This is a genomic window from Pseudanabaena cinerea FACHB-1277 (assembly GCF_014696345.1).
Classification (GTDB): Bacteria; Cyanobacteriota; Cyanobacteriia; order Pseudanabaenales; family Pseudanabaenaceae; genus Pseudanabaena; species Pseudanabaena cinerea.
In genome coordinates this window covers 1-57671 of sequence record NZ_JACJPY010000003.1, presented here as the reverse complement: position 1 = coordinate 57671, position 57671 = coordinate 1, and the positions used below count along the sequence as shown (strand labels likewise).

Sequence of the window (57671 nt, the reverse complement as noted above, 5' to 3'; positions counted from 1 at the left end):
GACAAAACAATGGCTATGGCAAAAGGGCATTAAGCATTATTCAGGCATGGGCGCATGAAATATGACGCTTTGCGCTTGCTTAAAATCTCAATCAATCAGGTCATTGAGTCAGTACACTAAAGCTAACATCCTTATATATGTTTGGAGCTAACAATGTCTTTTGCTAAGTCTTTTGCTAAGTCTTCTACTAAACCCCGCGATGTCCAAACCGCCTACATTGCCGCCGAAACTATTGCCATGCGATCGCGCAGTTGGAACCGTTTGCGCTTTGAGGTGGAGTACGGCCTAGAGAAGGGAACAACCGCCAATTCATTTTTGATTCAAGGCAATTTGCAGGCATTGATTGACCCACCAGGGGAGACTTTTACAGAAATATATTTGCGTGAACTCATGTTACGCACCAATATTCTAGATATTAGCTATGTCATTTTGGGTCATGTGAACCAAAACCGTATCGAAACCCTCAAAGCATTGCTCGCTAAAAACGATCGCCTCACGTTTATCTGCACCAATCCAGGGGCGATCGCACTGCGGCAAGGACTAGGCGAAAATATTAAAATCCAAACAGTACGCGGTGAAGAAACCCTCGATCTCGGCAAAGGTCATACCCTCAAGTTTATCCCCACATCAACCCCACGCCACCCTGACGCACTCTGTACCTATGACCCCAAAGCCCAAATTCTTTACACTGACAAACTATTTGCCGCGCATCTTTGTGGCGATCAGATATTTGATGAGGGTTGGAGTCAACTACTTAGCGATCGTCGCTACTATTTCGACAGCACTATGGTCAATCAAGTGCGCCAAGTTGAAGCAGCTTTAGATAAACTAGCAGACATTCCTGCCAGTTTTTATGCTCCTGCCCACGGACCAATGCTGCGCTATGGTCTTAATGAACTGGTCAAGCTATACCGTCAATGGTGCGATAACCAAAAACAGCAAAATATTTCTGTAGCCCTCCTGTTTGCTTCTGCCTACGGCAATACCACCACCCTTGCCAATGCGATCGCTAAAGGGATCACTAAGGCGGGAGTAGCTGTGGAATTGATCAATTGCGAAAATGCCGAACCCGAAGAAATTAAGGCGGCGATCGAAAAGTCTTCAGGATTCCTAATTGGCTCACCCACCCTCGGCGGACACCTGCCCACACAGGTACAGACTGCCCTTGGCATTGTGCTGTCCACCGCCTCTAAAAGCTATCAGACGGGTGTATTCGGCTCCTATGGCTGGAGCGGTGAAGCCGTGGATATAATCGCAGGTAAGCTAAAAGATGCGGGCTATATCCTCGCCTTTGAGCCAATTCGCGTCAAATTTACCCCCACCGAAGCAACCTTGCAACTTTGCGAAGAAACAGGTACAGACTTCGCCCAAAACCTCAAACGTCTCAAAAAAGTTCGCACTACCCTCAACCCTGGCAGCACCGTAGAGCAGGCAGTGGGTCGGATCATTGGCTCAATGTCGGTGCTGACTGTCAAACGTGGCGAAATCTCTACAGCGATGCTTGCCTCTTGGGTCTCTCAAGCGTCTTTCAACCCTCCAGGGCTAACGATCTCTGTTGCTAAAGATCGCGCCGTAGAGTCCTATCTCTACGAAGGCGATCGCTTTGTTCTCAATATCCTTGAGCAAGGCAAACAGCTTCACAAATACTTCATGAAAAAGTATGCCCCTGGCGAAGATCGCTTTCAAGATGTCAAAATTGAATCAACGGAAGGGGGACTGATCCTCACTGATTGTCTAGCATATTTAGAATGCCAAGTAGCCCAGAGAATGGAGTGCGGTGATCATTGGCTAATCTACGCCACAGCCCAAAATGGGAAGGTATTGAAGACAAATAGCTTGACCGAAATCCATCACCGTAAAACCGCTAGTAATTATTAATACAGCGCTTTGCGCTGATTTATCACCCAAAAAGACCTTTGAAATATCTTTTGGCACCACCTCAAGCTTCCATAGGCTATATCAAATTCAAAAAGATTTTTGGGTTTTTAGTCAGCGCAAAAAAGCTGTAGGCTATTTAGCCGATGTAAAAATAGTCAGCATTTGCAATTATAAATACAGCAACATAGATGTTTCGTTAAGCCCATTGAAATAGCGAGATATTGTCAATAAGACTGACATCTCGCTATTTTTTGTTTTGATTTGTTTTGATTGTCACAATCCCCGCAATTGCTATTGTGACAATATTTCAAGTCTGACAGGGGCAATACCTGAAGCGATCAGACCAATTACATTTGCCGCCGCCGCCGAGATGTCAATTACGCGCCCATGAGCATAGGGACCGCGATCATTAATGCGGACAACCACTGACTGACCATTGTCGAGATTGATGACCCTTACCATAGTGCCGAAGGGCAAATCAGGGTGGGCGGCTGTTAGCTCACTGGCTCTAAATATTTCACCACTGGCACTATAGTTGCCATCAAACCCAGGTCCATACCAAGAAGCCATGCCAGACAACACCGACACAATGCGATTTGTAAAGGTTGGACTGATGGAGGCGACTGGCTGCTTTTTAGGTGCATTAACGACCTCAGATATCGGCGCAGCTCCGCCAAGTAAGCGCCTTAACAAATTGGCTGATTCTAAAACATCCTCAGTTTGATTTTTGAGTGAGTCAGGGAATAATGCCCGATCGTCAAATTTGAGCATCGTACGATCGCCAATTTTGATTAAATATTTACCATCCCTCCAAATGGGGACAATCTGACTAGGATCAATGCCATCGCGATTAAATTGATTGATTAGCGCGGCAACGGCGGTGGCTCTTTCAATGGGATTAGGGGATACAAGTAAAGCTTCAGGGTTGTCTTGAGAGGCGATCGCTTCTGAAGTGGATTTTACTTCGCTAATGGTTTTAGAAGTATTTTTACTTTTAGTTGTTGTAGAGCCAGTTGCCGAGGAATTGGGGGTAGCTTGGTTAGAAACTTGGTTGGCAATGGATGTTGTACCTGAGTCTTCGGACTCAACATAGGTAACTACAGGAATGCCTCTAACATATACGGTGGCGGCATTTTTGCCATCTAGCTTGTGAGCATGAATGCGGGCGATCGCATCGTTGCGCCCTCTAGCTAGAGACTGGGATCTGGTTTCACCCACCTTAATGGAGGTAGTAGCAGTAGGTTCTGTTTGTGCCTGTGCGCTATGTCCCGCAAGAGCCGAGATGATTGTCAGGGTCAGCAGCGACTGAGAGAAGGCTTGACTCCAATTCCAATTAAGCATAGGTAAAATAGGTAAAGCAGACAATGAAGGTAAACGACTAGGATGTTGCATTAACATTTGGCAATTTGCGAACTAATCTCAGTTAGAGTCAGGCTCTGAAAATGGCTAATGGAGCAGTTCATCAAGGTTTCGTATAAACAGCTACTGAGTCTGGTTGATGATTAAACAGTCATTAAGTATCAGTAACTATTGATGTTTATTTCGATGAATTCAGACTATCACGATTCTTCAAAATAGCAATAGCGAAGCCATCAAAGCCTTATCTGGCAACATATTCAGCGATTTTTCTTAGCTAAAAATCAATTTTTTGCTTCTTTCTCATTAGAATTGATTATCAAAATAGAAGTTTGCCCTGAATACCACTAAAAATCACCCACAAAACTATGTCTAAAGGTATAGATGATTTTGTGCTTAAATAACTTTTATGTGCTTTGTGGACTATTATTTAGCAAAATATCATCTTAAGTAATCTTGCTTAAATTGATCTAGTTTTATGCAAACCATATATAGGCGTGATTTCGGTCACTAAGTTCCGTGATTTGCAGTAAATCTGTCCTAGGATAGATTTAAAACCAAAACCTATAGAATCTATTTAGGATTTTGATGCTAAAAATGTTTGGTTTGTACTAAATCTAGTTTTTTAGCCCGTAAAAAGTCGTAAGTATCCAGAAGTCATTAAAAAGTTAAGCGATGGAGTTTGTAGTGAAGCTATAAGTATTTCTAATCAAAGAAAAAGATGTTTTGATGAAATATCTTTTTCTTTTCATTTAATTTATTAGTTAATCGTCCCAGCTACAGCGATCGCCCTATTGTTTACGGCATTAATCGCCTCATTGAGCTTGCCACTTTTAAAGCCTTCTAAGTCCAAAGTGATGCTGGTAAAGCCATACTCACGAAAGGCTCTTGTTAGTTCTGGCAGGTGCATCGTGGTCATAAACTCATGGAGCCGATCGCTTGGCACTTCGATTTTGGCGGTGTCAGCGAGCGATCGCACCCTGATATCCCCGCGCCAGCCGCGATCGCGCAGATACTGCTCTGCTTGCCCCACCCTTCGCAATTTCTCAACTGTAATCTCTTCGCCATAGGGAAACCGCGAGCTTAGGCATGGCTGTGAAGGCTTGTCCCACCAAGGTAAGCCTAAATATTCTGATAGCATCCGCACTTCGAGTTTACTGACCCCCACTTCGGCAAGGGGCGATCGCACACCCCGTTCCTTTGCGGCTTGGATGCCTGGGCGATAGTCTTGCAAGTCATCGGCGTTTAACCCATCCACCACATAACCGTAGCCCATTTGCTTAGCTAGGGGTTTGAGGGTGTCATGGAGTTCACTTTTGCAAAAATAGCATCGGTTGATGGGGTTGGTGGTGTAATTGGGGTTGTTCATTTCATGGGTCTGCACCACCTGATGTTTGATGCCTATAAATTCTGCTTGCACTTTGGCGGCATCAAGATCGGCGGGTAATAAGGATGGCGAGCTGGCGGTAATTGCTAAGGCGCGATCGCCAAGAACATCAAAGGCAATTTTGGCGATAAGGGTGCTGTCGATGCCTCCCGAATAGGCAACCAGCACCTGCGATGACTCTGCGAAAATCTGTTTGAGGCGATCGAGTTTGGCGGCGAGGGTAGCATTCAGCATAAATATAGCGGATTAGGAATAGCGGATTAGGATATCTATACAAATTTTTGCATATATCTAGTTGGCGATGGCGGCGATCGCTATTAAAGTCACGGGGCATTGTTACGAAATGTATCTTCCTTTGCTCAGAAACCTTTACCGTTATTCTATTTAACTCATTTATCAAGGTGCTGTAATGTCCGAAAAGGGTGATAATAGATGATTACGGTACTAATTTGCATATGAGAAAGCTACTTAAAGGTTTACATAAATTTCAGTCTTCCTATTTTCCCGCCAATCAAGAAATATTTGAGCAACTCGCTGAAGGTCAAAAACCAAGAGTACTATTTATTACCTGCTCTGATTCGCGGATCGTGCCACATTTGATTACTCAGTCAGGGGTAGGCGACTTATTTATCATTCGCAATGCAGGCAATCTTGTCCCTCCTTTCGGCTCTGCCAATGGTGGTGAAGGGGCAGCGATCGAATATGCCATCCATGCCTTGGGCATCGAACAGGTAATTATCTGCGGGCATTCTAACTGTGGCGCGATGAAAGGTCTGCTCAAATTAGAAAAGCTAAGGCTAGAAATGCCCCTTGTCTATGAATGGCTCCAACACGCTGAAGCTACGCGCCGCCTCATTCAAGAAAACTATAGCGACGTTAAGGGTAAAGAGCTTTTAACGATCACGATGGCGGAAAATGTGGTGACGCAAATCGAAAATTTAAAAACCTATCCTGTTGTCCGTTCTAAGTTGCATCAGAACAAGATGTCGATTTACGGCTGGATTTATGACATTGAGACAGGGGAAATCCTATCCTATAACCCCAATACGGATGATTTCGAGCCGCCGCAATCGATATTATCTAATTCTGTCAATGAGAGTTTTGTCAGTACTAGCGCTCCCCCCATTGCCGATTCTCAACAGCATGACTCTATGACCAAGCAAAATTCTGGCGATCTACCTGTATGGCTATCTCAATCTCAAGCGGAGCGCATTTATCGCGGTTCTGCTGCGATTAGTTAGCCAAAGCCCAGAATGGCAAAGTTATCTTATTGACTAACAAATCTTAACTAACAAATCTTAACTATAAGCGGGCAAGATGCCCGTTCCACAGGGATTTTACTTCTGTGGGTCAGACATCTTGTCTGAGGTTCCACAGGGATTTTACTTCTGTGGGTCAGACATCTTGTCTGACGCTCTATTTCTTTATTTGGGATTAGGGAATAAATGGCACGATTTGTCTTAGGAATTTGCGTAATTTCAAGAGATTGATTACTTCTTGGATTTGGGGTGAGACCAGATCTTCAGGAGGAATACGATCTAGCGATCGCAAATTCTCCATTAGTTCCACATATTCTGTAGCCGTTAGCAGTGTGCCATCAATGGGCGATCGCGCATCGGTATAAATTTCCCCACGCAAAACTTCTTCGGGAATATCTTCTGGAGCTAAATCTGCTTGCGTTTGGGCATTTAATGATGGGGTTGCCAGACAAGTACTAGCAATTATGCAGGCGATCGCCTGCACTAGTAATTTGTAAAGTGATAATTTGTAAAGTGATAATTTGTAAAGTGGCATAAAGCGCTGACTTAAAATATTCAGCCTAACGCCCCAACTTATTTGGAATATCATCACAGCCTCCTGGAACAGTTTTACGGGATTTTTTGCCAGACCATGCACATAAATATTGGCGATTTTCTTCTGATAAATCAACCGCTTTGCTAAAGTCAGCATCTTCAACAACCGCCCCCGTAAATTCTCCTGTTTCAAAATTCGGCACATGGCTGCGATCGCGAGGGGTGGCGGTTTCCAGCTTGCCATAAAATAGCTTAACCCGATTTAGATCCGTATCCCGCAGATTTGCCTTAACTAATACTGTCCCCATCAAATTTGCTCCCGTCAGGTCACAACTACTAAAGTTAGTTTTGATCAGATTCGCACCACTCAAATCCGTATTCCGTAGATCTGATTTAACCATGTCGCGCCCCGCCAGCATCGTCCCCAAGTTCACTACCCTCACCCCATTGGCGAGATCCACCACATAGCCCCCAGTGCCATCTAAAATTGGTCGCCCCAACAAGCCATCCCGCTTTAGCGGTGTCAATAAATTGGCACTCGACAAAAACCGCACAATCTTAGCGCGTCCATCGGCATCACAACCGCCGAGAATTGCCGCAGTTCGGGCTTGGGCGATCGCTCTTTCGAGGGGCCAGTCCTCTAGCTGCCCTTGCGGATCTAACACCAAGTCAGAAATACCTTGAAAATAAGTGTCAATGGTTTGTTGTTGGGTGATGACATTTTGCTGACCCGTTAATTCTTCAGAAATTTCATTTTGCCGCCATGCCACCCATACCGCCAAAATGGCGATCAAAATCTGACCAACTGCCCCCAAAGCATCCCATTTCAGGCTGTCAAACCATCGGCTAAATTCCCCGTCAAAGCCCGTAAGATGCAACGCGATCAGGATGGCGATCGCCGCCAACATACTTGCCAAGCTCACATCCCAGTTTCTACCAAGGGGTGAGTTGGCAATACCCCGAAATATTGGTGGCAAAAGAATCGGCAACACAATCACCGACACCACAGCAAGGCTGACATAAACCACCTGTTGCTGCTCTAAAAAAAGTCCTGCGATCGCGGATATGGTGGCGGCGATCGCGATGATCAAGAAAAAAGCCTTAGGGCGAGCGTTTTGCATAGAAAAAAAAATTACTGAAAGTGAAAATAAAAATAGCGGCGCATCGCGCCGCTATTTTTATTTTATGAATAAATAATTAACCCATTTGACGGCGCAGGGCTTCAAGCTCTGCATCGATCGCTGAACCACTCATGGGTCTAGCTGCATCGGAAGGGGGCAGAGCCGACTGGCTAGGCGAACTACCACCCATCATCTTTGCCTTGAGCGCCGCCAATTCATCATCAACCCCATTACCTGCCTCCAACTGAGCAAACTGGGACTCTAAATTATCCATGCCTAGCTCTGAGCTAGCACTAGCCTTAGCTTCAGCCATTAAAACTCGCTCTTCCATCCGCTCAAAGGTTGCAGCAGCCGAATTTGTATTTACCTTGCCCAACATATTGTTGAGGTTTTCCTGAGCTTTAGCCGACTGCAACCGCGCTTTCAGCATTTCTTTCTTGGTTTTTGCTTCCGAAATCTTGCCTTCAATCGCAATCAAATTCTTCTTGAGAGCCTCCACCTGACCTGTCTGCTGATCTAGTCCAACCTTGAGAGTTGCCGCCGTATCAGCAAAACTTTTTTTGCGGTTCAACGCTTCTCTTGCTAGGTTTTCATCACCTTTCTGAAGCGCCAACATTGCATTCTTTTCCCACTTGAGGGCATCAGCCGCACTCTGGTTGTATTGTTGTTCTTGACGCTTGAGCGCAGCCATCGATTGCGCGACAGCTTGGCGCAACTGCACCAAGTCTTCTTGCATATCAATGATTGATTGCTCTAGAATTTTTTCTGGGTCTTCAGCAGCCGTAACCATTGCATTTACATTGGACTTGACTACCATGCCAATGCGATCGAGTAATCCCATAATCTTGTCCTTTGCGCTAGGGAATAAATTGCTTACATACTATCATGAACAACTTATTCAGTGAGAAGGCTAGACAAGAAATGTTCGCTTACATAATCCTGATAAATGTAGTAGCACTGTAGTAACAGCCTATTGAGACTTGGTTTAATAGAGAGAATCTTGTAAAGTTGGCACAAATTACAACTTTCAAAAATTTCTTTGGGGATTAAGTTAGTGCTTTGCAATATATATAGCAGCTCCGGGATTTGAACCCGGGACCTACGGATTATGAGACCGTCGCTCTAACCACCTGAGCCAAGCTGCCTAATGATGCCTTAAATTTGGCTATACTAATATAACACAATGAATGTAAACATTTGTCAATAATGCCAAAAGAATTACAAAGTAAATTGTTTGTGTCATGATCTGTATCACAACAATACAAAATCCTTTAAAATCCTGTGAATTCTTGGCTGAACTTATTGCAGCAACATCGCCTCATTGCCGTAATTCGCGCTGATAGTGCGGCTACCGCAAGGGAAATGGCACTTGCGGCGGCGGCAGGTGGGATCAAATTAATCGAGATTACTTGGAATACCGATCGCGCTGAGTCTTTGATCCCGAAGTTGCAGCAAGAACTCCCCGATTGCAAAATTGGTACTGGTACAATCCTCGATTTAGACATGGCGGCAAGGGCGATCGCCTGTGGTTGCAGCTTTATATTTACGCCCCACACCGATTGCGCCTTAATCGCTAAGGGCTTAGAGCATAATATTCCTGTAATCGCGGGAGCGCTGACCCCAACCGAAATCGTCACAGCTTGGCAAGCGGGAGCCGCCGCCGTGAAGATCTTCCCGATTAAAGTGATGGGCGGCGTTGATTATTTACGATTTTTGCACCCTGTACTACGGGATATTCCTTTGATTCCGACTGGGGGCATTACCATCGATGAAGCTGAGCAGTTTTTAGCGGCAGGGGCGATCGCCATCGGCATCTCCAAGCACCTATTTTCGCCACAAGCGATCGCCGATGATGACTGGACAACGATTATTGCGCGATCGCGGACTCTAATTCAGAAGGTGCAGCCTTTTCAAAGAAATTAGCTAGAAACGATAGAATTTATTAAAGGGGTAGAAATCGTCCCCACTTAATACTTAATTTTGATCAAGAGCAAGGGAGTTATGCAATATGCAGCGCTAGGTTTAGATGTGGGGCGCAAACGCATCGGCGTGGCAGGATGCGATCGCCTCGGTATATCAGTGCATGGCATTACCACGATCATTCGTAAATCATGGGATGAGGATATGGCAATCCTGCAATCATTAATTCAAGAGCGGAATATTGATACCCTTGTAGTTGGACTGCCCTACAACATGGATGGCTCCCTTGGCTTTCAAGCCAAACAAGTCCAAAAATTTGCCCATAGCGCCACCAAGCAACTGGGGCTACTTTTAGAATTTGTCGATGAGCGTCTGACCTCCTTTGAAGCTGAGGAAATGATGCGATCGCAGGGCATATCCACAAGGTACAACAAAGAAATGATCGATCGCAAAGCCGCCGCCCTAATTTTGCAGCAATGGCTAGCGATTAAACGCCAACCCTAAAAAGCCGAAAGTGCTGATGGCAATTAACTTATGGCACTAACCGCCACAACCATTTTTGGCTTTTTATTGTCACGTCAAGCACTGTATGTCCCCTTTGCTGTCATAATGCTTAGCAGTGCCAAAAGCCTTGTACAAAAGGGTTTCTCTAGGTCAGTAGTGCTATAGGATACAAAACAGCAATCTATGGAAGGATCGACGATCGTACTTACGGATGATGCAGGTAAGACCTTGCCTTGCACTGTAGAAACTACTTTTAAAGTAGAAAGCACCGAATATTTGCTACTGCAACCAGTAGATTTCTCTGTGCAAATCTTTGCATGGCAAGAAACTGATGACGAAGAGGAGACAGAATTAGCCGATGTCACCGAGGAAGAGATCGATGTAATTTTTGCGACTGCTCAGGCTGTTTTGTCAGAACAAAACCTGACCCTGCGGCGCTCTGCCTATACTTTGACCGTTGAGGGCGACTTGCCTGAACCAACGGAAGAGGACATCATCGAGATTGATACGGAAGAGGATGGCAACTGTAGTGAATTTCAAGAGCTAGCTCATTTCTACTATGAAGAACAAGCTTTTTCCGTCTTCACTGCCCTTGATCCTCTAATGTTTATTGCCAAAGTTGGCACAGGTGGACTTCCAGAAATTCTTACCCCTGAGGAGATGAACGCTCTGGAACCCTATGTGGAAAAATATTTAGACCATGTTCTTAGCACAGAAGATGCCGAAGAAGATTCCTAATTGGCTATTCTACGGTGCTGCGCTGCCTATAACCATCGCTGCGGCGACTGTCGCCAGTAGCTATTGGTGGATCTGGGCAAGTGCAGCACCGAGTAGCTTGGGTACAAAAATCAGGCTGACCATAGACGATGGCATGCCCACCCAAGCGATCGCACAAGAGTTAGAATCAGCAGGCGTAATTCGCTCTAGTCTGGCGTTACGTCTTTGGTTGCAATGGTTGTCTATAAGAGGTGAGCAGTCAGTGGTTTTGCGATCAGGAACCTATGACTTTGCCACCAATCAGTCTTTGTCTGAAGTAGTTGCTCAAATCCGCACCGCCAAATCTACGGAAGTAAGGTTTACTATTCCCGAAGGTTGGTCGATCGCACAGATGGCAGAGCTATTTGAAAAGGAAAAGTTTTTTACTGCTGCCGAGTTTGTGGCAGCAACTCAGAGGCTTAGCCCTAAAAGACGTGATTGGCTGCCCAATAATATTCCTAGCTTAGAGGGCTTTCTGTTTCCCGACACCTATCAAATCTTGCCCTCTGAGGCAACCCCTGATCGGATCATTGATTTAATGCTAGATCGATTTGAACAGGTTGCACTTAAGTTATATCGTGAAGATCAAGCTAGTAAGCCCAAGGTGAAGATTAGCTTGGCAGATTGGGTCACTTTAGCCAGCATTGTCGAAAAAGAGGCGGTAATTGAATCAGAGCGATCGCTGATTGCGGGTGTATTTTGGAATCGTCTCCGCCGTAATATGCGATTAGAGTCCGATCCAACCGTGGAATATGCTTTTAATATTAAGCAGACCCCTGAGAGTCCCCTTACCCTAGAACAGGTAAGAATGCCTTCTCCCTATAATACCTATCTTAATGAAGGTTTACCCCCAGGGGCGATCGCATCGGTTGGTTTAGCGAGCCTCAAGGCAACTCTTGATCCTGCCAGCACAGACTATTTATTCTTTGTGGCTAGGTTTGATGGTAGTCATGTGTTTAGTCGCACCCTCGATGATCATGAAAAAGCCATCCAAGATATCGATAAAAAAATCCCACAAAAGTCAAGGTAACACTAAATCATGAAATTTTACTAGTACTTCAAGGAGCTACTCCCTTCCCAGCCTAAAGATAGACATTAAAAGCCAAGGATTAGCGGTGCGGTGCTTTGCGTCTCACCGATGATCCTTGATCGGGAAGTGAGTAGTTAATTTGACGAAACTTTATTTGACGAAACTTTATTTTTTAATTGGCTTAAAATATTTTGTGATTTTGTGCAAAGTTTGCACATTTCAGGTTAGAATGACAAAGCCCTAAGGGGGTATGGCGGAATGGTAGACGCTACGGACTTAAAATCCGTTGATCGTAAGATCGTAAGGGTTCAAGTCCCTTTACCCCCACTTCTACAGCGCATTGCGCTCAAGCCCAAGTTAATAAAAATCCTGAAAGCTGCTAGCCAAGCATAGCAACCACAGGAGGATTGACCATACTTGAATAATTCAGTTTTGTAGGGTTTTGTAGGGGCTGTGCCTCTGTGCCAGCCCGAAACCTTAGCTCCGCCAGCATTGGCGCTGATTGGAGTAATCAATTTTATGTAAATATTGCGCCACCTTGGAGGCGCTGGTAATGTGCCTCAAACTCGCGTTTGAGTAATGGAAAATGCTCTAAACTGGCATCTTTTTTAATAATTCGCTCCGCAGCTTGACGGGCAATTTGGAAGATTTCTTGGCGGGCTGCCTCATCGGTGAGCCGATCCTCAATGGAGAAGCCTGCGTGTCCAGACTGCTCTGTACCTTCATCTTTGCCCTTGCCCCGCATTTGAAAGTCGCGTTCTGCAATAAAGAAGCCATCCTGCGACTGCTCAAGCACCTGTAAGCGCTCCTGTGCGGTGACGGATTTGGAACTGCTGAGCAATAGACAATAGGACTGCGCCGCGCCGCGCCCCACTCTGCCTCTGAGTTGGTGCAGTTGCGCTAAGCCAAAGCGATCGGCGTGTTCGATCAACATCACTGAGGCATTGGGGATATCGACACCAACTTCCACAACCGTTGTCGCTACTAGAATCTGGGTTTCGCCGCGCCGAAAGGTACTAATTGCCTCATCTTTTTCTGCTGAAGACATTTGACCATGCAAGATTCCGATTTGGAAATTGGGAAATACTACATTTTGCAAATGTTCACGTTCCTGTGTTGCCGCTTTGATGTCTTCCATTTTTTCCGACTCCTCCACTAAGGGGAAGACGATATAGACTTGACGACCCTGAGCAATTTCCCGCCGCATCAAATCATAGGCATCCTTGCGTTGTGAAGGTTTGAGAATTACGGTTTGGATTGGTTTGCGTCCAGGGGGCAACTCGTCAATGATACTAACTTCGATTTCGGAATTGGTTAAATAGAGGGTGCGGGGAATGGGGGTGGCGGTCATGATCAGAACATGGGGATCTGCGCCTTTTTGCAGAAGGCGCGATCGCTGATCCCTGCCAAAACGATGCTGCTCATCGATGACGGCTAAGCCCAACCGCGCAAAGTTGACTGTATCTTGAATTAGGGCATGGGTTCCTATTACCAAGGGCAATTCCCCCGTTGCCAATTGTCTGAGGATTTCGCGGCGTTTGGCGGTTTTAGTGGAACCAGTGAGCAGTTCCACAGGCAGATTTAACTGCATAAACCATTCGACAATTTTACGGTAATGCTGCTCGGTGAGGACTTCGGTGGGAGCCATGAGTGCAGTTTGATAGCCTGCCTCGATCGCCGTTAACAACGCATATACCGCCACAATCGTCTTCCCAGAGCCAACATCTCCCTGCACTAAACGGTTCATCGGGGTATTCCCTTGCAGGTCGGCGCGAATTTCTGCAACTACCCGCTTTTGGGCATTGGTTAATTCAAAGGGAAGTAATTTTTCGAGTTCGGCGATCGCTGAAGTTTGCGGCACAAAATGAATTGCCTTTTGCTGTTGGCGACGATAGAGGGAAACAAGGCGGCGATAGAAGTATTTGTCAAAGGTGAGGCGAATGACGGACTGCTCTAGGCGATCGCTGTTGTCTGGATAATGCACTTGGGCGATCGCTTCGGCAAGGGGCATCATTTTATAATCAGATAGCAAGCGATCGGGCATGGGGTCAACTATTTGCGAAACCGCAGGCAGACATTGCACCACTAGGCGGCGAATTGCCTCTGGCGTAATGCCTTCCGTTAGGGGATAGACTGGCACAACCCGCCCCACGGTTTTCGATTGAATTGTATCTTGGGTATGTTCAAGAACTTCCACTTCATAATTTTCGAGGGTCAAGCCATATTTGCTCTGTTTGACCACCCCCGAAGCCGCCACGGTACAACCTTGGGGATAGAGTTTCTTTTGGGTTTCTTGCCAACCGCGATTAGCATAACGCTTACCCGTCCAGAACCTTGATAATTTAATCTGTCCCGTATGATCCCGCAAAATAATTTCCACAATCGTGAGATTAGGATTTTTGGGACTGGTGAAGCAGTTAAATTTTTTAATCGTGCCGATTACCGTTACCGTGTCGCCATCCTTAAGATCGCGAATGGGAATTTGACGCGCATAGTCAATATGGTCGCGGGGATAGTAACTGAGGACATCGCGGACCGTGTTCAGCTCTAACAATTTAAATTTTTGTGCCACATAGGAGCCAACCCCCTCTAAGTACTTTAGCTCCATATCAAGGGTAATTTTTTTCTCGCTTTTTGGCTCCGTCGCCGCGATCGCTTCGGTTTTGGGCTTTTTGATTTTGGCGACAGGGGCTGGACTAGCCTCGGCAATTTCACGACGGCGCACCTCATAGAGCAGTCGCCGCGTCTCTGCTATGAGATGTTGCCGCCGCCCCAATGACAGTTCTTGATATTTGGCAAATTGACTGGCAAGGGTTTGTGCTTGCAGGCGATCGCTCGCTTCCCAACTTTCAGGTAATTCTTGCTGCAAACTCATTGCCAAAAAATCAGCAAACAGAAATTGCTTGCCCTGCAAGTTCGGGAAACCTCGCTCAGCTTCAACACTGAGCGCTTGTTGCAGACGGTTGAGATCTAAGGACATTAGGGATAAATTGGTAACTGCATTATTCCTGACAATTAACCCAAAAATCAATATTTAGGATTGTATCGATATCTAGATCATATTGCCATGTGTCAGGAAATTGATATTGTGAATAATCATCTCTGACGGTTTCTAAGGCAAATTCAAAAGCCTCTAATATAAACTCATCCCATAGAGTTCTTAAGCTAGGAGTCTTTTGCAGCCTTCGTTTAATTCGGCGGCGTTGTTCCCTAATGGTGCGTTCCCAGCCATTAAACTCTTGGGGCATATCCACATAAAGGCGCTTGAGACAATGCTCAATTAGGGTTTCTAAACGGCTTGCTAATTCATCACGATAGGAATTACCCAAAGCCTCAATCTCCTCTAATAAATTTTCTAAGTCAACATGGTCAAAATCCTTCGCCTTAAGCTTGGCGATCGTATCTTGAGTCCACAAAAGGAAGTCAGACTCATATAGAGATTTATGAGAAATCGATTGAGTCACAGGTTTAGCTCCTTTCCCAAAAGTTAGCATTTAATATCGCATCAATATCCTTTGCAAATTGCCATGTGATTGGGAAATTAGTTTCTTGATATTCAATCTGCACAATTTTTAAGGCAATATCAAAGGTATCACCAAACATTCTCAAAAAGTGACCTTTTAAACTAGGTGACTGCTTTAAAAGTTTTTTGAGTTCATCCCGTTGGTTAATAATCGTAACCTCCCAACCGCGATAACATTCAGGCATATTCACATAGCAGCGCTTGAGAATATGTTCGATTAACCTTTTGAGCCTAGTTTCGATTTCGCGTTTGTTACTGCCTGACAAGCCTTCTAACTCCTCTATCAGATTTTCAACATCAAGATTCTCAAAGTCACCCGCCTTTAATTGGGCGATCGCTGTCTCTAACCACAGATCTAAGTCGCGATCGTACAGGGGCATCGGTGCGGCAATTGCTTGAGTCATAGTGATTTTACTCATTATCAAAAAACGAACAGAAAACTAACATTAGCGGCGCGACGCAGCTGCGCCATTAGCAACAAAATAAAAACTGCATAGGGCTAGACCCGTGACTATGCCATAGATTGCGCCGATCGCTAAAGTGGTGAAATAGCGAAAGTAGGGCAGTTTTTCCATTAGCATACTCCCTGAAATTATACTCAAATACCAACTAGCAGTGGTAATCACGATCCACCATTGAGATTTCCTTTGATACAACTTTCTAAGGGCTAACCATTGAGCTAAACCCATGGTGAAGCCGCGCAAGCAAGCATATACCACCAGTAAATCCACGGCATCGCCATAGGTAAATGCTAGCTCAAAGCTTGCCCAGGAGCTAATAAAGCCGCCAACCGTGCCACCAAACCATGTTGTCCAAAACCAAAGCCTACCTGCAATTTGCTTGCGGATCACTAGCCACTGTGCAAGGGCGATCGCCACACTCATTACTGCAAAACTCAGGAATATGCCCCCATTACCACTCACATAGTCAGTCGCAAAGGCGCTGACGATACCACCACCCGCATAGCCAATGCTATTGGCGATCGACCAAAATATTAAAAATCGCCAATGAACTGCCCAATAAACGATCCAATAAATTGCCAATATAACTATGCCCTGTAACTATGCCCTGTAACTATGCCCTGAATTGAAATTTTTAGCTGGCTCGCTTTGCTAGAAGCAGTCGAATTGTATCAGCTAGCAGCCTCAACTTAACAGGCTTGGTTAGATAATCACTAGCACCCGCCTTTAGACATCTTTCGCGATCGCCTTCCATAGCTAGAGCCGTCATGGCAATTATCGGAATTGGCGCAGTCTCAGCATCAGCACGAATTAAACCAATTGCCTCTAAACCATCCATATTCGGCATTTGAATGTCCATAATGATGATATCTGGCGATAGCTCTTTAGTCTTGGCAACCGCTTCTTTGCCATCTTTGGCGACAACGATACGATAATTGGTTGCGGTCAGATAGGATGTGAAGGTTTGAATATTTGCTTCGTTGTCTTCAGCAATCAGAATAAGCGGCGCGATCGCGTCATCATTATTTACCTTGACTGGCGATGCAGTATTTGCATCTAGTTTAGGCGCGATCGCCCCACCAGACTGCACCACCTCATAGGGCAGCGCCACGGTAAAGCGACTCCCCCGCCCAAATTCGCTCTCAGCCATTACCTGACCACCATGCAGTTCAACAATTTGCTTGACCAGAGCTAGACCCAAACCAGTCCCTTCATATTGACGGTTGAGATTACTGCTCACCTGAATAAAGGGCTGGAAGAGACGTTGCAAATCTTCGGCAGTAATACCAATGCCAGTATCCGCCACTTGAAACACAATCATCGGCAAATTCATTGATCTGATTTGTTGCGGGATCACGGCTTCGCCTTGCCATAAATCACCCTGACCGCAGGCAACCAAAAGACTGACACGCCCCTCACTAGGAGTAAATTTGACAGCATTGGTGAGCAAATTAATTAATACCTGTCTGATTCGCCGCTCTTCAACCTTGATATTGTTTATGTTCTTGGGAATATTACTGCTAACTTGTATTCTTTTTTGAAATGCTTGTTGTTTGATAAAGATCAAACTGGAATTGCAGACATTTTCAACTGAGACTACTTCGACATGGAGTTCCATCATCCCCGATGAAATCTTTGAGAGATCGAGAATATCATTAATCAAAGATAGGAGATGCGTACCACTTGATTCGACAGTGCTGATCGCATTTAATTGCTTTTCATTTAGTTCTCCCAAGATCTGCTCCTTCAAAACCTCTGACAGCCCCAGTATAGAATTGAGCGGAGTGCGGAGTTCGTGACTCATGTTGGCAAGAAATTCATCCTTGAGCTTAGTGGCTTTCAAGAGTTCTTCATTGACTCTCAATAATTGTGCTTCGGTTTGCTTGCGGATCAATAAATCATCTTGAATTTGCTGATAAAGATCCGCTTGTTGAACAGAGATCGCCAATTGGTTGGCAATTTGTTTGACGAAATCGATTTCAATGGTTTCCCACTCGCGAGGACTGTCACATTGATGAATGCACAGCAGACCCCATAATTTATCTGACTTAAGTAAAGGAACAACCAAATTTGCTCTTACTTGAAATTGCGACAAGATTTGAGTATGGCATGGGGTTAATCCCGCATTGTGAATATCGCTGACAGACTGTATTTTGCCTTTCTCATAGAATTTGCCATATTGTTCGCCAAAACAATGATCATGGATTTTGATTTTCATTGCAGATTCAAATTTAGGCAAGACTGATTCGGCAACAAATTCGCCATCATCAAAGTTAGAGTCAGGATCGAACTCAAAAATACCAACACGATCCGCATTCAAAAAGTTTCTAATCTCCTCAACAGTAGTCTGAAAAATAGTTCTGAGATCGAGAGTTTTTCTGATATTTTGTGTGATTTCTCGGATTACAAACTCTCTTTTTGCTTGCTTACGAATCAATTTCTCTGCCTGTTTAACCTCTTGAATGTCAGTAATCGTACCGATCGCTCTGACTACTTTATTGTTGTTATCTAAAACCCTCTCCCCGCGAGATAAAAACCAATGGGGCTTCCCTTCAGCATTAAAAAGACGATGTTCACAAGAAAACTCTAAAGTATCACCTGCTAGATGTCTCTGAAATGTATTTCTAAAAAGTTCGCGATCGTCTATATGAAGATTCAAAATCCAATCTTCAAATTGACTTGACCCTTGACAACCCTGATGGCCAAGCCATTCTTTGATCCCGCACTCCAAAACAAATATACCTGTTTGAGCATCCCAATCCCATATCCATACTTTGGCAGCATTAGTTGCTAATTCATAGTGTTTGGCGATCTCGATATATTTGCTCTCAGCTATATCTAACTCCATCTGTTTATAATTTTTTACCTCCTCCAAGACTGAAGCCAATGTTGCCCCTAGAAAACCAATCTCATTGTCAGGTAAAACAGGTAAAGCGAATCTTTCTTGCTTTTCATCATCGGCGATCGCCAATTGAATCTTGGCTATAGGACTGAGTACTAACCTGCGGATTAACCAGCCCATAAACATCAAAATTGTTATGCCACTAAACGACATTGCCAAGATCGCCCATAAAGCATTTTTTAACGCTTCTTTTTCCATCTTTTGGAGATCCATAACCGCGATCACTACACCTCGATTATTAGATGATGATGTCTCTGGAGATCTCTCTTTCCCTAATTTATTAAATACAGTGCTACTAAAAGGCAAAAATTGAACAATTACAGATTTTCCATTTAAATTGGCATTGGTATTTATTTCTACGCCATTGCGGGATGCTCTCTGCAAATAAGGAATAAGCTGTGGGTGAATATCTGCATAGGTCATATTTGTCAATGTTACATCTAGCCTATGACTGTGGGCTATTACTTTACCCCTAGGATCAACTATTGATATATCCACCACTGCTGGCAAAGTAGCATAGTTTTGGACAAGGCGTTCTAGAAGAAAAATTTCTTCGTCCTCAACCAGCCCTTCGCTAGCAAATTCAAGCCCCTGAGTAATTGTTTTGGCGCGTTGTTGAACCTGCTCATCTAAATTAAATTTGAGGGATGAATAAATAATAGACAAAGCAGAAAATCCTATCACCGCTAGGGATAGACCAAATCCAAACAATAGCTGCTTAGCAACTCTGTGCTTAGGGGATTGAATAGGTTGTTTCATAATTACAAAAGGTGGATATATCGAAAACGAGTCGGAAAATCGTACTTTTTACGCGCACTTTACGCACATATTACGCACATATTACGCACATATTACGCACATTTTGATTACGCACCCTGCCAATTATTGCTAGCTTTTTTGACTAGCTCACCGTTAATCTCGATGTCATTGCGAATATCTCGACCGTGGCGAGAATCTGACAACAATAATTCACGAGTTTTTTGATAGGCTTCTTGCAAGCGTCCCCCTTCAAACATACGCCGATTCATCGCTAGATCGCCTTTTTTCAGCCCTTTGTAATCTTCTGCAAAGGCCTCGGTGGTCATGCCAAGTTGTTTGGCAACCGAAGCGAAAACTTCCTGCGGTTTAGTCTCCACAGCCTTGATCGCATCAAACCAAGTCTCCATAAAACGCACTAGCTCATCCTGTTTAGTGGTGACAAGGCTAGATCGAGTTGCCAGACTATCAATTACAAGACTATCTACATCTGCTGTCGTGAAAATGACCTTACCACCCACAGCGTTAGCCGTACTTTGCATCAAAGGCTCCCATAGGGTGGCTGCGCTAATCTCGCCTTTTTTGAGCATATTTACCGCACGTTCATTGATTACATCTATAGCTTCCACCTCTTCTGGTTTAATTTGATTTGCCTGAAGCGCCTCAAGTAAAATCAAATGCGAAACAGTACTGAATTTAGCACTAACTTTTTTGCCTTTTAAATCCTTTACGGACTTAATATCAGGTCTCGCCGCAATTCCATCGGAGCCAGCAGAAACATCGACAACCATCACCACAACAGGCTTGTCATCGGAAGTATCAACCTGCATGACCTCTGGCAAAGGCACAAAGCTTGCATCTTGAGAGCCACGCATCGTGGCGCGGATATTATCTTGCTGATTGATAAACTTGACAAACTCCACATCCAAACCATGCTTGCTAAATAGCCCTGCGTCTTTGGCGTACAGAGCGATTTGATAGCCAGCCCAACTATTTAGCCCCACCCTGAATGGTTTTAATGCTACTGCTTGATTGAGGCTACAGCTTTTAATCGCGATCGCCGTTAACGAAGCAATCAGCATGACAGTTATCAGTCTAAAGAAATTGTTTGATTTCATGGTTTTTATTTTAAGCTAAATTTAATATTTGTAAATCTCCTATTAAAATTACAGTAATGCAATTGTTTAATTATCTCAAAGAAGGTGAGAGAGTGAAAATAAATTTTATTACTGGAATTTATTTGATGGGATATAGTTTACAGGCTTTGTCAGCCAAGATAATGACCGACTGACTGCAAGATAATGACAGTTGACTGTCACAAGTATTTAAGAAACCACTTAAGAAACCACTTAAGAAACCGCTTAAGAAGCTGTTTGAAAAGTTTTGATCTCCCTAACCCCCCCCCTTAAAAAGGCTGCTCTCTATAGCAAGATAACTACCCCAACGCTGACGAAAGGGAGAGGGAGACTAAATAAGTCGCCCTTTTCTAGGGATACTTTTTTTTAGGGATATTGAGGAGAACTAAAATTTTTCAAACAACATCTAAGAATTTGGGGAAATCTAGACAATTCTTAAATGGTTTCTGGAGATAGGCAGCTTCCAGTTTCGACTCAAAAAATAATCGAAAAGGACGTACAGAGAAGAGTTAAGCTTTTAAGCTCACACCTAATTTAGTACGTCAAGACAATATATAACTCAGTTGCATTTGATATTTTCTTTACTCATATTTAATCAGTAATTTCTATTCCCTAAGACTGATAATAGCATAGATGCAGCAAATAACTTGTGTGTACACCGTAGCCTTTCGTAACTTTAACTAATGTGAGTGGGAAGTCCCACACTCTATCCGTTTACAAGGATGAGTGGCGCTGTGGGAAAACGAACCAGAGAATAAATTGAGCAACAGTGAATCGATGATAAAATGGAACTAAGCGGGGTTATAAGGAGTAAGTCGTGATGAGCTAACTTTCCGTTGTACAAAAACTATCATCACCCATTAGTCATGTGTGTCGGGTATGTCACCTTGCGATTAACTGTTGATTAGCTGTTGAGCAGAGGTGAAAGATTGGCGCATAACCAAGGTTGTGAGTAACAACGCCGTAATTAAGTTAGCGGTGGTGATGGCAAAGAGAATTACCAATTGATAGCGCACTGCTAGTAATGGCGATACACCACCAAGGATCTGCCCTGTCATCATCCCTGGTAAGGATACGACCCCTGCCACCATCATCACATTGATCGTGGGGATCATGGCAGCGCGGATAGCTTCGCTTTGATAACCCGCGATCGCCTGTTGTGGGGTTGCGCCCAAACTAAGATGGGTTTCAATTTCCCGCGATCGCCTGACGAGATCTTGGGTAAACCTTTCCGCCGCGATCGCCGCACCATTCATAGAATTACCTAATATCATTCCCGCAAGGGGAATTAAATATTGGGGAGCGTACCAGCGATCGGGCTGGACAACTAAAAAGGTGGTGTAACTGGCAATGATCAATGTGCCGAAAATGACCGATATCCAGACAATGGGCAGTAACATCGGTACTTTGGCATTAATTCTATTTTTGGCTTCACGAGCTGCCATCAGGCTCATCAAGAAAATGATAAACAGCACCACAAGGGGCTGCTTGAGAGCAAAGACCGCATCTAACAAGAAGCCCACCACGATTAATTGCACCGTGCCGCGTAGGGTGGCGATCAAGAGATTATTGGCGATCGCCAGTTTTTGCCAGACCGATAAACCGATGGCGATCGCAATCATGCCCAAGGCGATCGCCATTTTGGGAATATCTAATTCAATGATTGTTTGCATAGTGATTTCCCAGTAAATGACTGCGCGGCACTGCGCGGCGTTTTCGTACAGTCATTTAGATTACAGCAAATAGCTTGGCGATCGCTGTTGCTAAGCCATCAAGGGTATATTCCCCTGCCTCAACGTCAACCCTTCCCAATAGCTCGTGACAAGTAGCTGAGGTTTGCGGACCAATGGAAGCGATTTTGACATCCTTTAGCCACTCTTGCCAAACTTCAGAACTAGTAACACCATTGAGCAATTGACAAAAATGCTTAACGGTTTTGGAACTAGCAAAGGCGATCGCTTCTATTTGTTGTGTTTGGATTGCCGCTAGAGCATCGGCATCAATATGGGCAGGACAACCAGACTCATAGGCAGGTACAGCATCCACCACCGCGCCATTTTCTTGCAACTGTTCCACAAGGACTTCTCGCCCCCCTGACTGCACACGGGGAAATAGGATTTTTTTACCATTGAGAATGTAGCAGGAGGCATCTTGATTTATAGAATCTTGATTTAAGGAATCTTGATGGCGTTGTTCCTTAAAATGGTTATCTAATAGGGCATCACCGAGGGAGTCTGCGACAAAATCCGTTGGTACGAGATCGGGAATAATGCCATAGCGATCTAATACTTCCGCAGTTTTGCGCCCCACTGCCGCGATTTTTAGCGCAAATAGCGATCGGCTATCCTTACCCGCATGGTGTAGGCGATCGAAAAAGTGTTCTACAGCATTGGCAGAGGTCAAAATTAGCCAGTGATAGCTGTGCAAATTGGCGATCGCTCGATCTAGCAATTCCCAACTGCTAGGCGGCAAGATGGCGAGGGTGGGCATTTCAATTACATCTGCCCCTTGACCAATCAATAGATCCCTAAACTGACTGGCTTGACTGGCAGCCCTAGTTACTAATATTCTCTTGCCTTGCAATGGCAAAGTTTCCTGTGGCATTGATTTCAAAAAGTTCAAAGAGTTAAAGTTCAAAGAGTTAAAATTCAAAAAGTTTAAATTTGTTGGCGTTAACTGCTCTCGAAATTTTACAACCTCACCGATGATGATCACCGCAGGTGATAAAGATTCTGTGGGCAGTTGGCTTTGGATATTGGCGATCGTACCTGTCCATACCTGTTGATCCCTGCGTCCGCACCAGCGCACGATCGCTACGGGCATATTATCGCCTTTACTGATTTGTAGCTTTGCCAAAATTGCGACTAAATTCTGGGTTCCCATTAAAATTATGAGGGTGGGAATTTCGGCGATCGCTTCCCAAGGCAAACGCTCTAAATCATGCCCCGTCATTACCGCAAAGCATGAGCTAGTCGCCATTTCCGTTAAAGGGATACCCGCTAACATCGGGGCAGCGATCGCGCTGGATATGCCCGATACAAGTTCCCATGCACAGTCCGCCGCTTGCAGGGCAAGAATCTCAGGCAGCGATCGCCCAAAAATCCAAGGATCGCCACTTTTTAGGCGCACGACCTGTTTGCCCTCCAAGCAATACTGCACCAACATTTGATTGATCGTGGCTTGCTTGACGCTTTCCTGTCCGCCCCTTTTGCCAGCGATGATGCAATGGGCTTGGGGTGCAGCAATATTCAAAATTTCGGGATCAACTAGAGCATCACTGATAATTATTTCAGCGTTTTTAATTACTTGCTCTGCCCTAACGGTCAGGTATGCCACCCCACCGATCCCCGCACCAACGATAAAAACTTTGCCTTGCATAATTAATTTAGCTTTTAGCTTTTAGCTGTTAGCTTTTTCCTTTTTCCTTTTTCCTTTTTCCTCAGCCGACCAACATTCACGGGCAATTTCCCAATCCTCTTGGGTATGAATTACTAAAACTCTGACTTGAGAATCGGCAGTGGCGATATCGCAATCTATAGGGCGCTGTTCGTTAAGTTGCTGATCGAGATGTAAGCCCAGAAATTCAAAATTCTCGCAGGTCAAAGCCCTGATTATTGCGGCATTTTCACCGATCCCCGCCGTAAACACGATCGCATCTAAACCGCCCAAACTGGCTACCATCGCGCCAATATGCGATCGCAGGCGATGCACAAATACATCGATCGCTAATTTTGTCTGTGGATTGCCCTCGGCGATCGCCGCAATTAAGGGGCGCAGATCGGCGGACATTCCCGAAATTCCTAATAAACCTGATTCCCGATTGAGCAAGCGATCGAGCTTATCCACATCCATATCGGGCTGACGCAATAGGTGCAGCAATATCCCCGCATCAATGGAACCTGAGCGCGTTCCCATTACCAAGCCCTCAAGGGGAGTAAAGCCCATCGTGGTATCAATACATTGACCATCACGAATTGCCGCCAACGAGCAGCCATTGCCTAAATGACAGGTGATCAGACGTAAATCCTTAACATCGCGTTGGAGAATTTGGGCGGCGCGATCGCGGCAATATTGGTGACTAGTGCCATGAAAACCATAGCGGCGAATCCCTTGCTCTGTGTATTTATAGGGGATCGCATAGGTATAGACAGCAGGGGACAGGTGCGCGTGAAAAGCCGTATCAAACACCGCAACCTGCGGGATATTGGGAAATATATGCTCGCAAATCGCGATCCCTGCCAAATTTACGGGATTATGTACAGGTGCAAAGGCGGCTAAATCGGCGATCGCTTGCTTGACATCGGCATTAATGATCGCACTTTCGCGATATTTTGCGCCGCCATGCACAACCCGATGACCGATGATATTGATCGCCGTAGGATCGGCAATTACCGCCGTTTCACCTGTCCAAAGGGTTGCCAAGGTTTTGGTGATCACTTCAGCGCGATCGCTAGACTCAATTTCCATTGTCCAGCGATCGCCCCTATGGGTTTTGACAGTAATTTCTGCGAAACCTTGATGATGCGTCCAATCCACCATCGCTTCCCAAATTGGTGCAGGGGCAGTATCGGGCAATTTTCCTGCGGGGCTATCTTGTGAATTATCTTGTAGATCACCACCCAGATCATAGAGGCAACTTTTCTGACTGCTCGACCCTGCATTAAGAACCAATATTTTCATTTTCAACCAGTCCCCACAGGCATATTGTACTGACCTTGCTATAATAACTTAGCATTAAAAACCAAGGAAAAAGGAAAAAGGAAAAAGCTAACAGCTAATAGCCAATTACCAATCCCCAATCCCCAAAAAAGGAAAAAGGAAGAAGCTAACAGCTAACAGCTAATAGCTAAAAGCCAATCCCCAATCCCCAATCCCCAATTACCAATCCCCAATTACCAATCCCCAATTACCTCACATTCCTATGGCTAGTTTTCCTTCCCTCACTGGTGCTGAAATCAGGGCAAAGTTTCTCAACTTCTTTGCAGAACGTGGTCATAAGGTAATGCCTAGCGCTTCCCTTGTGCCTGCCGACCCCACCGTACTACTCACCATTGCGGGAATGTTGCCATTTAAGCCCATATTTTTAGGACAACAGGAGCCAGAAGTTCCCCGCGCCACCACTTCCCAAAAATGTATCCGCACCAATGACATTGAGAATGTCGGGCGGACAGCGCGTCACCATACCTTTTTTGAGATGTTAGGGAACTTTAGTTTTGGTGACTATTTTAAAAAAGAGGCGATCGCTTGGGGTTGGGAATTAGTAACTAAGGTATTTCAACTGCCGCCCGATCGTCTTGTGGTCAGCGTCTATCACACCGATGAAGATGCTTTTGCGATTTGGCGCGATGCGATCGGTATTCCCGCCCATCGGATTCAACGCATGGGGGATGATAATTTTTGGGCTTCAGGTGCAACAGGTCCCTGTGGACCTTGTTCAGAAATCTATTATGATTTTCATCCAGAACTAGGGGATGAGCATATCGATCTAGAAGATGATTCGCGCTTTTTAGAGATTTATAATCTCGTATTCATGGAGCTGAATCGTGATGCCGATGGCAATCTCACGCCACTCAAAAAGCAGAATATTGATACGGGTCTAGGTTTAGAGCGCATGGCGCAAGTTTTGCAGGGCGTTCCCAATAATTATGAGACAGATTTAATCTTCCCCATTATCAAAAAGGCGGCGGATCTAGCAGGGCGAGACTATCACAGCAGTGATGAGAAGGTCAAAACCTCCCTCAAGGTCATTGGTGATCATGTGCGATCGGTGGTGCATATGATCGCTGATGGTATCAATGCCTCAAATGTGGGACGTGGCTACATCATGCGGCGGCTATTGCGTAGGGTTGTCCGTCACGGGCGCTTGATCGGTATTGATGGAACCTTTGCGGCGGCGGTGGCAGAAGTGGCGATCGCCCTTTCGGAATCGGTCTATCCCAACACTCGCGAAAGGGAGAAGTTTATTAAGGATGAAATTCAAATTGAAGAAATGCGCTTTTTGCAAACCCTAGAGCGGGGCGAGAAGTTGTTAGAGGAAATTCTGGCTAAGCCTGAAGTGCAATCTAGCAAAGTAATTTCTGGGATTGATGTTTTCACGCTCTATGATACTTACGGATTTCCATCGGAGTTGACCCAAGAGATTGCCGAAGAAGAAGGTTTTACGGTGGATGTCGATGGCTTTGAATCAGAGATGAAAAAGCAACAGGAGCGATCGCAAGCTGCTCACGAAGATATCGACTTGATGGCAAAGGATAATTGGGCAAACATTGCTAAGGAAATTGGTAAAACGGAATTTCTCGGCTATACACAACTCAGCAGTGAGGCAACTGTCAAGGCGATTTTGGTAAATGGTGAACTTGCTAATCAGGCGATCGCTGGCGACAAAGTGCAAATCGTGCTAGACCGTACCCCCTTCTATGCCGAATCGGGCGGACAGGTGGGCGATACAGGTTATCTCGCCATTGGTGATGCGATCGCCCAGATTAGCGATGTGCAGAAACAAGCGGATTTATTTATCCACATTGGACAAGTCGAACGGGGCGAAATCCAAATAGGCGATCGCGTCAATGCTCAAGTGGCATTATCCCCACGCCGCCGCGTTCAGTCCCACCACACCGCCACCCACCTATTGCAAGCCGCCCTCAAAAAAATCGTTGATTCTAACGTTTCCCAAGCTGGCTCTCTAGTCGATAGCGATCGCCTCCGATTTGACTTTAATCTCAATCGCGCTGTCACTTCTGAAGAAATCCAGCAAATCGAATTGCAAATCAATAATTGGATTGCCGAAGCCCATGATTCAATAATTGAAGTAATGCCCATTGCCGATGCCAAAGCTAAAGGCGCGATCGCTATGTTTGGCGAAAAGTATGGATCAGAAGTGCGGGTAATCGACATTCCCAATGTGTCAATGGAACTTTGCGGCGGTACGCACGTTCAGAATACTAGCGAAATTGGCTTGTTTAAAATCATTGCCGAGGTCGGTGTGGCGGCTGGTGTGCGCCGCATTGAGGCGATCGCAGGTCAAGCGGTTCTAGAATACCTCACCATCCGCGACAATATTGCCAAGGATCTAAGCGATCGCTTCAAAATCAAACCCGAAGAAATAGGTGATCGGATTACAGGACTGCAACAGGAACTAAAATCTGCTCAAAAGGAACTAGAAACCATCAAACAGGAATTAGCTCTATTCAAGGCTGATGCTTTATTGAGTGAGGCACAGGCGATCGGCGCGTTCAAAATCTTAGTTGCCCAACTGCCCAATATCGAAGCTGAAGCCCTCAAAGCCGCCGCCGAAAAGCTATCCGCTAAACTGGGCGATAGTGCGGTGGTGCTAGGCTCCGCCAGTGAAGATGGCAAAGTTACCCTCGTTGCTTCTTTCAGTAAGGCAGTCAATGCCAAAGGTTTACAAGCTGGCAAATTTATCGGGGCGATCGCCAAAATCTGCGGTGGCGGTGGCGGCGGTCGTCCTAACCTCGCCCAAGCAGGGGGCAAGGATGCCAGTAAGCTTCCTGAAGCTTTGCAAGCGGCAGAAAATGAACTCAAACAGGCACTTGGTAATTTTTAGAAATATCCTTAAGTTAAGATAGAAGTCTAACCATGAAATTACACTCGTTAGCAATCGAAAATTTTCGCGCCATTAAACATCTTGAATTAGATTTTACTGACGAATTGTCAAGACCCAGATTAATGACTTTAATCGTTGGTCCTAATGGCTCTGGTAAAACTTCTATCTTTGACGCTATTGATATTGTCGTTAAAACGGCTGAAAACAAGAAAAAGCCTGAATTAAGAGAGGGCTTACTTTTCAATGTCCAGCAAATTGTAAGAGGTAGAGGTCAAACAGCAAAGATTAATTTTGAGTATTCGTTTGAAAATGACGAAGGAGAAGCGATTGTTGACTTATATTCAAAAATGGAACTTCAATGGTTTTTGGATAGATTACAACTAGGCAATAATGTTCCCATACAAGATAGCCTGAAAGTTGCTTGGTCATTTCCATCAAGAAATTATACTGATAATTTTGATATTGCCCCTGAGAGACAAAATCTTATTAATGTGGTTGGAGCTAGAGGAACTGCCAGACAATCAATAAAAAGAAATTTATCTACTAATAGTATCTTTAATAAGATTGGTGGAGTGTGCTACTTCGACCAAAGACGTTCTTTGCGGTTGTCCAACAGCTATAAAAATGACAGAATTGACAATTTAGAGCATGGAGAAGTGCTTACATGGCTTTACCAATTCTATAAACGGCATCTAACATGGAACAGTGAAAAATTTGGAGAATCTTATTGGGGAAAAGTACAACGTCTTTTTAATAAGATTTGCTATCCTTCTGAGTTTATAGGTTTAGAGTCGGGACCTGATTCAGATACTCTTATTTTGAGAAAAAATGGATTTGAATACGATCTATATCAAATGAGTTCGGGTGAGCATCAAATTCTACGAATCTTAGTCGGTTTAGCATCAGCAACAGCTAAAAACTCAATAGTTTTAATTGATGAAATTGAGCTTAACTTACATCCTGCTTGGCAAAAAAGATTAATTAGAGCATTGAGAGATGACACGGATAATAATCAATATATTTTTACAACCCATTCACCTGATGTAATCGGTCTTTTCTATGAATCAGAAATTATTCGCCTTGGTAAACTATCGGAGTAATTAAAAATGGATATCCAAGATGAGGATTTATATATTTTAGTTGAAGGAGAGCCAACTAGCCCCGAAGTTAAAGCATTTCGTAAACTGTTACCATTAGACAATACAGTAACTTACCAATTTGTTGAAATTGGTGGTAGTGGCAATTTTAATGCAGTTGCAAAGTTAATATACAATAAGGTCAAGAACAGAGAGGAAAGCTCTATTCATAAAGTAATTCCTGTATTAGCGATCGCAGATCGTGACTTTCGTAAATACTCATCAGGTGATAATGTTCAAGATAGCTTGTTGATTGAAAAAAATAGAGCAAAAGTTATTTATTGGGAGCGACATGAATGGGAAAATTTTTTACTTGATGAGCTAGATGTAATAATATCCTATCTAAATCAACTGCCAATCGAGTCATTAAAAAATAGACCTGCAAAGAAAGTCCCAAACCAAATAACAGAGGAATTGATCAATAATTTTTTGTTAGAGTATTTTCAAAACCAAATTCAGGCAGAATTTATAGAATGTATTAGATTTAGATTTTCGGATTTAAGCAAGTCATATCCTAAGCTAAAAGCACCCAAAGATATCATAGGTATAGAAAGTTTAAGAGAATGGTACAGATTACAAATAGCTGAACAATCCCAACAATCTAAACATAAAATTGAAAGCTATGCTACTATTTTTGATCAGGTTTTAGAAGAGTATGATTGGGGAAGTTGGATTGAAGATCCATTATCTTTATCCCTAGAAGATGGTAAGAAATATTTACGTGGTAAAGAAGCGTTTACAAGTCTTTTCAATTATCTATGCCAAGAGTTTGAGATCATTAATTTAAACGAAGATAAACTTAAAGAACGCATTCTCAAAGATTTGGAAAACAAACAAGAATCAGTTTTAGTTGCTCAGATTAACAAATTATTGTTGCCGTATTTAGAAAAAGCAAAGGAGGTCTTGGAGTGATGAATAGAGATATTGATTTTAGAATTAGAAGTTATGCTAAGGAAAGCATCCCTAGGACAATTTATGACTTAACTTTACGATGAGGTGCGAAGTTTAAGTCTTTTTGCCTAATTCCTTAACACCTTTGGATACAAGAACAGGATCAATCATTCAAACAATCAATTAATACTATGACTGAATCAGTGGCACAGTTTATTCATAATTTGCGGTGGATGGGATGGAATTTATTCCTCGCGTTCATTCCTTTCGCGCTGAGCTTAATTTTATTTGCCAAGCGATCGCCGAAACCACACAGAAATCCTTTTTGGTGGCTTAGCCTAGGCATCTTGATTCTATTTCTCCCCAATGCCCCCTATATCCTTACCGACATTATCCATTTTGTCAGTGATGTTCGATTGCCAAATATCACTGATAACGGGATTATTTTTATCTTAATTCCCCAATATACGGTGTTTTTGCTATTAGGCTTTCAATGCTATGTCATTTCCTTAATGGGGTTAACTGATTATTTAGCTAGATATAAGTTCATCCAAAATTCTATTGCACTAGAATTAGTACTCCATTTTCTCTGCGCGATCGGTGTGTATTGGGGCAGATTTAACCGCCTAAATAGTTGGGATGTGTTTACACAGCCAAAGCTTGTAATTCTAAATGGATTAGCCAATTTTTCAAATCCTAATTTTTACGTTGGTATTGTTCTGTTTTTTGTAATTTTCACTTTTCTCTACTACATTTGTAAATTGATCAATCATGCGATCGCTTTCTATTGGCAAAATCGCCCTAGTCAAGCTTCGGTTTAAATATTTCAATTCATATATCAATTCTCCAGTTATCAATTTTCCAAGATGTATAGAGTAACCGATCTTTGTGCGGATCTTGTCTTAGAAAATCGCTATACCTTAATTCGACAATTGGGTAAGGGTGGTTTTGCGACAGTGTGGGAAGTTGCAGATTTGCAGGCTAATGGCGATCGCAAGGCAATCAAGGTATGTAATGGGCATAGGCTGGAACAAGTTAATCAGTTACGCCTAGAATTTTGCAATCTAGAGGAGGTTCAAAGCCATTGGCAAGGCGATCGGCGTATTGTGCGAGTGGAGAACTTTTATCCGCAGGTGCAACCACAGGCAGGCGATCGCATTCCTTTACATTTTTTTGTGATGGAACGAGTTGATGGCAAGACCTTACGGGAGTTAATTAGCGAATTGGCTAAGGATGAAACTCATAAGCAACCCATTGATCCGCTTGCTAAGCGACCTATCAAGATTGTTAAGTTAATAGAACAATCACTAAAACAATCACTAATAAGGCGGCTATTTTATCGCTATCCCCCTTTGCGATCGCACCTTTCCTATGTACAGATCGCGCATCTATTAGAACAACTAGCAGAGGTATTACATTATCTGCATTCTGAGCATAATTATATTCTGCGGGATCTGAACCCTAACAATATTATGGTGACGCAGAAGGGGGAGATCAAATTAATCGATTTTGGGGCTGTCCGCAAGCTGGATAGACAGGATCAAAAACAATATTCAAACTATGTAAGTGCCTTTGATCAGAAGTCAGTTACCCGCGTTGTCACCTATGGCTATGCTGCCCCAGAGCAGAAAGACGGTCAAGCCCATTTCCGTTCTGATTTTTATAGCCTTGGTCAGACTATGCTTTTTGCGCTGACTGGACGAGATGCTGATAAAGTTGCTGAACTGCGGCTCAATTGGCGATCGCAGGTTCCGATTGAGCTTGTGGAGTTTATTGATAAGGCGACTAATGCCGATCCGCTCAAGCGTCATGCTGATGCAGGGAAGTTATTAGACGAAGCCCAACAGATTGGGCGATCGCTGCGGCATCAGTTTGGCAAAGGTGCGCCGATGCAACAACTAGCCAAAATGTTAGGCATTGCGGCGATCGCCACATTTAGTACCATTGGTATGCGGGCAACGGGTATATGGCAAGCATGGGAATTTGCCGCCTATGATCAAATGCTGCGAATGCGTCCTAGCCTTGCCAATCCGCATAAGATAACGGTTGTGGCAATTCAGCCTGACGATGCGAAATGGATGGGAGAACGCGATGTGTCCAATCAAAATTTGGCAAGGGCGATCGCTAATTTGCTACCCCATCAGCCCAAGGCAATCGGCATTGCGATCGCTAGAGATCAATCGGGACAGAATAGACCTGGCGATATGCAAAAGCTATTGCAAGAGCATGAGCATATCTTTGGCTCCTGTGAACCGCAAAGCCTTGATAGCGCCGCCGTTCCCTTTCAGCCAAAACCATCTGCGCCATTAGGGTTTGATGGCACATTGGTTGATACTGACAATTACTATCGCCGCCACAGCTTATTTTTTCCTGAAGATTTGCGAAAGAGAACCATTGATGAACAATGCCCTGCTCAACTATCTTTCAATTTGCTAATTGCTAACCACTATTTGCAGAAAGTTCACCATGGTTTCGATGCTCAAATACTATCGCCGTCAAGTTCTCAGCCATCTAGAAATCTGGTATCTTATAGCCTAGGACAACAAAAAATTCCTAGTCTTAGAGAAGAAGGGGCATATCAAGGATTTAGTTATGAAGGCTTTGATTATACATTTCAAGTTTTAGTTGACTATCAACCAATTTCTCAAATTATTACTAAAGTATCATTGCGAGATGTGAGCGAACAGAAAATTGCGAAAGAATTAATCAGCGATCGAGTGATTTTGATTGGTAGAATTGATGAAAGTATTGATTTGCCAAGGGATACTCCCTATGGGGCTATGCACAGCGTGGAAATGCGGGCGCAGATTATTAGTTACTTGATTGATCTTGGGGAAGGCAAAAGGCGAATCTTACAGCCTGCGAGTTGGTGGTTAGATAGTACTTTGATGCTTGTAATTGCCTTGATCAGTAGTTTTATTGGTTGGCGATTTCCCTCACGACGCGATCGCCTATTACATTGGTTGTTTGGCGCTGCGATTCTTTGGCTTGCCTGTTATTTCATGCTTCTATGGCAATCTCTATGGTTAGCCTATGTCCCATTCACAATCCTGTCTCTCCTTGCAATTATGGGCGAATTTGCCTACACTACATCCAGATTAGCTATAACTCAAATATATGCTTCTTACCGTAAAGGAACTCAAAAAATTAGCAATGCGAACTACATTAGTGACGATCTCGATTGTGACTAATGCGATGATGGTAGGGGGAACGGGAACAAATGCGATCGCGCAATCAGTTCCGAGCAGTTCCGAGCCTCAGCCAAGAAGACCGAGAGGGCAGAAGCCTTGGATACCAAGAGATCCCGAATGCCCACAAATTGCCAAAGGGCAACCCGTACTCACAGCCCTTACCCCACTGCTCGATCGCTACGATCAAGATGACATCGGCGATACGATCACCTTGGCACAAAATCCCACCTTTTACTTTTATTCTCCCTATACCACAGGCAAATACCGCTTTCGGTTGTTAGCCTCATCAAAGGCAGAAGTCGCTATTTATTCGCAAATAATTAACACCAGCGATCGCACTGGCATATTTGCTGTCAGCTTACCCATATTACCGATCCAACAAGAACAACGCTATTTTTGGGAACTAGAATATGTCTGTTCGCCCAAGCCTAATGCCAGTCGTCAAACCCTCTATGGCTATCTTTACCGCCTAAAACTGCCCGCCGCCCAAAGCCTAGAACTTAGCCGAGCCAAAACCACCAGCGATCGCCTCGCCTTCTATCAAAAATACGGCATCTGGTCAGAATTACTCACCGAAATTGTCCAAACCATGCCCACATCCCAATCTATTTGGCAAAAGGTTCTTGATGCTCAGGGTTTAGAGGCAATTTCGCAACAACCCTTGCTACTATTTCCTTAAAAACCCTTCACATCTTGGGGCAGAAAGGCGCGATCGCTCGGTAACATTGCCACAGGTTCTGTAAGCGTAAACTCTTTCTTCAAGATCCAATCTTTGAGGGTTTGCGCGGCGGCTTCTGATAGGTGCATACTGGCGAGGGGCGCAGTGCGAACCGTATTACCAGCGATCGTAATTTTGCCCGACTTAAGCTGAGCATAGGACACTGAGCCAAAAATAGGACGAACACGGCGCGGAATGGCAAAGTCAATCACAGGCGCAACGATCGCATCATCCATCACCGATGCTCTCGCCACCACCTCTTCATTAATGACTGGCAAAGGTACAGCCACCCCCAACATCAGAGAAGCACCATAATTACGAAAATAACAACCGCGTACCCATTCGGGGGTCATTTGTTTCGCATCGCCAATTAATGCCAAAGTAGCAGCAGGACCGATTGGGGTGCGGTTTTCTAAACGCTTTTGCAATGGAAAATGTTGTGTACCTTCCCAAGCCACATAACCAACACCACCACCCATAAAAATCCGCGTGCCGATGCCAATCAATTGCAGATCAGGATCATTCCACAGGGGCGAAATTACCCCTGGGTTAGAATAAACAGCATTACCCAGCCTTGGTTGCAATGGACCTAAGTAAGTATGCAGCGTCTCTTCACCGCCATTGACCCCAACAATGAAGTTTTGATAAAGATTACGAGGATTGAATAAATAAAACTGATTGATTGATTCCTTGGTAATCGTGGTTTCAAAGTTGGCGCGGGGATAGCAATCATTGGGTTGCCCGATCGCTTTGAAAGATACATTTTTCCCTGCAATTAGATCGGCGATCGCGTGACCACCACCACGATATTGTGGCGTTTCTTCGCTTGGCTCTGCCTCTTGGGTTGCGCCCAAGTAGATATCAACCGCACCAAAACCTGCATAGGCTGGTACACCATCAATCCAACAATTGCGAATTTTGATTGGTGGATCGGTATGACCAAGGTTAATGATCGCCCCTGATGACTCCATCGGCTCAAATGTGCCAGTCACGATCACATCCACCTGCTTTGACGCAGCCGTGACCCCGATCTCGGCAACAAGGGCTTTCAATTCGATCGCGGTGAGGACTTTTGCCTTACCCGCTTTGATTTTGGCATTGATATCGGCGATCGCTTGGGTCATAGGAAGTGGCAATAATATTCGCAAATTAGCACTGCTCTAGAATACATTGGTTTGGACTAGCCTATGTCTATCCCTGTAATACGAACAAGTATTTAGATATCAATAGTGAGTACCATTAGCTATTATGTATATCTGTTGTTATGTATACTAGATAACACCAATTACCACAGAGCTTGTTTTAAGCTGTAGTCTACTTGGGCTTAGCTAATGCTGCTATATTTCTATGTAATGGTTTGCATTGTTGTGTAGGGTTTGTTTGAGTCTTTTAAGGCACTAGAATATTGATATAACCTAACGGTCAAGAAATCACTGAGTGAGCGCACTCATCAATGCAGTCATTGCGGTAGAGTTTTAGACCGTGATCACAATGCTGCTCTGAATATATTGGCTATTGGTTTAAATAGGGTAGGGCATACCCAAATTTCTACGCCTGGGTCGAGTTCGACCTCTGCTAGTTAGATGTAAGTCTTTCTGGTAGGTTATCTCGCTAAATCAGGAATCTCAGTCACTTCAGTGCGGAGAATGTCAATGTATTGAGGTTTGGAAAATTTTTTGTGCCGATGTAAAGTTCATAAGCTCTGGGTTTCTCATTGAGAATTTGTCTAAGAGTCTTAATCTAGAGAGGTTTTTAGTAAAACAGCCCAAATCAATACCACACAAAGCTGTGAAAAGGTCTTTAAACAGTCTCTAGGCTCTGGGTGGCGATTGGGGCAAACTCCTCTTTTAGTGTGGTGTCTGTAATTATTGACAGCATTGAGGTATTTCAAAACTACACATCGGTGGGGGAAATTCGAGACAAATCTGATTTATTGAATGTCAGACAATTGTGATTATTTATGGTATTTGCGACTCTAGATATGGTAGATGATCAAATAAAAACCGCCAAAAGTGTCCTTAAGGGTTTGGAGCTTAGAGAGGATGGCTGCGTTTATGTTATCCGTAACAGTATTCGCTGGGCTTTTTATGTTCATCATGGCAAATTAGCCTATGCCTCCCATTCCCTCGACAGCTTTGAACGTTTAGAGCGACATTTGCGTGGTCTCAGTCGTGAAGTGCCAGCACTAAATGACAAGCTGCGATCGCAATTGCGGCTTATTTTTGACGACCCCAATCCCGACAATGCCAAATACAAAGTTACTAGCGAAATTTTATGCACCGAATATTTGGCACTTTTGTGGCTAGTCAATGAAAATTATTTGCCCAAGCCTCTTGCAAGCAAATTAGTTGCCAGAATGGCACAGGAGGTAATTGAGTCATTTCTTTGCCTAGAGGATGGCCAATTTATAGAGAAGTATTACCCCCATTTACTACGAAATATATACTGCAAACTAACGACCAGCCAAATCCTAGATGTTGTCGAAAAACGGCTCCAAGCTTGGTATAGCCTCGGGCCGACCATCTGCTCCCCCCATCAATGTTTATATCTTGTCAGCCAAACCTCAGCAGCGCGACGGATGTCTATGGACACAGTTCAGAGACTAGGCAGGATTCTTAGGGGGTTTAATTTTTATCAGTTAGGAGCGCTGTTAGGTAAAGATCCTCTCATGCTCGCCAAGCAACTTAGCCCAATGATCAAAGATGGCTCAATTTTACTAAGAGATCCTCTGCCCCCCTTTGATCTATTACCCCCCACATATCGCCTCAGTCCTGATGAAGAGGAGTATAACATTAACCAGTTATCAGAAACCTTGGAAGAATTTGAAGAGACAGCAAACGATGGCATTTCTTCTATATCTCAGGTTTTAGCCCACGGTTCCCCCAAGACTTGGAAAGTGGTGTGCATTGATGATAGTGAGTCGATGCTCAGCATTATTAGGAGCTATTTAGGTAGTGAAGATTTTCAAGTAACTTTAATTCAAGATTCGATGAAAGCCTTGATGAAAATAACTTCAATTCGTCCTGATTTGATTTTGTTAGACATTGGAATGCCTAACGTTGACGGTTATCAATTATGTTCTCTAATTCGTAAATCTTCAAGTCTCAAAGATATTCCGATTGTAATGGTTACGGGGAATAAAGGCTTAATTGATCGAGCTAGGGCAAAACTAGCAGGAGCAACTGACTATCTCACTAAACCTTTTGTCCAATCAGATTTATTAAAAATGATGATGCGTCATTTGATATGATTTTATCAGCAATTTTGACAATTATTTTGGTAACAATTTAAAAAAGGCAGCACATAATGACAACAATAATTGTGGTTGAAGATACAGTTACCGAGAAGGACTTAATTGTTAGCTACTTGGTTGACAGTGAATACAATGTGATCAGGGCTAACAATGGTCAAGAGGAACTCAAAAAAATTGAGGGCAAGAGACCTGATGTGGTGATGAATGATCTGGTTATGTCAGACATGAATGGTCTGGAGTTGTGCCGCAATCTGAAGAAAAATGCTGAGACTAAGGATGTGCCAATTGTTGCTTGCACTTCTAAGAATCAAGCACTAGATAAGCTTTGGGGCATGAAACAAGGCATCGATTTTTATATCAGTAAACCTTTCAGTCGTGAGGATATTTTACACGCTGTACGTTCTGTGATCTAGTAGGGGAAGTTGTTTAGTGAGAAATGTTGTTTAGTGAGAAATATTTAGGAGGTACGACTTTGATCACTGTCTTGGTTGTGGAGGATAACCCTTCTGAACTCGCGCTAATTTGCGAGTATATTAGACAAGGAGAATACAATATCATTACTGCTAGTGATGGCACCGACGGTTTAGCAAAGTTTGAAAGGTTGAAACCTGATGTTATAATTACTGACTTAGTTATGCCAGGGATGAGTGGTTTAGAGCTTTGTCGGGCGATCAAAAGGCTTTCTAGCAAAGTACCTGTAATTGCTTGTACTTCTAAGGATCAAGAATTAGATCGTTTTTGGGGAATGAAGCAAGGTATAGATGTCTATATCACTAAGCCATTTACCAAAGATGAAATTCTTCAAGCTCTGCGATCGCTAAAGGTTGGGATATAGGATGAGCAAACTATTAATTGAGCTACAGGAAGACCAACCAAGGACAAGCTTGGGCTTGACTTATTTAACATTGCAACTCGGTCAGAATTTAGACATGGCAGTGCCGTTAGACTCTATTCAGGAGACAATCATTGTCTCTTCTGAGAGATTTACCCAGATGCCCAATACGCATCCTTGTCTTATCGGTTTAATTGAACATCGCAGTAATGTTTTTTGGGTACTAGATTTGCCCCAGTTGCTAGGATTTACAGCTATTGATCCCACCGCTCTCGAAACCCATGTTGCGATCTTACAAATAGGTGCGTCATTTATTGGTTTGGCTGTCTATCGCATTGGGCAAGTGATGAGGTTTGCTGAAAATAGGATCTTGTCCCCACAGGATTTATCAGAGACAAATATTCCCAACGAAGCTAGGAAGTTTTTGAGCGGTTGGCTGATTCGCCCTGACAAAGGTATGCCGCGCCTGTATTTACTAAACACAGATGCGATCGTTAGTCATGGTTTCAGTATATAAGTTTCATTCTCCTCTTGCCTTTTTTGTTTTTTTTATTTTTATTAAAAAATGGAGTTTACTAAGATGGCTCTTGACTCGCGCTCTCACCTTGACAGCCCTGAAGTAATGAATGGTAATGGTACAAAACCTATTAGCAACGACTTGGGGAATCTTGATAGCAATGATATCCATGCAAAGCCCATTACTGCATCCTTGCCTTTTGTGCCTACATCGCCAAAGTCTGGGCATAATCCCATAAGAGCTTGGTGGCAGGCGCTAGGCTTGCGGACAAAGACGGCAATTATTTCAGTAGCAGCAATTACAATTCCGTTGTTAGTTTTAGGGGGATTCACCTATGTGTATGTAGGTGAAAACGTTGCTCTCTCAACTCAAAAAGCAAAGGCTTTACGCGCTGAAGGGGCAGCTTATCGGGTGGCATACTTCATGCGTGAACGTTATGCCGACATTATTGTGCTTTCGCAATTGCCTTCTTTGACTAATCCGAAGGTGCAAGCATCTTTGAACTTGGCGGAGCAGAAAGAGATTTTAGAAAATTACATAAAAAGTTATGGGGTTTATGACAGTATCGCGGTATATCGTCCTGATGGGAATTTAATTGTAGATGCAAGCACAGAGCCACCACCAACGAATATTTCTAAGCGTCCCTATTTTCAGACGGTACTTAGCACCAATAAACCTTTCATCAGTCAACCTGAGCCTTCAGTTGTAACTAAAAAGGTCAGCATCTTTGTGGCTGCACCAGTCAAGGATATTACCACTGGCAAAACTACCGCAGTTATCCGTACTCGAATACAAGCTTCGGTTTTAGAAGATTTGATTAAAGACTTTAGTGCTGATGGTGAAGAGTATCACTTAGTTGAGTCGGATGGTAAGTTTTTCGTGGCTTTAGAAAAGGATCAGGTAGGGCGTGAACTTAAGGTGGATTTCCCAGGCTTAGGGTCTCTGGTTGACAAAGGAGAGAGTGTTTCTGCTAGATCGATTGACTTGGTTGATAGTACTGAGCAGTTTGTTGGCTATTCTCCATTGCCCAAAATCGAAGGATTGCCAGATTTAAAATGGAGTACTTTGATTGCAGCTGATACGGATATCGCACTAAAACCGCAGCAACAATTGCTGTTGATTTTCGTCTTAGCCACTGGTGGCATCACTATATTGGCAGGGCTGTTGGCGATCGCGATCGCTCAGAGGGCAACTAAGCCAGTTATTGATGCAACGGCGGCGGTGTTTGAGCTAGGTAAGGGGAATCTTGATACACGCCTAGAGGTTACAGGGCAGGATGAGTTGGCGCAATTGGGGGATAACATTAACGCAATGGCTGGACAGTTGCAGACCTTCTTGGCTTTGCAAGAAACCCAAGCAAGGCGATCGCAAAGTTTGGCGCAAGTATCGCGATCGCGAAATATTGCAGAACTGGACGAGCCTTTGAGCCGATTCTTGTCCGAAATTCGCCAAGAACTAAACTGCGATCGACTGGTGCTGTATCGCTTTGTTTCAGGTTCATCCATCAGTAGTCAAGGGATTATAGTTGCTGAGTCGGGGCTAGTAAATTTACCTAGTGCCAAAAACGCGGGCTTAAACGATCCCTGCATTCCGCAAGAAATTCTTGAAGCTTATAAGCAGGGTCGGTTAGTGGCAACTAGGGATGTATTCGATGCAGGATTCTCACCTGCTCACCTAGACTTGATGAAAAAGCTCCAGATCAAAGCCAATCTGGTTGTGCCAGTGTTACGGGCTGGTGAGTTAGATAGTCTGTTAATTGCCCATGCCTGCTTTGAAAATCGCCAATGGCAGGAACCAGAGATCAAGCTAATGCAAAGCTATGCCGAGGAAATTGGGCGAGCGCTTGGTGGTTTAGCCACTGTGGAGCAACAGATTTATGTGGCAGAGCAGGAGCGTCAACGCAGTGTAGCCTTGCAAAAGGAGTTAATTACATTATTGTCGGATGTTGAAGGTGCAGTATCAGGGGATTTGACCGTTCGCGCTCAAATCTCGGCGGGTGAAATTGGCATTGTTGCTGACTTCTTTAATGCGATCGTAGAAAGTTTGCGGGAGGTTGTCACGCAGGTAAAACAGGCGACTTTGCAAGTAAGCTCATCGGTAAATACTAACAATGAATCAATTCGCAGTCTGGCGGATGAAGCCACTTTGCAGGCGCAACAGCTTGACGAAGCATTGCAGTCGGTGCAAGCGATGACCGACTCGATCCAGCAGGTATCGGTGAATGCAAAACAGGCGGCGGATGCTTCTAACCAAGCGGCGGTGACGGCGGAAACAGGTAGTCAAGCGATCGAGCAATCAGCTTCTAGTATTTTGCAGTTACGGCAAACTGTGTCGGAAACTGCTAAGAAGGTAAAACGGCTTGGTGAGGCTTCGCAACAAATTTCTAAGGTTGTGGTTTTAATTGACCAGATTGCGCTCAAGACAAATATGTTGGCGGTAAATGCCAGTATTGAGGCGGCGCGTGCAGGTGAAGAGGGACGTGGCTTTGCGGTGGTTGCCCAGGAAGTTGGTGCATTGGCGGCACAGTCGGCGACGGCAACCAAGGAAATTGCCCGCATTGTGGAAAGTATTCAACAGGAAACCAGTGAGGTGGTGGAATCCATGGAAGCTAGTACTTTGCAGGTGGTGGAAGGTACAAACAAGGTGGAAGATGCTCGTAGGAGTTTAAATCAAATTGTGGAGGTGGCACGGAAGGTAAATGAACTATTTCAGGGCATTTCTCAGGCTACAGTTTCGCAGGTGCAAACTTCGCAATCGGTAAAACAGGTTATGGAAAGTCTCTCCAGTCAGTCGCAAAAGTCTTCGCTAACCTCCCGCGAAGTGGCGACAGCGCTCCAAGAGACCGCCAATGTTGCCAGTAAATTGCAGGCTTCGGTGGAGACATTTAAGGTGGAGGCCGCTTAAGTCCATGCCAATCAGCACATTAAGCGATCGCGAGTGGGAAGTTCGGTTATTATTTCTCGATGAAATGCGGGATTTTTTAGCGGACATTGAAACGGAAGTATTGGGTTTAAGCGATCGCGGTTTACAACGCGCATCAGCAAACAAGATCTTACGGGCGGCTCACTCGATGAAGGGTGGATCAGCGATGATGGGATTTGATGCCCTGAGCGAATTCTCTCACCAGTTGGAAGATTTTTTTAAAATTTTGCAAGCAGACAGTCAAGTAATCCTGACCTCAGAAATGGAGGCGTTATTTCTGGAATCTCTCGATGGCATCGGTAAGGTGGCTAGTATATACAAACAGCGCCAGTCCCCTGATCCAGCATGGATCGCGCAGGAAGTTAGCAAACCTTTTCGACAGTTGCGCGATATCCTCGGCGAGCTGTCAGCGCACCATGAAGCTAGCCTGCTATCAGAAGAGGCGGGGCAGGATATGCGGGTTCTCATGTTTTCCACTGAGGTGGATGCCTGTCTCAATCGCTTAACCGATGTCTTGGCTGATCCATATTCCCAAGTTTTGCGTGAGGAGTTTGAGATCACCAGTCAGGAGTTTGGCTGTTTGGGCGAGATGTTGGAGTTGCCAGCCTTTACCAATCTTTGTCAAGAGATTAGCCAAGCATTGGCATCCGATGATGCCGATCTCCATGCGGTTACGACTGCGGCTTTAGAAATATGGCGGCGATCGCAGGCTTTAGTGCTAGTCAGTCAGTTTCAGGCATTGCCTGAGCATTTTGACATAACTGCTCCCACCTTGGCTGATCATAGTTTGCCTCAAGGCAGTCTAGATTTAGCCGTAATGGAAGAAGATCTTACTGTTGGCAATCCAACTCCTGTTGCTAATGCTGTTGCCAATGCTAGTGCTAAAGATGAAGCAAATTCTCTCATCAATCCCACCGCTCGTGTGCCATTACGTCAATTAGAAATCCTGAGCGATCGGTTTGGGGAGATGAACGCCGAACGCAGTGGTCTACGCATCCATCTACAAAGGATGCGCGATTTAGTCCAGTTATTGAGTACGAGAATACAACATCTTGAGCAGTCTAACGCTCAACTGCGGGAGGTTTACGATCGGGTATTAACATCTTCTGAGTCCATTACTTCCAGTCCAATTATCAGCAATACGCCTATATTTAATCCAATTAATCAAATTAATCAAATTAATCAAACTCCAGAAACCTTTCTGCCCTATGCCAACCGCTTTGACCTTTTAGAGATGGATCGCTATAGCGAACTCCATGTGCTGTCACGGGAAATTATGGATAGTGTGGTGCAGTTGCAAGAGGTTTATAGTGATTTGGGAACAGCATTGACCGATACGGAGGCAACGGAACGGGAACTGGGGCGCACTTCTCGGCAAATGCAAACGGCGATCGAACAGACGCGGATGCGGATGCTCAGTGAAGTTTTAGATCGTTTTCCCCGTTTGTTGCGCGACTTGTCCTTGACCCATGGCAAGCAGGTGGAGCTATCGGTGCGTGGCAGCTCTACCCTCGTGGAGCGATCGGTTTTGGAGAAATTAGAAGATCCTTTATTGCATCTAATTCGTAATGCCTTCGATCATGGCTTGGAAACACCAACAGAAAGGCTTGCCGCAGGTAAATCTCCCAAGGGGCGTATTGAAATAGCCGCAGGCTATCGCGGCAACCAGACTGTAATTACTGTTAGTGATGATGGGCGCGGTATTAATCTGGATAAACTACGCGATCGCGCCTTGCAAATGGGCATTAGTGAAGCTGATCTCGCTAATTCTACACAAGCAGAGCTTTTAGAATTAATTTTTGAGGCGGGTTTTAGTACGGCAGAACAGGTTACGGCACTGTCGGGGCGGGGTGTGGGTATGGATGTGGTGCGCTCTAACCTCGATATGATCGGTGGCAGCATTCGCATTGAGACGGAAATGGGTAAAGGTTCTAGTTTTATTCTGACCGTGCCTGTATCCCTGTCCATCGCCCGCATTCTGTTGTTTGAAAGTAATAGTTTGCAAATGGCGCTATTGACTAGTACCGTTGAGGAGATTCTATTAGTACGCAATACTTCGGTCTATACCGCCGCAGGTCAAGATGTAATCGATTGGGAAGGTTATTCCGTACCGATCGTCAAATTAGGCGATCGCTTACAATTTAGCCGTCCCCAAATGCAAACGGAAACCGAAAACCTCCCGATCATCGATGAGCCATTAATCTTAATTGTTGCTCGTAATAATATTCCCTTTGGCTTGCAGGTAGATTGCTATTGGGGCGAACAGGAGGTGACAATTCGCGGCGTACAAAGTCCGATCGCTATGCCCGTTGGCTTTGGCAGTTGTGCGATTTTGGGCGGTGGTAAACTCGTACCCATTATCGATATTGACAACCTGCTAGATTGGGCGATCGCTGATATCAAACCAGAACGTCCCAATACTCTTTCTCTATTGCCAAACAAGAGCGATCGGCGATCGACGATCTTAGTAGTTGATGACTCAATCAATGTGCGGCGATTCTTGGCGATGACCCTAGAAAAAGCTGGATATCGGGTTGAGCAGGCTAAGGATGGTCACGAAGCGATCGAACGGCTCCGCAAACTTTCACAATCGCCAACCGCCGCATCGGTTAAGGCGGTCATTTGCGACATTGAGATGCCGCGTTTAGATGGTTTTGGTTTCCTAGTTCAGTCGCGTAGTGACGAGCATTGTCAAAAAATTCCCACAATCATGCTGACATCCCGTAGCGGCACAAAACATCGTGATCTTGCAATGCGGTTAGGTGCTTCTGCATATTTTGCTAAGCCATTCAAAGAAAACGAATTATTACAAACCCTTGCCCAGTTGGTGTAATACCGATTCACAAAAGTGTGGCTACACTTTTGTGAATTGAAAACCAAACCCAGTATGGGTTTTCAAATAAAGAAATGGCTACGCCATTTCTTTATTTGGGTTTGAGCGCAAAGCGCTGCAACTATGGCGAGATGTCTAGTTATCCAATAGAACAGAATCTTTGGATAGAGCAATTTGAATCTTACAGAAACCTTCAATGTGACTGCAAAAATCTTGAAGATGCTGCTCCGCCCATGCTTGTCCGTTGCTGAGAGGCGTGTCAAAACCATTGGCAAACACATGGACATTCGGCTCACTAGCATCGGGCATTACTAACACCCAATCGCGATCGCTATAAAAAACCTTCACCCCGTCAATTAGTTCCACTGTTTCGCGTCCATAGGATTCTACGAGATGACGCATCAAGGTTCCTTTAATGCTCCAAGGACAGCGCACTGTTTGCTTGCGGAAATGGCAACGGGGCAGATGGGTTCTCACCTGCGATAGCGATCGCCCCTGAAGCGTAATCCATTCCATAATTTTGGCAATACTAAACATGGCATCAAACCCAGGATGCAGTTGGGGAAAGATAAATCCCATTTCCGCCGAACCACCAATCACCACGCCCGAATTATTGTGACAGGCAGCCATCAAGGCGGTGGGGTTAGCCCTTGTGCGAACCACCTTGCCTCCATGCTTTTCGGCGATTAATTCCACCATTCCCGAAGCTGACACTGGCGCAACAACCGTGCCGCCCTCCTGAGATGTCAGCGCCATTTCCACCATTAAGCCTGTCAAAATTTCATCGCGAATTGGTTTGCCTACTTGATCCACTAAAATGAATTTCTCGCCATTGGCATAGACCTGTACGCCAAAATTCGCCCTGACTGCCTTCACCACATCGGTTAACTGATCGAGCATTTTTTCGCGATCGACAGGTGCAGGGGCAACCTCATTGAGACTGGCATTGAGTACCACCACATCAGTACTAAACTTCCCTAAAATCCTTGGTAAAACTGCCCCTGATACGGCGTAAACATAATCAATGACAATTTTTTTGCAATCACTATAACGAATCGCTTCCACATCAATATTTTTGGCAAAGCCGCTATTGTAATAGTCGAGAACGCGGGTGGGATAGCTAATTTCACCGATCTCTTCAATGCGGGCGCGGCGAAAATCTTCCTTAAAAAAAGTACCTTCGATTTTCTTTTCCGTCGATTTATTGATGTTAATGCCATTGGCATCAAGGAACTCGATCATCACACAGTCGTTGCGATCGGGATGTACGCGCACATGAATACCGCCCACAACACCAAGACTAGGCGCAATAAAGCGGGAAATGGGAATGGCGGTTGCTTCGAGGTTTTCCACATTTATGCCCACGGACATTAATCCTGAAATTAGCGATCGCGTCAACATTCGACAGATCGTGCGTTGATCTCGGGAGACCATCACATGGGAACCTGGGCGCAGGGTAGCTCCATAGGCGGCTCCTAGCTTAACGGCAAATTCGGGGGTAATATCGACATTGGCAAGTCCCGACACGCCATTTTGTCCAAACAGATTCCGCGCCGCCATTGCCCCCCAAATCAAGTTAGTGTTTAAGGTTGCCCCCGATTCCACGTGCTTGCTAGGCCAAATCCTAACATTGGGGAAAATTCGCGCCTCTTCCCCAATCACAGAGCTAGAACCAACCACTGCCCCTTCCATTACATGGGCGCGGCGACTGATGCGAGAGTTGCGGGAAATTGTGCAAGCCCAAAGATGACATTCTTCGCCAATCATTACACTATTGCCAATAATCGGTCGCTGAAGGTCGCAATCACTGCCAATGGTGACGCGATCGCCGATAATCGTCCCCGCCGAAATCTTGGTGCGATCGCCGATGGAACAATTGCTGCCAATCAACACAGGCGGCTCGATCTGCACCGTTGGCGAAATTACCGTATGCTGACCGATCCATAGTCCTGTCCGCAACTGCACATAGTCTAAATCTAGATGAATTCTGCCGCGAATGCCGTCATACTGGGCTTGGCGATAGGCATCCAAGGAGCCAATATCACACCAATAGCCACTGGCAATATAGCCATACATGGGAACTCCCTTTGCCAAGAGCAGAGGAAATAGATCATTGGAAAAGTCGCTTGGAGAGTTGACTGGTAAAAAACTAAGCACCTCTGGTTCCAGAATATATATCCCCGTATTCACCGTATCGGAAAATATTTCACTTGTAGAAGGTTTTTCTAAAAATCTTTGAATCCGATCTTCCCCGTCGGTGATGACCACGCCAAAAGCCATGGGGTCACTTACCCTTCTTAAAATCAGCGTGGCTTGGGATTTTTTAGCACGGTGAAATTTGATCGCTGCCGTGAGGTCAAAGTCAGTGATGCTATCGCCACTGATTACCATAAAGGTGCTATCGAGGAGGCTTTCCACATTTTTCACACAGCCTGCTGTGCCTAAGGGCTGATCCTCTTCCACCACATACATCATATTTACGCCAAAGTCTGAACCATCGCCAAAATGATCGCGGATCACATCGGGTAAATAATAAAGGGTGGCAATTACTTCGCGAATGCCATGTCGCTTGAGCAGATTGAGAATATGTTCGGTAATGGGGCGATTGAGGACAGACACCATCGGCTTTGGCATATCGCAGGTAAGCGGTCTTAACCTAGTGCCTGATCCACCTGCCATTAATACTGCTCTCATAGATCCTCCAAGCGCCAAGCTGTTGTAATAGGATTAGGCTCTAGTATGCTTTAAATTTACGATCAAGCAATGAAAATAAACCTTAATGATAATGCTAATTCGCGGTTAGCTTCAGAACCTGCAAGGACTATTGATAAACAAATTATTGTGGCTTTAGATATGCCCACGGCGATCGCTGCCCTCGAACTATGCGATCGCCTGCCTGATGTCACCTTTTGGAAAGTGGGACTAGAACTGTTTATTGCCGATGGCGCTGCTGTGTTGCGCGAGCTAAAGGCGCGGCAAAAAAAGATCTTTCTCGATCTGAAGCTCCATGATATTCCCAATACCGTTGGCTCCGCCTGTCGCGTTGCTACAAAATACGGTGCGGACTTCCTGACAATTCATGCCGCAGGGGGCAGAGCAATGATGCAAGCTGCCCAAACTGAAATCGCAGGTTCTGCGACCCAGCTTTTAGCCATCTCGCTGCTCACCAGTATCTCCGCCTCAGAGTTAAATAATGATCTACAAGTTGCCCTTGATGTGCCTGAATATGTATGGCAAATGATATCTATGGCTCAGGCAAGTGGGCTGACTGGTGCAGTTTGCTCGCCCCATGAGGTCAAAGATCTGCGATCGCGTCTGCGATTGGAATTTGGGGAAGAAATTGGTAATAATTTCTGTTTTGTCACCCCAGGGGTGCGTCCCACAGGGTCAGATGTGGGGGATCAGCGCCGTGTGATGACCCCGCAAGCGGCGATCGCCGCAGGTGCAAATTACTTAGTCATTGGTCGCCCAATTACTGCCGCCGCCGATCCTGTCGCTGCATGGCAAGCGATCATCAATCCTGTTTGATTTATGAACGTAAGACAGAGCGAACAGGAGTCAAAACATTGCCTAATCATCGCTAAACGATGTATTATATTTGACTGCACTGAAAAATAGGAGACTAGTGTCATGAGCCGTATATGCCAACTAACAGGCAAAAAAGCCAATAATGCCGTATCGATTTCTTTCTCACACAAGCGCCACAAGCACTTACAGCAAGTAAATTTGCAAGATAAGAAAATTTGGTGGGAAGAAGGTAAGCGTTTCGTCAAGTTGCAAATTTCGACCAAGGCAATCAAAACCTTGAAGAAAAAAGGTTTGGGCGCATTTGCAAAGGAAGCAGGTATTGACCTTCGCAAGTTTTAATGCGACTGACAAAATCAAAAAACACGAGCAGCCCCAGTTTTGCTAGAGCCTCTCGTGTTTTTTTATGGTTAATTCAACCCATAATTGTTGTAAAATAATTCTTAATTAAGCATGAATTACTAATAGGTTAATTAACCAATGAGTAAGCATCAAGCATTAGGAAGTCAGCCCGATCGCTTGCCTGAGGCGATCGCCGAGATTATGGACAATCTCGATGATTTAATTTGGTCATTAGCTTTACCAGATTTGCGACCCACTTATTTCAATCGGGCAGCAGAGCAGGCATATGGCGATCGCTGCCAAGCGCCAAAAGATCCTTGGTATTGGTTAAAAAATGTTGTCGCGGCAGATCGGCACAAAATGCAAACAGCAATTCATACAGCGCAACTCAATGATTCCTGCTTGATCAATTATCGCATTGCCACCGATGGGGGCATTCGCCACTATTCCGCCAAACTAAAGACTTTTAAAGATGCGTCTGGTTCTGCAATTCGCCTCGATGCGATCGCGACATTATGTAAGGAAATATGTGCAGAAACAGACAAGCAACCACAAACGGATCGTAAACTAGCTCAAGAAAGGCTAGTCAAAAGTGATGCTCACCTTAAAGCTGCCCAGCGAATAGGAAAACTGGGTAGTTGGGAATATGACATTCAGCAAGACAAAGCAACTTGGTCGGAAGAGGTCTTTCGCATTTTTGGGCGCGACCCTGCGATGCCAGAGCTACGCTATCTAGAGCTAAAAAATTATATCCATCCAGAGGACTTTGAATATTTTGATCGGACTGTGCAGAATGCTGTGCAGAACTGTCAGCCCTATGATGTTGATTATCGCATTTGTCGTGCAGATGGCACTTTGATCTATGTGTCAATGAAGGCAGAAATTATTGGTGATGCCACAGGGCAACCCGTGCAAATTGTTGGCACTCTTTTGGATATTAGCGATCGCAAGCTTGCAGAACTAGAATTGATTCGCAGTCGCGATTTACGGGAAAGTATTTTTAATGAATCGACAGATGCTCTATTTTTAGTTGACCCACAGACTTTATTAACCACAGACTGTAATCTACCTGCTGTAGCTCTATTTGAAGCTTCGGAAAAGTCACAACTAATTGGCATTGAAGGTCATATACTTCAGCGCTATCAGTTTTCACCTGAAGAAATGCAAGAGATTGCGCTCGATATCAATAAGCATGGATTTTGGAGTCGTGAAGTTGAATATGTGACGCTTAAAGGTAAACAATTTTGGGGCAATCTGGCAGTTAGAGTAATTCAGATTGCAGGCAATTCCATTAATCTCGTGCGTGTATCTGATATTAGCGATCGCAAAGATTTTGAATCACAAATCTTGAAGACTTCTCAAGAACTAGAAAGTACTAATCAGGAATTAGAATCTTTTTGCTATTCTGTTTCCCACGATTTGAGAGCGCCATTACGTCACATTCATGGGTTTGTGAATGCCCTTAAACAACAGATTAATCAACAGAATGCCATAGATGATCCTAAAATAATTCATTATTTGGAAGTGATTGATAACAGTAGCCAGAAGATGGGACAGCTAATTGACGGATTACTTAGCCTTTCGCGTTATGGCAGAAGACCTCTTGAGCTTAAACAGCTAAAGTTAAGAAATTTGGTTGACGAGGCGATCGAGGTTATTTGTGGCGATTTAGACTGTCTTGCCAATGTGCAGTTTGAAGTTAGTGAACTGCCAGATATTGTTGGCGATCCGACCTTGCTAGAACAGGTATTCCGTAACTTAATTAGCAATGCCATCAAATTTAGTCGCAATCATCCCCAGCCCTGTATTTCTATTAGCAGTCTGCCCGATCGCACGATTATGATCAAAGACAATGGCGTGGGCTTTCAAATGGAATATGCCGATAAATTATTTGGAGCTTTTCAGAGACTGCACAGTGACAGGGATTTTGAAGGTACAGGCATTGGCTTAGCGATCGTACATCGCATTGTCCAGCGACATCATGGCAAGGTGTGGGCTGAAAGCCAGCCCAATCAGGGTGCAACCTTTTTTATTCAGATTTAGATAATCTAAAGTTATCTATTGTTGGGTGATAAGTTGCTCAAAAAAGCTAATCACCTGCACCCGTTTCGGCGGCGGCTTTTCTTTCGAGAGCCAACAAGAATGGACAATATGAATATTTTAGTATTATGGGCGATCGCTTCAAAATGGAGTAAACAGGCGATCAGCTAATCTCACTAACTTTGCCTGAACTAAACCTCACCGCAAATAAAATTTTTCAAGTTGGTATAATTTAATTTTAGAAAGTTTTTATGATAAATTGCGATCGCCTTTTTCATAAATCAAGATTTAGTAGTGATCGCTAAACTTGCTTGATTTTTCAGCACCATTAGCGATGAGATAATCCTTAAAAAATTTGGTCGATAATTATTGGATTTTAGAACTATTGGCATCTGATGACTCAGGAGTCTTTTTGCCAACATTTTTAATATCAATAAACTTACCAAGTAAATCGAACCAAAAACTAGAACCCATGGAAATAGCGATCGCACTGACAAGCCAGCCGCATACAGTAAGAATTGATTTTGGAAATAGAAACAAATATTTTGTTTCTATTTTCTTGCCATCCTTCTTGCCATCATCTTCATCAAAAAGAGAGAAAACATGATGTCTTGAAAATCTTTCTTCAGTTGAATTTTGCTTATTCCATCCAAGAGGCAAACTTATTTCTTCTTTTATCTTTTTATCAATATCTTGCTTAATCGTTGAACTGACTTTTCCTGTTTTCTCAAAATCACTTTTTGCTTTATCTCTAACTTCTTCAGCATAACTACTTACAGATTCCCTTAGGACTTGATCTTTAGAAAGACGATCAACAATATGGAATGTATCTGCATTTGCCGCGATCGCAATCACAAATCCAATTATGATAGCAACTAGTCTGGCATTGCGTTTATATACACCTTTAGCTCTGAGCATGGAGTTGTCGTACCAGTTTTCAACTTCTAACTGAAACTGGCTCAATTGCACTTCTAGCTCTTGTGCTTTGAACTGTGATTTTTTTACAAGCCTGTGAAGACTAAGCTTTAAATGTTCAGGAAGGTCAGGAACGTAGTTAATTAATTCTCTCATCTCCTCATTAGAAATTACTGTCACATAGATTAGTATAGATCTAGATATATTAGTGAGTAGATGAGGATCTTTATTACTATACTCACTTAAGTACTTAGATTTAAAATCGGATGAGTTGATGACTTTTATTATTTTTTCATAAGTTACTTCTTCCTTTTCCAATTCTATAGCTGAATAAATTTTACTATAAATTTTATATACTTCAATATCTTTGCAATATAAAATAATTTCTATTATTTCTAGAGGATTTGGTGCAAGCTCTCTTAACAAAGATTTTCTTCGATAATCAGATAAACCACAAGTTTTTGTATCATCTTTAAGAGTATCATCAAAAATAAATTCAAATAGTTCATTATCAATCCTAGATGCTCCTATAGCAATATTATTTAGGGCATCAGAAAAACTTAATTTATCATTATCATATTCAGATAAAATCTTATTATTCAACTCAATAATTTCGCTTAATTTGTTTTCTTTATCTTGAAGTTGATTTTTTTGAAATTCCACCTCGGCAAGGTCTTGATGTGATTTACTTATTTCATTATTATCTAATTCATTTAATGGATTATTAACAATATCTTTTAATTGACTTTCGCGCTTTTTAAGTTTTATTCGTTTGTCATTTAATTCTGATTTTTGGTTGTTTATTTTATTATTTATGAATGACTCTAATCTCAGTTTTGCCCAATATTTAGTAATTAGTGGGATTTGCAATGTATCTAAAAAACCAGAAGCAAATATCTGTTTGTTAATTGCAGAAGGTCCACTAGTTTTACCTTTACCGAACACACCTTCAATATTTTGCCCGATCAAATCTCCTATAAGCCTTGGGATCTTTGCCAAAAGACCCTTAGCTCCTTGATTCAAATCTTCAATCAAAGGATTACTATAAATAGCGTTCGCTAATTTTTTAGCATTAGCTAATTCCTTAATTTCATTATTACCTGATAGTAGTCCTTGGATTGATTGCTTTAGATGAACTGCTCGCCATTGAAAGATGGTCGTAATTAGCTCTTGTATTTCCGAAGCTAGTAAACTTAGGATTAGATAGATAAAAAATAGACCAATTACAATATCAAGAATGTATGAAATACCCATGAATATTAATCCTATGCATAATTTTGCCGACTATAGAATGAAAATTAAAACTTTTCAAGCTCTATTATAGAGCTTCATTGGCGATCGCAGAATTTGCAATTTTAACCAATGCCTCTTGACTGCCATCAAGGTGAAAAATGACAGAACGTGAGCCGATCGCCTTACACAAAAGAATGCCCTTCCCGTAAAGATTAGAGTTAACATAGAAATCATATTCTTGTCGTAAGCAAGGCAGCCCAGCCATGATGATCCAAACCTTACCGAAAGTTACGACCTTTGATGAATTTGTGGAATTTCTTCCCGAAAATTCTGGAGTGCGTTACGAACTACATAACGGAAATATTATTGAAATGGCTCAACCAGTTGGTGATCACGAAGAATCTAAGGGATTCTTGACCGTCAAGCTTAGTGGATTAATCGATCGCTTGGACTTACCATATCTTATCCCTAACCAAGTCATCGTTAGACCTGAAGGCAAAGATTCTGGATATTTTCCAGATATATTAGTGATGAATCGCGCCAATCTACCTAACGAACCACGCTGGAAGAAAGAATCGATTCTGAGTCAAGGGGCATCTATACCTTTAGCCATTGAAATTGTGTCTACTAACTGGCGAGATGATTATTATCTGAAATTTGCTGATTATGAAGAAATGGGAATAGCTGAATATTGGATTATCGATTATGCGGCTTTAGGTGGGCGTAATTTCATTGGTAATCCCAAACAGCCGACCATATTAGTTTGTAATTTGGTGGATGGAGAATATCAAATTAGGAAATTTCAGAATAGCGATCGCCTAATCTCACAAGTTTTTTCTGAGCTAAATTTCACTGTAAATCAGATTTTTCAAGCAGGAATCTAACTGTGGTGATAGTAGTTGCGAAAATGATTTAGGCGATCGGAGGAAGGATTTGCATCAGTATTTCTAAATTTAGGTTCTGTAGGGCTTATTTTTGGGGCGATCGCATATCAGGTGATATAAGAGATTAGATAGTTTAAAAATTAAGGATAAGATGGCGGAATTAACAGCCAAGCAAAATAATTCAGAGTCCTTTGAGCAAAAACTATGGAAAACTGCGGATAAGCTGCGAAAAAATATTGATGCTGCGGAATATAAGCACATTGTTTTAGGATTAATATTCCTAAAATATATTTCCGATGCCTTTGAGGTATTGCACCAAAAGCTGATCGCGGGTGAAGGGGACTATGCAGGAGCCGAGCCAGAGGATCGGGATGAGTATTCGGCGGAGAATGTGTTTTTTGTGCCTGTGGAGGCGCGGTGGTCTTATCTGCAAGGACAGGCGAAACAGCCTGATATTGGGAAAACTGTCGATTTGGCGATGGAGGCGATCGAGCGGGAAAATGCCAAGCGACTCAAGGGGATTTTGCCAAAAGTTTATGGTCAGCAAAAGTTAGACCAAAAATCTTTGGGTGGGTTAATCGATTTAATTGGTTCGATTACGTTAGGGGATGCAGAGGCACAGGCACAGGATGTTTTGGGGCGGGTCTATGAGTACTTTTTGGGACAGTTTGCGCTTGCCGAAGGTAAGAAGGGGGGACAGTTCTATACGCCTGAAAGTATTGTGCGGTTATTGGTAGAGATTTTAGAGCCTTACAATGGGCGGGTGTTTGACCCTTGCTGTGGTTCGGGTGGGATGTTTGTCCAGAGTGAGAAGTTTGTCCAAAATCATCAGGGGCGGTTGGATAATCTGTCGATCTATGGTCAGGAGAGCAACGAGACGACTTATAAACTTTGTCGGATGAATTTGGCTTTGCGGGGGATTGATGGCTCAAATATTAAGTGGAATCCTGAAGGGTCATTTTTGAATGATGCCCATAAAGACCTGAAGGCAGATTTTGTGATTGCCAATCCTCCTTTTAATGACAGTGATTGGGGCGGTGATCTATTACAGAATGATGGACGTTGGCAATATGGCAAGCCGCCACAGGGCAGCGCTAATTTTGCATGGGTGCAACATTTCCTATATCACTTGTCGCCTACGGGTTCGGCGGGGTTTGTGTTGTCTAATGGTTCGCTGTCGTCGAATACGAGTGGTGAGGGGGATATTCGCAAGGCTTTAGTGGTGCAAGATTTGGTGGATTGTATTGTGATGTTGCCAACGCAGCTTTTTTACAATACGGGGATTCCTGCTTGTTTGTGGTTTTTGAGTCGGTACAAGAATGGGAATAAGAACCGTGATCGCAAGGGTGAGGTGTTATTTATTGATGCCTCTGAGCTTGGCTATATGGTCAATCGGAGTAGTCGGGCGTTTACGGAGGATGAGATTAAGCGGATTGCGGATACTTATCATGAGTGGAAGAAGTCGGGCGGTAGTTACCGTGATATTAAGGGTTTTTGTAAGTCTGCGAGTTTGGCAGATATTGAGAAGCATAATTTTGTGTTGACTCCGGGGCGTTATGTGGGGATTCCTGATGAGGTGGAGGATGATGTAAGTTTTGAGGACAGAATGAGTGCGCTTACAATGGCTTTAGGTGAGCAAATGCGCGAGGGTCAGCTTTTAGATGAGGAGATTAAAAAGCAGTTAGCTAAGGTTGGGTTTGTTGTTAGCGATCGCCAAATAATTTAAGGAGGTTTTATGATTACTTTTCAAGAAATGATTGAATCCATCGAGACTTTGACGGTCGATGATCAGGATCGCTTATTTGAGTTAATTCGTAAGCGGAGAATTGAGAATCGTCGGGCTGAAATTGCGGCTAATGCTCAAGAAGTTTTTAAGGCTGTGGAGATGGGAACAGCGATGAAAGGGACTTTTGAGGATTTGAGATCGTATTTGTTGGCTGAGGATGACGAGGAATGATTTTAACAACGGATGCGAGTTTTAAAAGAGCTTTTAAGCGATTAGTTAAGAGAAATCCCCAGTTGCAGGACAGGATATTAGCGGTTTTAGAGTTGTTAGGTAACGATCCTTTTCATCCGTCTTTAAAGTCTCATAAATTAACAGGAAAGCTTGAGGGTTTATGGTCTTGTTCGGTTGCTTACGATTGCCGAGTTATTTTTGCTTTTAAGAAGGACGAAGAAACAGGCAACGATCTAATTGTGTTAACTGATATTGGTAGTCATGATGAGGTTTATTGATATGAGTATTGCTATTAATCAGGAGAAAAAACTCAAGCAGTTGTTACTGGAAAGGCGCGAGGAGATTTTAGAAATTGCTGCAAAACATGGGGCGTTTAATGTGCGGGTGTTTGGCTCTGTGGCTAGGGGTGAGGAGACAGAAAATAGTGATGTTGATTTTTTGATTGATTACGACATCAAGAAAATTTCGCCTTGGTTTCCTGCGGGGTTAATTGGAGATTTGGAGGATTTGCTAGGTAAAAAGGTGGATGTGGTGTCTGCTAAGTGTCTGCATTATTTCATTAAGGATCGGGTGTTAGCGGAGGCGATCGCTTTATGAAAGATGACAGGTTGTATTTAGTTCATGTCCGCGATTGTCTAGTCAAGATTCAAGACTATACACAGGATGGCAGCTTTGCATTTATGGAAAATGGACTTATCCAAGATGCTGTAATTAGAAATTTGGAGATTATGGGTGAATCTATTAAAAAACTTCCTGCGGAGTGGAAATCTTGGCATCCTGAGATTGAGTGGGTGCAGATTGGCAATTTTAGAAATGTTTTGGCACATGACTATTTAGATATCGATCTAGATGTGGTGTGGGGCATTATCGAAAACTTTTTGCCAGATCTACAAAGGGCGATCGCGAGTATTTGTGGTCAAGTTTTGAATGAACAAGGAGGTTGAGTTATGAGTATTGCGGTTAATCATGAGAAAAAACTCAAGCAGGTGTTACAGGAAAGGCGAGACGAGATTTTAGAAATTGCCTTAAAACATGGGGCGTTTAATGTGCGGGTGTTTGGCTCTGTGGCTAGGAGTGAGGAAACAGAAAATAGTGATGTTGATTTTTTGATTAATTACGATATCAATAAAATTTCGTCTTGGTTTCCTGTAGGGTTAATTCATGATTTAGAGGATTTGTTGGGGCGTAAGGTGGATGTGGTAACGGAGACAGGACTAAAAGAGAGGATTCGCGATCGCGTTTTGCGGGATTGCATTTTGCTATGAGAGAGGTTGAATTGTCATGATGTTAGAAATCGATCGCCAAGTTGTTTTAGCTTTTTACCAGCGTTTGCAAAAGGTCGTTGCGGTTTTGGAGATGAAAGTTTTTGGCTCAAGGGCGCGAGGTGATGCTTCGATTGAGTCGGATTTAGATGTGTTTATTAAGGTTGATGTGATGGATCGATCGCTCAGGAAAAAAATTATCGATGTGGCTTGGGATGTGGGTTTTGAGTACGATCGCGTGATTTCGACTTTTATTGTGACGGAACAGCAGCTAAAAACTGGGGCTGTGGGGGCTAGTCCTTTGATGGCTAAAATTGCTCAAGAAGGGATTACGGTATAAGTTTTTTGTTTTGGTTTTTAAGGAGTTAGTAAAGGTGAGTTATGAGTGAGTGGAAAAAAACAAGATTAGGAGATTTAATTGATGTAAAACATGGCTGGGCTTTTAAAGGAGAATTTTTTACAGAAACACCTACAAAAAATATATTGCTAACTCCTGTCAATTTCCATATAGGAGGAGGTTTCAAGGATGATAAATTCAAATATTATGATGGAGATTTCCCGCAAGAATACATCTTAAAAGAAGGTGATGTAATTATCACCATGACTGATTTAAGTAAGATGGGAGACACATTAGGCTATTCGGCAAAAATTCCAAAAAGCAATAAAATTTTCTTACATAATCAAAGATTAGGATTAGTGATTCCTATTTCTGAAAATATAAATATTGATTTTATTCATTGGCTATTGAGAACAAGACAATATCAAAAAACTATAGTTGGTTCATGTTCTGGTTCTACGGTTAAGCATACTTCTCCTAGTAAAATTAGAGACTATGTTTTTCTGTTACCTTCATCTCCTGAACAAAAACGAATTGCTGATGTTTTATCTTGTCTTGATGCGAAGATTGAAAACTTGAGGCGGCAAAATGAGACTTTAGAGCAAATCGCGCAGACTCTCTTTAAGCATTGGTTTATAGATTTCGAGTTTCCTAATGCAGACGGTAAGCCCTATAAATCATCTGATGGTGCGATGCTGAGGGGGTGACAAAGACATCTAAAACGTAGCCGTGACAAGCTGCATAGCCCTCTTACCTCGTTGATAGTAGGTTAACTTATTGGGAGCTAGTTTCAATA

General features: G+C 43.7%; 51 protein-coding genes and 2 tRNA genes (1 of these 53 running past the window's edge). 34 read left to right on the top strand and 19 right to left on the bottom strand.

Annotated elements, in window-relative coordinates; translation table 11 throughout:
* Positions 1-58 carry the 3' end of an ABC transporter permease gene (locus tag H6F44_RS01640; RefSeq protein ID WP_190349173.1) on the top strand. Its footprint begins 767 nt before the window's first position, so only the last 58 of its 825 coding nucleotides appear in the window; its start codon lies off the left edge, out of view; the stop codon is at positions 56-58.
* A 95-nt stretch (positions 59-153) separates the two neighbouring features.
* Positions 154-1878 (top strand): diflavin flavoprotein, encoded by a 1725-nt coding sequence (locus H6F44_RS01635; protein ID WP_190349172.1) that lies wholly within the window; start codon positions 154-156, stop codon positions 1876-1878.
* Between the two features lie 291 nt (positions 1879-2169).
* On the opposite strand, the gene H6F44_RS23035 is transcribed toward H6F44_RS01635, so the two are convergent.
* Together H6F44_RS23035 and larE are read right to left on the bottom strand one after the other, a co-directional pair.
* Positions 2170-3219 (bottom strand): septal ring lytic transglycosylase RlpA family protein, encoded by a 1050-nt coding sequence (locus tag H6F44_RS23035; protein ID WP_242016395.1) that lies wholly within the window; start codon positions 3217-3219, stop codon positions 2170-2172.
* A gap of 775 nt (positions 3220-3994) precedes the next feature.
* The gene (gene larE / locus H6F44_RS01625; RefSeq protein WP_190349171.1) at positions 3995-4855 is read right to left on the bottom strand and encodes an ATP-dependent sacrificial sulfur transferase LarE; all 861 of its coding nucleotides are present in this window, start codon (positions 4853-4855) and stop codon (positions 3995-3997) included.
* A 221-nt stretch (positions 4856-5076) separates the two neighbouring features.
* On the opposite strand from larE, the gene H6F44_RS01620 reads away from it, so the two are divergent.
* On the top strand, positions 5077-5862 hold the full coding sequence (locus tag H6F44_RS01620) for a carbonic anhydrase (protein WP_190349170.1): 786 nt from the start codon (positions 5077-5079) through the stop codon (positions 5860-5862).
* A gap of 193 nt (positions 5863-6055) precedes the next feature.
* On the opposite strand, the gene H6F44_RS01615 is transcribed toward H6F44_RS01620, so the two are convergent.
* From H6F44_RS01615 to H6F44_RS01600, 4 genes are all read right to left on the bottom strand, one after another.
* A complete protein-coding gene (locus H6F44_RS01615) occupies positions 6056-6469 on the bottom strand; it encodes a hypothetical protein (protein WP_242016394.1) in 414 nt (137 codons plus the stop codon).
* Complete coding sequence (locus tag H6F44_RS01610; RefSeq protein ID WP_190349169.1) at positions 6441-7535, bottom strand: pentapeptide repeat-containing protein; 1095 nt, start codon at positions 7533-7535, stop codon at positions 6441-6443. Before H6F44_RS01610 ends, H6F44_RS01615 begins: the two co-directional genes overlap by 29 nt.
* Positions 7536-7611: 76 nt before the next feature.
* Entirely contained in the window at positions 7612-8376 is a 765-nt protein-coding gene (locus tag H6F44_RS01605) for a PspA/IM30 family protein (protein WP_190349168.1), read from the bottom strand.
* Positions 8377-8606: 230 nt separating this feature from the next.
* A tRNA-Met gene (locus tag H6F44_RS01600) sits at positions 8607-8680 on the bottom strand.
* A gap of 136 nt (positions 8681-8816) precedes the next feature.
* On the opposite strand from H6F44_RS01600, the gene H6F44_RS01595 reads away from it, so the two are divergent.
* The 5 genes from H6F44_RS01595 (at position 8817) to H6F44_RS01575 (ending at position 12072) form a co-directional block, all read left to right on the top strand.
* The gene (locus tag H6F44_RS01595; protein ID WP_190349167.1) at positions 8817-9458 is read left to right on the top strand and encodes a bifunctional 4-hydroxy-2-oxoglutarate aldolase/2-dehydro-3-deoxy-phosphogluconate aldolase; all 642 of its coding nucleotides are present in this window, start codon (positions 8817-8819) and stop codon (positions 9456-9458) included.
* A gap of 78 nt (positions 9459-9536) precedes the next feature.
* Positions 9537-9959: a Holliday junction resolvase RuvX gene (gene ruvX / locus H6F44_RS01590; RefSeq protein WP_190349166.1), complete on the top strand. Its 423-nt coding sequence runs from the start codon at positions 9537-9539 to the stop codon at positions 9957-9959.
* 183 nt (positions 9960-10142) lie between these two features.
* Positions 10143-10697 (top strand): DUF3727 domain-containing protein, encoded by a 555-nt coding sequence (locus H6F44_RS01585; RefSeq protein ID WP_190349165.1) that lies wholly within the window; start codon positions 10143-10145, stop codon positions 10695-10697.
* Positions 10660-11745, top strand: a complete 1086-nt coding sequence (gene mltG, locus H6F44_RS01580; protein WP_242016393.1) for an endolytic transglycosylase MltG — start codon at positions 10660-10662, stop codon at positions 11743-11745. The genes H6F44_RS01585 and mltG overlap by 38 nt, the downstream gene beginning before the upstream one ends.
* 244 nt (positions 11746-11989) lie before the next feature.
* Positions 11990-12072: transfer RNA gene (locus H6F44_RS01575), tRNA-Leu, on the top strand.
* Positions 12073-12262: 190 nt separating this feature from the next.
* On the opposite strand, the gene recG is transcribed toward H6F44_RS01575, so the two are convergent.
* From recG to H6F44_RS01530, 9 genes are all read right to left on the bottom strand, one after another.
* The gene (gene recG / locus H6F44_RS01570; protein ID WP_190349164.1) at positions 12263-14725 is read right to left on the bottom strand and encodes an ATP-dependent DNA helicase RecG; all 2463 of its coding nucleotides are present in this window, start codon (positions 14723-14725) and stop codon (positions 12263-12265) included.
* 22 nt (positions 14726-14747) lie between these two features.
* Entirely contained in the window at positions 14748-15209 is a 462-nt protein-coding gene (locus H6F44_RS01565) for a DUF29 domain-containing protein (RefSeq protein WP_190349163.1), read from the bottom strand.
* Positions 15210-15213: 4 nt separating this feature from the next.
* Positions 15214-15672 carry a DUF29 domain-containing protein gene (locus H6F44_RS01560; RefSeq protein WP_190349162.1) on the bottom strand — a complete coding sequence of 153 codons (459 nt, stop codon included), beginning with the start codon at positions 15670-15672 and terminating at the stop codon, positions 15214-15216.
* A gap of 42 nt (positions 15673-15714) precedes the next feature.
* A complete protein-coding gene (locus H6F44_RS01555; RefSeq protein WP_190349161.1) occupies positions 15715-16311 on the bottom strand; it encodes a hypothetical protein in 597 nt (198 codons plus the stop codon).
* 52 nt (positions 16312-16363) lie between these two features.
* Positions 16364-19390, bottom strand: a complete 3027-nt coding sequence (locus H6F44_RS01550) for a response regulator (RefSeq protein WP_190349160.1) — start codon at positions 19388-19390, stop codon at positions 16364-16366.
* Positions 19391-19497: 107 nt separating this feature from the next.
* Positions 19498-20505 (bottom strand): ABC transporter substrate-binding protein, encoded by a 1008-nt coding sequence (locus H6F44_RS01545; protein WP_190349159.1) that lies wholly within the window; start codon positions 20503-20505, stop codon positions 19498-19500.
* Positions 20506-21416: 911 nt separating this feature from the next.
* Positions 21417-22196 (bottom strand): ABC transporter permease, encoded by a 780-nt coding sequence (locus tag H6F44_RS01540; protein WP_190349158.1) that lies wholly within the window; start codon positions 22194-22196, stop codon positions 21417-21419.
* A 55-nt stretch (positions 22197-22251) separates the two neighbouring features.
* Positions 22252-23901, bottom strand: a complete 1650-nt coding sequence (gene cobA, locus H6F44_RS01535) for a uroporphyrinogen-III C-methyltransferase (RefSeq protein ID WP_190349157.1) — start codon at positions 23899-23901, stop codon at positions 22252-22254.
* Between the two features lie 21 nt (positions 23902-23922).
* Entirely contained in the window at positions 23923-25203 is a 1281-nt protein-coding gene (locus tag H6F44_RS01530) for an acetate/propionate family kinase (RefSeq protein WP_190349156.1), read from the bottom strand.
* Between the two features lie 241 nt (positions 25204-25444).
* Here H6F44_RS01530 and alaS point away from each other — a divergent pair, with 241 nt between their 5' ends.
* From alaS to H6F44_RS01500, 6 genes are all read left to right on the top strand, one after another.
* Positions 25445-28087 (top strand): alanine--tRNA ligase, encoded by a 2643-nt coding sequence (alaS, locus tag H6F44_RS01525; protein ID WP_190349155.1) that lies wholly within the window; start codon positions 25445-25447, stop codon positions 28085-28087.
* Positions 28088-28119: 32 nt separating this feature from the next.
* Positions 28120-29187: an AAA family ATPase gene (locus H6F44_RS01520; RefSeq protein WP_190349154.1), complete on the top strand. Its 1068-nt coding sequence runs from the start codon at positions 28120-28122 to the stop codon at positions 29185-29187.
* Between the two features lie 6 nt (positions 29188-29193).
* Entirely contained in the window at positions 29194-30135 is a 942-nt protein-coding gene (locus H6F44_RS01515; RefSeq protein WP_190349153.1) for a hypothetical protein, read from the top strand.
* A 170-nt stretch (positions 30136-30305) separates the two neighbouring features.
* Positions 30306-30935 (top strand): DUF1361 domain-containing protein, encoded by a 630-nt coding sequence (locus tag H6F44_RS01510; protein ID WP_190349152.1) that lies wholly within the window; start codon positions 30306-30308, stop codon positions 30933-30935.
* A 45-nt stretch (positions 30936-30980) separates the two neighbouring features.
* Positions 30981-33305: a CHASE2 domain-containing protein gene (locus H6F44_RS01505; RefSeq protein WP_190349151.1), complete on the top strand. Its 2325-nt coding sequence runs from the start codon at positions 30981-30983 to the stop codon at positions 33303-33305.
* A complete protein-coding gene (locus H6F44_RS01500) occupies positions 33268-33984 on the top strand; it encodes a DUF928 domain-containing protein (protein WP_206754438.1) in 717 nt (238 codons plus the stop codon). Before H6F44_RS01505 ends, H6F44_RS01500 begins: the two co-directional genes overlap by 38 nt.
* On the opposite strand, the gene H6F44_RS01495 is transcribed toward H6F44_RS01500, so the two are convergent.
* On the bottom strand, positions 33981-35147 hold the full coding sequence (locus H6F44_RS01495) for a homocysteine biosynthesis protein (RefSeq protein WP_190349149.1): 1167 nt from the start codon (positions 35145-35147) through the stop codon (positions 33981-33983). The two genes, H6F44_RS01500 and H6F44_RS01495, sit on opposite strands and share 4 nt — an antisense overlap.
* 309 nt (positions 35148-35456) lie before the next feature.
* Here H6F44_RS01495 and H6F44_RS01490 point away from each other — a divergent pair, with 309 nt between their 5' ends.
* The 7 genes from H6F44_RS01490 to H6F44_RS01460 all read left to right on the top strand — a co-directional run bounded on the left by H6F44_RS01490 (position 35457) and on the right by H6F44_RS01460 (position 44380).
* Positions 35457-35606: a transposase gene (locus H6F44_RS01490; protein WP_242016400.1), complete on the top strand. Its 150-nt coding sequence runs from the start codon at positions 35457-35459 to the stop codon at positions 35604-35606.
* A 377-nt stretch (positions 35607-35983) separates the two neighbouring features.
* A complete protein-coding gene (locus H6F44_RS01485) occupies positions 35984-37273 on the top strand; it encodes a response regulator (RefSeq protein WP_190349148.1) in 1290 nt (429 codons plus the stop codon).
* A gap of 56 nt (positions 37274-37329) precedes the next feature.
* Positions 37330-37689: a response regulator gene (locus H6F44_RS01480; protein WP_190349147.1), complete on the top strand. Its 360-nt coding sequence runs from the start codon at positions 37330-37332 to the stop codon at positions 37687-37689.
* Between the two features lie 59 nt (positions 37690-37748).
* Positions 37749-38111: a response regulator transcription factor gene (locus H6F44_RS01475; protein WP_190349146.1), complete on the top strand. Its 363-nt coding sequence runs from the start codon at positions 37749-37751 to the stop codon at positions 38109-38111.
* Between the two features lies 1 nt (position 38112).
* The gene (locus tag H6F44_RS01470; RefSeq protein ID WP_190349145.1) at positions 38113-38625 is read left to right on the top strand and encodes a chemotaxis protein CheW; all 513 of its coding nucleotides are present in this window, start codon (positions 38113-38115) and stop codon (positions 38623-38625) included.
* A 63-nt stretch (positions 38626-38688) separates the two neighbouring features.
* Positions 38689-41529 (top strand): methyl-accepting chemotaxis protein, encoded by a 2841-nt coding sequence (locus H6F44_RS01465; RefSeq protein WP_190349144.1) that lies wholly within the window; start codon positions 38689-38691, stop codon positions 41527-41529.
* Between the two features lie 4 nt (positions 41530-41533).
* Positions 41534-44380, top strand: a complete 2847-nt coding sequence (locus H6F44_RS01460; protein WP_190349143.1) for a hybrid sensor histidine kinase/response regulator — start codon at positions 41534-41536, stop codon at positions 44378-44380.
* Positions 44381-44515: 135 nt separating this feature from the next.
* Here H6F44_RS01460 and H6F44_RS01455 read toward each other — a convergent pair whose 3' ends face one another.
* Positions 44516-47074 (bottom strand): mannose-1-phosphate guanyltransferase, encoded by a 2559-nt coding sequence (locus H6F44_RS01455; protein ID WP_190349142.1) that lies wholly within the window; start codon positions 47072-47074, stop codon positions 44516-44518.
* 69 nt (positions 47075-47143) lie between these two features.
* Between H6F44_RS01455 and pyrF the strand changes: the two genes are divergently transcribed.
* The 4 genes from pyrF to H6F44_RS23465 all read left to right on the top strand — a co-directional run bounded on the left by pyrF (position 47144) and on the right by H6F44_RS23465 (position 50458).
* Positions 47144-47908 carry an orotidine-5'-phosphate decarboxylase gene (gene pyrF / locus H6F44_RS01450; RefSeq protein ID WP_190349141.1) on the top strand — a complete coding sequence of 255 codons (765 nt, stop codon included), beginning with the start codon at positions 47144-47146 and terminating at the stop codon, positions 47906-47908.
* Positions 47909-48010: 102 nt separating this feature from the next.
* On the top strand, positions 48011-48247 hold the full coding sequence (rpmB, locus tag H6F44_RS01445; protein ID WP_190349140.1) for a 50S ribosomal protein L28: 237 nt from the start codon (positions 48011-48013) through the stop codon (positions 48245-48247).
* A gap of 138 nt (positions 48248-48385) precedes the next feature.
* A complete protein-coding gene (locus H6F44_RS01440) occupies positions 48386-50290 on the top strand; it encodes a sensor histidine kinase (RefSeq protein WP_190349139.1) in 1905 nt (634 codons plus the stop codon).
* A 33-nt stretch (positions 50291-50323) separates the two neighbouring features.
* The gene (locus H6F44_RS23465) at positions 50324-50458 is read left to right on the top strand and encodes a hypothetical protein (protein WP_277874094.1); all 135 of its coding nucleotides are present in this window, start codon (positions 50324-50326) and stop codon (positions 50456-50458) included.
* A 195-nt stretch (positions 50459-50653) separates the two neighbouring features.
* Here the strand turns inward: H6F44_RS23465 and H6F44_RS01435 are convergent, their stop codons facing one another.
* Complete coding sequence (locus H6F44_RS01435; RefSeq protein WP_190349138.1) at positions 50654-52456, bottom strand: hypothetical protein; 1803 nt, start codon at positions 52454-52456, stop codon at positions 50654-50656.
* Positions 52457-52520: 64 nt separating this feature from the next.
* Positions 52521-52700, bottom strand: coding sequence for a hypothetical protein (locus H6F44_RS01430; RefSeq protein ID WP_190349137.1), 180 nt, complete (start codon positions 52698-52700; stop codon positions 52521-52523).
* 1 nt (position 52701) lies between these two features.
* Between H6F44_RS01430 and H6F44_RS01425 the strand changes: the two genes are divergently transcribed.
* The 9 genes from H6F44_RS01425 (at position 52702) to H6F44_RS01385 (ending at position 57582) form a co-directional block, all read left to right on the top strand.
* Positions 52702-53319, top strand: a complete 618-nt coding sequence (locus H6F44_RS01425; RefSeq protein WP_190349237.1) for a Uma2 family endonuclease — start codon at positions 52702-52704, stop codon at positions 53317-53319.
* A 151-nt stretch (positions 53320-53470) separates the two neighbouring features.
* Complete coding sequence (locus tag H6F44_RS01420; RefSeq protein WP_190349136.1) at positions 53471-55045, top strand: class I SAM-dependent DNA methyltransferase; 1575 nt, start codon at positions 53471-53473, stop codon at positions 55043-55045.
* Between the two features lie 9 nt (positions 55046-55054).
* Positions 55055-55276: a hypothetical protein gene (locus H6F44_RS01415; RefSeq protein WP_190349135.1), complete on the top strand. Its 222-nt coding sequence runs from the start codon at positions 55055-55057 to the stop codon at positions 55274-55276.
* Positions 55273-55554: a type II toxin-antitoxin system RelE/ParE family toxin gene (locus H6F44_RS01410; RefSeq protein ID WP_190349134.1), complete on the top strand. Its 282-nt coding sequence runs from the start codon at positions 55273-55275 to the stop codon at positions 55552-55554. The genes H6F44_RS01415 and H6F44_RS01410 overlap by 4 nt, the downstream gene beginning before the upstream one ends.
* Before the next feature lies 1 nt (position 55555).
* Positions 55556-55873 (top strand): nucleotidyltransferase family protein, encoded by a 318-nt coding sequence (locus H6F44_RS01405; RefSeq protein ID WP_190349133.1) that lies wholly within the window; start codon positions 55556-55558, stop codon positions 55871-55873.
* Positions 55870-56220, top strand: a complete 351-nt coding sequence (locus H6F44_RS01400; RefSeq protein WP_190349132.1) for a HepT-like ribonuclease domain-containing protein — start codon at positions 55870-55872, stop codon at positions 56218-56220. The genes H6F44_RS01405 and H6F44_RS01400 overlap by 4 nt, the downstream gene beginning before the upstream one ends.
* A 3-nt stretch (positions 56221-56223) precedes the next feature.
* Complete coding sequence (locus H6F44_RS01395) at positions 56224-56541, top strand: nucleotidyltransferase family protein (protein WP_190349131.1); 318 nt, start codon at positions 56224-56226, stop codon at positions 56539-56541.
* Positions 56542-56557: 16 nt separating this feature from the next.
* The gene (locus H6F44_RS01390) at positions 56558-56878 is read left to right on the top strand and encodes a nucleotidyltransferase domain-containing protein (RefSeq protein ID WP_242016392.1); all 321 of its coding nucleotides are present in this window, start codon (positions 56558-56560) and stop codon (positions 56876-56878) included.
* A gap of 41 nt (positions 56879-56919) precedes the next feature.
* Positions 56920-57582 (top strand): restriction endonuclease subunit S, encoded by a 663-nt coding sequence (locus H6F44_RS01385; protein ID WP_190349130.1) that lies wholly within the window; start codon positions 56920-56922, stop codon positions 57580-57582.
* Positions 57583-57671 lie beyond the last annotated feature (89 nt).

Bases quoted from the DNA above. Each gene is read 5' to 3' on its own strand.
- H6F44_RS01635 (WP_190349172.1), top strand. From the start codon at position 154: ATGTCTTTTGCTAAGTCTTTTGCTAAGTCTTCTACTAAACCCCGCGAT.
- H6F44_RS23035 (WP_242016395.1), bottom strand. From the start codon at position 3,219: ATGCTTAATTGGAATTGGAGTCAAGCCTTCTCTCAGTCGCTGCTGACC.
- larE (WP_190349171.1), bottom strand. From the start codon at position 4,855: ATGCTGAATGCTACCCTCGCCGCCAAACTCGATCGCCTCAAACAGATT.
- H6F44_RS01620 (WP_190349170.1), top strand. From the start codon at position 5,077: ATGAGAAAGCTACTTAAAGGTTTACATAAATTTCAGTCTTCCTATTTT.
- H6F44_RS01615 (WP_242016394.1), bottom strand. From the start codon at position 6,469: ATGATATTCCAAATAAGTTGGGGCGTTAGGCTGAATATTTTAAGTCAG.
- H6F44_RS01610 (WP_190349169.1), bottom strand. From the start codon at position 7,535: ATGCAAAACGCTCGCCCTAAGGCTTTTTTCTTGATCATCGCGATCGCC.
- H6F44_RS01605 (WP_190349168.1), bottom strand. From the start codon at position 8,376: ATGGGATTACTCGATCGCATTGGCATGGTAGTCAAGTCCAATGTAAAT.
- ruvX (WP_190349166.1), top strand. From the start codon at position 9,537: ATGCAATATGCAGCGCTAGGTTTAGATGTGGGGCGCAAACGCATCGGC.
- H6F44_RS01585 (WP_190349165.1), top strand. From the start codon at position 10,143: ATGGAAGGATCGACGATCGTACTTACGGATGATGCAGGTAAGACCTTG.
- mltG (WP_242016393.1), top strand. From the start codon at position 10,660: ATGTTCTTAGCACAGAAGATGCCGAAGAAGATTCCTAATTGGCTATTC.
- recG (WP_190349164.1), bottom strand. From the start codon at position 14,725: ATGTCCTTAGATCTCAACCGTCTGCAACAAGCGCTCAGTGTTGAAGCT.
- H6F44_RS01560 (WP_190349162.1), bottom strand. From the start codon at position 15,672: ATGACTCAAGCAATTGCCGCACCGATGCCCCTGTACGATCGCGACTTA.
- H6F44_RS01550 (WP_190349160.1), bottom strand. From the start codon at position 19,390: ATGAAACAACCTATTCAATCCCCTAAGCACAGAGTTGCTAAGCAGCTA.
- H6F44_RS01545 (WP_190349159.1), bottom strand. From the start codon at position 20,505: ATGAAATCAAACAATTTCTTTAGACTGATAACTGTCATGCTGATTGCT.
- H6F44_RS01540 (WP_190349158.1), bottom strand. From the start codon at position 22,196: ATGCAAACAATCATTGAATTAGATATTCCCAAAATGGCGATCGCCTTG.
- cobA (WP_190349157.1), bottom strand. From the start codon at position 23,901: ATGCAAGGCAAAGTTTTTATCGTTGGTGCGGGGATCGGTGGGGTGGCA.
- H6F44_RS01530 (WP_190349156.1), bottom strand. From the start codon at position 25,203: ATGAAAATATTGGTTCTTAATGCAGGGTCGAGCAGTCAGAAAAGTTGC.
- alaS (WP_190349155.1), top strand. From the start codon at position 25,445: ATGGCTAGTTTTCCTTCCCTCACTGGTGCTGAAATCAGGGCAAAGTTT.
- H6F44_RS01520 (WP_190349154.1), top strand. From the start codon at position 28,120: ATGAAATTACACTCGTTAGCAATCGAAAATTTTCGCGCCATTAAACAT.
- H6F44_RS01515 (WP_190349153.1), top strand. From the start codon at position 29,194: ATGGATATCCAAGATGAGGATTTATATATTTTAGTTGAAGGAGAGCCA.
- H6F44_RS01510 (WP_190349152.1), top strand. From the start codon at position 30,306: ATGACTGAATCAGTGGCACAGTTTATTCATAATTTGCGGTGGATGGGA.
- H6F44_RS01505 (WP_190349151.1), top strand. From the start codon at position 30,981: ATGTATAGAGTAACCGATCTTTGTGCGGATCTTGTCTTAGAAAATCGC.
- H6F44_RS01500 (WP_206754438.1), top strand. From the start codon at position 33,268: ATGCGAACTACATTAGTGACGATCTCGATTGTGACTAATGCGATGATG.
- H6F44_RS01495 (WP_190349149.1), bottom strand. From the start codon at position 35,147: ATGACCCAAGCGATCGCCGATATCAATGCCAAAATCAAAGCGGGTAAG.
- H6F44_RS01485 (WP_190349148.1), top strand. From the start codon at position 35,984: ATGGTATTTGCGACTCTAGATATGGTAGATGATCAAATAAAAACCGCC.
- H6F44_RS01480 (WP_190349147.1), top strand. From the start codon at position 37,330: ATGACAACAATAATTGTGGTTGAAGATACAGTTACCGAGAAGGACTTA.
- H6F44_RS01470 (WP_190349145.1), top strand. From the start codon at position 38,113: ATGAGCAAACTATTAATTGAGCTACAGGAAGACCAACCAAGGACAAGC.
- H6F44_RS01465 (WP_190349144.1), top strand. From the start codon at position 38,689: ATGGCTCTTGACTCGCGCTCTCACCTTGACAGCCCTGAAGTAATGAAT.
- H6F44_RS01460 (WP_190349143.1), top strand. From the start codon at position 41,534: ATGCCAATCAGCACATTAAGCGATCGCGAGTGGGAAGTTCGGTTATTA.
- H6F44_RS01455 (WP_190349142.1), bottom strand. From the start codon at position 47,074: ATGAGAGCAGTATTAATGGCAGGTGGATCAGGCACTAGGTTAAGACCG.
- pyrF (WP_190349141.1), top strand. From the start codon at position 47,144: ATGAAAATAAACCTTAATGATAATGCTAATTCGCGGTTAGCTTCAGAA.
- rpmB (WP_190349140.1), top strand. From the start codon at position 48,011: ATGAGCCGTATATGCCAACTAACAGGCAAAAAAGCCAATAATGCCGTA.
- H6F44_RS01440 (WP_190349139.1), top strand. From the start codon at position 48,386: ATGAGTAAGCATCAAGCATTAGGAAGTCAGCCCGATCGCTTGCCTGAG.
- H6F44_RS01435 (WP_190349138.1), bottom strand. From the start codon at position 52,456: ATGGGTATTTCATACATTCTTGATATTGTAATTGGTCTATTTTTTATC.
- H6F44_RS01430 (WP_190349137.1), bottom strand. From the start codon at position 52,700: ATGGCTGGGCTGCCTTGCTTACGACAAGAATATGATTTCTATGTTAAC.
- H6F44_RS01425 (WP_190349237.1), top strand. From the start codon at position 52,702: ATGATCCAAACCTTACCGAAAGTTACGACCTTTGATGAATTTGTGGAA.
- H6F44_RS01420 (WP_190349136.1), top strand. From the start codon at position 53,471: ATGGCGGAATTAACAGCCAAGCAAAATAATTCAGAGTCCTTTGAGCAA.
- H6F44_RS01415 (WP_190349135.1), top strand. From the start codon at position 55,055: ATGATTACTTTTCAAGAAATGATTGAATCCATCGAGACTTTGACGGTC.
- H6F44_RS01410 (WP_190349134.1), top strand. From the start codon at position 55,273: ATGATTTTAACAACGGATGCGAGTTTTAAAAGAGCTTTTAAGCGATTA.
- H6F44_RS01405 (WP_190349133.1), top strand. From the start codon at position 55,556: ATGAGTATTGCTATTAATCAGGAGAAAAAACTCAAGCAGTTGTTACTG.
- H6F44_RS01400 (WP_190349132.1), top strand. From the start codon at position 55,870: ATGAAAGATGACAGGTTGTATTTAGTTCATGTCCGCGATTGTCTAGTC.
- H6F44_RS01395 (WP_190349131.1), top strand. From the start codon at position 56,224: ATGAGTATTGCGGTTAATCATGAGAAAAAACTCAAGCAGGTGTTACAG.
- H6F44_RS01390 (WP_242016392.1), top strand. From the start codon at position 56,558: ATGATGTTAGAAATCGATCGCCAAGTTGTTTTAGCTTTTTACCAGCGT.
- H6F44_RS01385 (WP_190349130.1), top strand. From the start codon at position 56,920: ATGAGTGAGTGGAAAAAAACAAGATTAGGAGATTTAATTGATGTAAAA.